The organism is Salmonella sp. 32100201201700099SM (assembly GCF_017572645.1).
GTDB classification, from domain to species: Bacteria; Pseudomonadota; Gammaproteobacteria; order Enterobacterales; family Enterobacteriaceae; genus Salmonella; species Salmonella enterica.
In genome coordinates, this window is the sequence record NZ_JAGERQ010000004.1 from 1 (window position 1) to 57671 (window position 57671).

46 protein-coding genes, 2 tRNA genes and 1 pseudogene (1 of these 49 running past the window's edge) are annotated in these 57671 nt (G+C 52.9%); 33 read left to right on the top strand and 16 right to left on the bottom strand.

Annotation, left to right across the window (positions count from 1 at the left end):
- Positions 1 to 693 precede the first annotated feature (693 nt).
- From J4685_RS07405 to J4685_RS07440, 8 genes and pseudogenes are all read left to right on the top strand, one after another.
- A pseudogene (locus tag J4685_RS07405) lies at positions 694 to 1231 on the top strand (STM3031 family outer membrane protein).
- A gap of 46 nt (positions 1232 to 1277) precedes the next feature.
- Positions 1278 to 1910, top strand: coding sequence for a YfdX family protein (locus J4685_RS07410; RefSeq protein ID WP_000835265.1), 633 nt, complete (start codon positions 1278 to 1280; stop codon positions 1908 to 1910).
- A 717-nt stretch (positions 1911 to 2627) separates the two neighbouring features.
- A complete protein-coding gene (locus J4685_RS07415; RefSeq protein ID WP_001244632.1) occupies positions 2628 to 3212 on the top strand; it encodes a fimbrial protein in 585 nt (194 codons plus the stop codon).
- A 119-nt stretch (positions 3213 to 3331) separates the two neighbouring features.
- The gene (stdB, locus tag J4685_RS07420; protein WP_000705499.1) at positions 3332 to 5821 is read left to right on the top strand and encodes a fimbrial outer membrane usher protein StdB; all 2490 of its coding nucleotides are present in this window, start codon (positions 3332 to 3334) and stop codon (positions 5819 to 5821) included.
- A gap of 40 nt (positions 5822 to 5861) precedes the next feature.
- Positions 5862 to 6605, top strand: coding sequence for a fimbrial biogenesis chaperone StdC (gene stdC / locus J4685_RS07425; protein ID WP_000798493.1), 744 nt, complete (start codon positions 5862 to 5864; stop codon positions 6603 to 6605).
- Positions 6602 to 7669: a hypothetical protein gene (locus tag J4685_RS07430; RefSeq protein ID WP_000141337.1), complete on the top strand. Its 1068-nt coding sequence runs from the start codon at positions 6602 to 6604 to the stop codon at positions 7667 to 7669. Before stdC ends, J4685_RS07430 begins: the two co-directional genes overlap by 4 nt.
- 144 nt (positions 7670 to 7813) lie before the next feature.
- The gene (locus tag J4685_RS07435; protein ID WP_000336254.1) at positions 7814 to 8326 is read left to right on the top strand and encodes a CaiF/GrlA family transcriptional regulator; all 513 of its coding nucleotides are present in this window, start codon (positions 7814 to 7816) and stop codon (positions 8324 to 8326) included.
- Complete coding sequence (locus J4685_RS07440; RefSeq protein ID WP_000134790.1) at positions 8313 to 9071, top strand: hypothetical protein; 759 nt, start codon at positions 8313 to 8315, stop codon at positions 9069 to 9071. The genes J4685_RS07435 and J4685_RS07440 overlap by 14 nt, the downstream gene beginning before the upstream one ends.
- 214 nt (positions 9072 to 9285) lie before the next feature.
- On the opposite strand, the gene J4685_RS07445 is transcribed toward J4685_RS07440, so the two are convergent.
- A complete protein-coding gene (locus J4685_RS07445; protein ID WP_023211730.1) occupies positions 9286 to 10116 on the bottom strand; it encodes a nickel/cobalt efflux protein RcnA in 831 nt (276 codons plus the stop codon).
- A 128-nt stretch (positions 10117 to 10244) separates the two neighbouring features.
- On the opposite strand from J4685_RS07445, the gene rcnR reads away from it, so the two are divergent.
- Positions 10245 to 10517 carry a Ni(II)/Co(II)-binding transcriptional repressor RcnR gene (rcnR, locus tag J4685_RS07450; protein ID WP_000019953.1) on the top strand — a complete coding sequence of 91 codons (273 nt, stop codon included), beginning with the start codon at positions 10245 to 10247 and terminating at the stop codon, positions 10515 to 10517.
- Between the two features lie 30 nt (positions 10518 to 10547).
- On the opposite strand, the gene J4685_RS07455 is transcribed toward rcnR, so the two are convergent.
- Both J4685_RS07455 and J4685_RS07460 read right to left on the bottom strand, forming a co-directional pair.
- Positions 10548 to 11777 (bottom strand): amino acid permease, encoded by a 1230-nt coding sequence (locus tag J4685_RS07455; protein ID WP_000036837.1) that lies wholly within the window; start codon positions 11775 to 11777, stop codon positions 10548 to 10550.
- 141 nt (positions 11778 to 11918) lie between these two features.
- Positions 11919 to 12374, bottom strand: coding sequence for a multidrug/biocide efflux PACE transporter (locus J4685_RS07460; protein ID WP_001519547.1), 456 nt, complete (start codon positions 12372 to 12374; stop codon positions 11919 to 11921).
- Between the two features lie 103 nt (positions 12375 to 12477).
- Here J4685_RS07460 and J4685_RS07465 point away from each other — a divergent pair, with 103 nt between their 5' ends.
- From J4685_RS07465 to J4685_RS07490, 6 genes are all read left to right on the top strand, one after another.
- Positions 12478 to 13341: a LysR family transcriptional regulator gene (locus J4685_RS07465; protein WP_001270765.1), complete on the top strand. Its 864-nt coding sequence runs from the start codon at positions 12478 to 12480 to the stop codon at positions 13339 to 13341.
- 122 nt (positions 13342 to 13463) lie between these two features.
- Positions 13464 to 14642, top strand: a complete 1179-nt coding sequence (locus J4685_RS07470; protein ID WP_000665976.1) for an acetyl-CoA C-acetyltransferase — start codon at positions 13464 to 13466, stop codon at positions 14640 to 14642.
- 429 nt (positions 14643 to 15071) lie between these two features.
- Positions 15072 to 15908 carry a 5-dehydro-4-deoxy-D-glucuronate isomerase gene (kduI, locus tag J4685_RS07475; protein ID WP_000383272.1) on the top strand — a complete coding sequence of 279 codons (837 nt, stop codon included), beginning with the start codon at positions 15072 to 15074 and terminating at the stop codon, positions 15906 to 15908.
- A 56-nt stretch (positions 15909 to 15964) separates the two neighbouring features.
- Complete coding sequence (gene kduD, locus J4685_RS07480) at positions 15965 to 16726, top strand: 2-dehydro-3-deoxy-D-gluconate 5-dehydrogenase KduD (protein WP_000602496.1); 762 nt, start codon at positions 15965 to 15967, stop codon at positions 16724 to 16726.
- 353 nt (positions 16727 to 17079) lie between these two features.
- Positions 17080 to 18495 carry an arabinose-proton symporter AraE gene (gene araE, locus J4685_RS07485; protein ID WP_000253635.1) on the top strand — a complete coding sequence of 472 codons (1416 nt, stop codon included), beginning with the start codon at positions 17080 to 17082 and terminating at the stop codon, positions 18493 to 18495.
- A gap of 112 nt (positions 18496 to 18607) precedes the next feature.
- Positions 18608 to 19315 (top strand): aspartate/glutamate racemase, encoded by a 708-nt coding sequence (locus tag J4685_RS07490; RefSeq protein WP_000848633.1) that lies wholly within the window; start codon positions 18608 to 18610, stop codon positions 19313 to 19315.
- Here J4685_RS07490 and J4685_RS07495 read toward each other — a convergent pair.
- Positions 19287 to 20222 (bottom strand): LysR family transcriptional regulator, encoded by a 936-nt coding sequence (locus J4685_RS07495; RefSeq protein WP_000741798.1) that lies wholly within the window; start codon positions 20220 to 20222, stop codon positions 19287 to 19289. The two genes, J4685_RS07490 and J4685_RS07495, sit on opposite strands and share 29 nt — an antisense overlap.
- A 117-nt stretch (positions 20223 to 20339) precedes the next feature.
- Here J4685_RS07495 and lysA point away from each other — a divergent pair, with 117 nt between their 5' ends.
- Positions 20340 to 21602, top strand: coding sequence for a diaminopimelate decarboxylase (gene lysA, locus J4685_RS07500; protein WP_000056594.1), 1263 nt, complete (start codon positions 20340 to 20342; stop codon positions 21600 to 21602).
- A 9-nt stretch (positions 21603 to 21611) separates the two neighbouring features.
- Here the strand turns inward: lysA and J4685_RS07505 are convergent, their stop codons facing one another.
- Both J4685_RS07505 and galR read right to left on the bottom strand, forming a co-directional pair.
- Positions 21612 to 22634 carry a LacI family DNA-binding transcriptional regulator gene (locus J4685_RS07505; RefSeq protein WP_000968336.1) on the bottom strand — a complete coding sequence of 341 codons (1023 nt, stop codon included), beginning with the start codon at positions 22632 to 22634 and terminating at the stop codon, positions 21612 to 21614.
- Positions 22635 to 22644: 10 nt separating this feature from the next.
- A complete protein-coding gene (gene galR, locus J4685_RS07510) occupies positions 22645 to 23673 on the bottom strand; it encodes an HTH-type transcriptional regulator GalR (RefSeq protein ID WP_000201030.1) in 1029 nt (342 codons plus the stop codon).
- Positions 23674 to 24065: 392 nt separating this feature from the next.
- Between galR and aas the strand changes: the two genes are divergently transcribed.
- Complete coding sequence (aas, locus tag J4685_RS07515) at positions 24066 to 26225, top strand: bifunctional acyl-ACP--phospholipid O-acyltransferase/long-chain-fatty-acid--ACP ligase (RefSeq protein ID WP_000896086.1); 2160 nt, start codon at positions 24066 to 24068, stop codon at positions 26223 to 26225.
- On the top strand, positions 26218 to 27420 hold the full coding sequence (lplT, locus tag J4685_RS07520) for a lysophospholipid transporter LplT (protein ID WP_000004686.1): 1203 nt from the start codon (positions 26218 to 26220) through the stop codon (positions 27418 to 27420). Before aas ends, lplT begins: the two co-directional genes overlap by 8 nt.
- A gap of 86 nt (positions 27421 to 27506) precedes the next feature.
- On the opposite strand, the gene J4685_RS07525 is transcribed toward lplT, so the two are convergent.
- From J4685_RS07525 to mutH, 4 genes are all read right to left on the bottom strand, one after another.
- Positions 27507 to 28547: an NADP(H)-dependent aldo-keto reductase gene (locus J4685_RS07525; protein WP_000558958.1), complete on the bottom strand. Its 1041-nt coding sequence runs from the start codon at positions 28545 to 28547 to the stop codon at positions 27507 to 27509.
- A gap of 190 nt (positions 28548 to 28737) precedes the next feature.
- Entirely contained in the window at positions 28738 to 28956 is a 219-nt protein-coding gene (locus J4685_RS07530) for a YgdI/YgdR family lipoprotein (RefSeq protein WP_000758662.1), read from the bottom strand.
- A 169-nt stretch (positions 28957 to 29125) separates the two neighbouring features.
- Positions 29126 to 29839 carry a TerC family protein gene (locus J4685_RS07535; RefSeq protein WP_000895635.1) on the bottom strand — a complete coding sequence of 238 codons (714 nt, stop codon included), beginning with the start codon at positions 29837 to 29839 and terminating at the stop codon, positions 29126 to 29128.
- A 181-nt stretch (positions 29840 to 30020) separates the two neighbouring features.
- Positions 30021 to 30716, bottom strand: coding sequence for a DNA mismatch repair endonuclease MutH (mutH, locus tag J4685_RS07540; RefSeq protein WP_001274937.1), 696 nt, complete (start codon positions 30714 to 30716; stop codon positions 30021 to 30023).
- Between the two features lie 682 nt (positions 30717 to 31398).
- On the opposite strand from mutH, the gene rppH reads away from it, so the two are divergent.
- The 12 genes from rppH to recD all read left to right on the top strand — a co-directional run bounded on the left by rppH (position 31399) and on the right by recD (position 50022).
- The gene (gene rppH, locus J4685_RS07545; protein ID WP_000564481.1) at positions 31399 to 31929 is read left to right on the top strand and encodes an RNA pyrophosphohydrolase; all 531 of its coding nucleotides are present in this window, start codon (positions 31399 to 31401) and stop codon (positions 31927 to 31929) included.
- 12 nt (positions 31930 to 31941) lie between these two features.
- Positions 31942 to 34188, top strand: a complete 2247-nt coding sequence (gene ptsP / locus J4685_RS07550) for a phosphoenolpyruvate--protein phosphotransferase (RefSeq protein ID WP_000957889.1) — start codon at positions 31942 to 31944, stop codon at positions 34186 to 34188.
- Positions 34189 to 34604: 416 nt separating this feature from the next.
- Complete coding sequence (gene lgt, locus J4685_RS07555) at positions 34605 to 35480, top strand: prolipoprotein diacylglyceryl transferase (protein ID WP_000204647.1); 876 nt, start codon at positions 34605 to 34607, stop codon at positions 35478 to 35480.
- Positions 35481 to 35486: 6 nt separating this feature from the next.
- Positions 35487 to 36281, top strand: a complete 795-nt coding sequence (thyA, locus tag J4685_RS07560) for a thymidylate synthase (RefSeq protein ID WP_000816247.1) — start codon at positions 35487 to 35489, stop codon at positions 36279 to 36281.
- A 184-nt stretch (positions 36282 to 36465) separates the two neighbouring features.
- Positions 36466 to 36936 (top strand): prepilin peptidase-dependent protein, encoded by a 471-nt coding sequence (locus J4685_RS07565; RefSeq protein WP_000744668.1) that lies wholly within the window; start codon positions 36466 to 36468, stop codon positions 36934 to 36936.
- Positions 36927 to 37490 carry a prepilin peptidase-dependent protein gene (locus J4685_RS07570; RefSeq protein ID WP_000029158.1) on the top strand — a complete coding sequence of 188 codons (564 nt, stop codon included), beginning with the start codon at positions 36927 to 36929 and terminating at the stop codon, positions 37488 to 37490. The genes J4685_RS07565 and J4685_RS07570 overlap by 10 nt, the downstream gene beginning before the upstream one ends.
- Positions 37487 to 37894 carry a DUF2509 family protein gene (locus J4685_RS07575; protein ID WP_001078531.1) on the top strand — a complete coding sequence of 136 codons (408 nt, stop codon included), beginning with the start codon at positions 37487 to 37489 and terminating at the stop codon, positions 37892 to 37894. The genes J4685_RS07570 and J4685_RS07575 overlap by 4 nt, the downstream gene beginning before the upstream one ends.
- Entirely contained in the window at positions 37879 to 38199 is a 321-nt protein-coding gene (locus J4685_RS07580; protein ID WP_000019286.1) for a prepilin-type N-terminal cleavage/methylation domain-containing protein, read from the top strand. The genes J4685_RS07575 and J4685_RS07580 overlap by 16 nt, the downstream gene beginning before the upstream one ends.
- Positions 38200 to 38214: 15 nt before the next feature.
- Positions 38215 to 41586: an exodeoxyribonuclease V subunit gamma gene (gene recC / locus J4685_RS07585; RefSeq protein WP_000946803.1), complete on the top strand. Its 3372-nt coding sequence runs from the start codon at positions 38215 to 38217 to the stop codon at positions 41584 to 41586.
- A 177-nt stretch (positions 41587 to 41763) separates the two neighbouring features.
- On the top strand, positions 41764 to 44652 hold the full coding sequence (ptrA, locus tag J4685_RS07590; RefSeq protein WP_001138247.1) for a pitrilysin: 2889 nt from the start codon (positions 41764 to 41766) through the stop codon (positions 44650 to 44652).
- Entirely contained in the window at positions 44645 to 48190 is a 3546-nt protein-coding gene (gene recB / locus J4685_RS07595; protein WP_001000537.1) for an exodeoxyribonuclease V subunit beta, read from the top strand. Before ptrA ends, recB begins: the two co-directional genes overlap by 8 nt.
- Complete coding sequence (gene recD, locus J4685_RS07600) at positions 48187 to 50022, top strand: exodeoxyribonuclease V subunit alpha (RefSeq protein ID WP_000155125.1); 1836 nt, start codon at positions 48187 to 48189, stop codon at positions 50020 to 50022. Before recB ends, recD begins: the two co-directional genes overlap by 4 nt.
- 101 nt (positions 50023 to 50123) lie before the next feature.
- On the opposite strand, the gene argA is transcribed toward recD, so the two are convergent.
- Positions 50124 to 51455 carry an amino-acid N-acetyltransferase gene (argA, locus tag J4685_RS07605; protein WP_000588964.1) on the bottom strand — a complete coding sequence of 444 codons (1332 nt, stop codon included), beginning with the start codon at positions 51453 to 51455 and terminating at the stop codon, positions 50124 to 50126.
- Positions 51456 to 51687: 232 nt separating this feature from the next.
- Here argA and amiC point away from each other — a divergent pair, with 232 nt between their 5' ends.
- Complete coding sequence (gene amiC, locus J4685_RS07610; RefSeq protein WP_000011919.1) at positions 51688 to 52941, top strand: N-acetylmuramoyl-L-alanine amidase AmiC; 1254 nt, start codon at positions 51688 to 51690, stop codon at positions 52939 to 52941.
- Positions 52942 to 53053: 112 nt separating this feature from the next.
- On the opposite strand, the gene J4685_RS07615 is transcribed toward amiC, so the two are convergent.
- Together J4685_RS07615 and J4685_RS07620 are read right to left on the bottom strand one after the other, a co-directional pair.
- Positions 53054 to 53130: transfer RNA gene (locus J4685_RS07615), tRNA-Met, on the bottom strand.
- A 29-nt stretch (positions 53131 to 53159) separates the two neighbouring features.
- Positions 53160 to 53236 (bottom strand) — tRNA-Met (locus J4685_RS07620).
- Between the two features lie 207 nt (positions 53237 to 53443).
- On the opposite strand from J4685_RS07620, the gene mltA reads away from it, so the two are divergent.
- Both mltA and tcdA read left to right on the top strand, forming a co-directional pair.
- Entirely contained in the window at positions 53444 to 54541 is a 1098-nt protein-coding gene (gene mltA, locus J4685_RS07625) for a murein transglycosylase A (protein WP_000678626.1), read from the top strand.
- Positions 54542 to 54650: 109 nt separating this feature from the next.
- The gene (tcdA, locus tag J4685_RS07630) at positions 54651 to 55457 is read left to right on the top strand and encodes a tRNA cyclic N6-threonylcarbamoyladenosine(37) synthase TcdA (protein WP_000117748.1); all 807 of its coding nucleotides are present in this window, start codon (positions 54651 to 54653) and stop codon (positions 55455 to 55457) included.
- A gap of 51 nt (positions 55458 to 55508) precedes the next feature.
- Here the strand turns inward: tcdA and rarD are convergent, their stop codons facing one another.
- The 3 genes from rarD to csdA form a co-directional block, all read right to left on the bottom strand.
- Positions 55509 to 56396 (bottom strand): EamA family transporter RarD, encoded by an 888-nt coding sequence (gene rarD / locus J4685_RS07635; RefSeq protein WP_077248417.1) that lies wholly within the window; start codon positions 56394 to 56396, stop codon positions 55509 to 55511.
- 299 nt (positions 56397 to 56695) lie between these two features.
- Positions 56696 to 57139, bottom strand: a complete 444-nt coding sequence (gene csdE, locus J4685_RS07640) for a cysteine desulfurase sulfur acceptor subunit CsdE (protein ID WP_000184198.1) — start codon at positions 57137 to 57139, stop codon at positions 56696 to 56698.
- Positions 57139 to 57671, bottom strand: the end of a protein-coding gene (csdA, locus tag J4685_RS07645) for a cysteine desulfurase CsdA (RefSeq protein ID WP_000991057.1). It continues 673 nt past the right edge of the window; the window shows 533 of its 1206 coding nt (coding positions 674-1206); its start codon lies beyond the right edge, outside the window; it ends in the stop codon at positions 57139 to 57141. The genes csdE and csdA overlap by 1 nt, the downstream gene beginning before the upstream one ends.

Sequence of the window (57671 nt, forward strand, 5' to 3'; positions counted from 1 at the left end):
TACGGGCCGTAAGTAACGAAGTTTGATGCAAATGTCAGATCGTATGCGCCTGTTAGGGCGCGGCTGGTAAGAGAGCCTTACAGGCGCATCTGAAAAACCTCCGGCTATGCCGGAGGATATTTATTGTTTCCTGGATACTCACTGAACAATGCCGTTACTGCCCGATAACTGCCGCCCCCCCCTCACCATAGCCGTTTCCTGCAACTAAGTCACAGACGTTGATTTACCAGGCCGATATGCCTTCTTTCCCGTTATATACCCTTCATACTTCAAGTGGCTTATGTGTTGGCTACGGATTACTCAGTCCATCCATGGGCCTCGCCCTGACGGGCCGTCGCACGCGACGTTCAAATCTGCTCCCGGCAGATTTGTCGCTCACCCCAGTCACATCGTTATCTATGCTCCTGGGGACTCACTCCCTTGCCGCCTTTAAGCAACTCGAATTATTTTGGGTATATATCAGTGAACTTCTATTTTTGTCAGTTTTTATTTTTCAGTTTATTTATTATTAAATACTGTTTCTGGCCTGGATATATTTTCGTGAATAGCCTCCCGACAGCCGGAGATAAAGGTATTTGCTGGCGTAACAGCGCTCATAATTTAAAAGATTTATTTATAGTTTGTTATCACGGAAAGATTTTAACTTAATACATGCCAGTAAGGCATCAGGTAAAAATAACCGGAGAGAAGAAGATGAACAAAATGCTATTAGCCGGAAGTGCCGGTATTGTTCTGCTGTCTGCTGCAGCCAGTCCGGTATGGGCAGACGATAATGCCAGTACATTTTCACTTGGATACGCCCAGCCCCATACTAATCACGCCGGGACGTTGCGTGGGGTTCGGCTGGCAAACAACTATGAAATGTCACCGGACTGGGGGCTGACAACCTCATTTGCCTGGCTAAATGGAAGCCAGCGCTATTCCGATGAAAGCAGTAATGGTCGTGTAACAACCCGTTATTACTCCCTGCTTGCAGGCCCCTCGTGGAAAATAAATAACCAGTTAAGTCTGTATAGTCAAGTGGGCCCCGTATTATTGCATCAGCGTGATCACGGGATAAATGAGTCTGACAGTAAGGTCGGATATGGTTATTCTGCTGGCGTGGCTTATACCCCGGTCAGTAATGTCGCTATAACTCTGGGTTATGAGGGCGCGGATTTTTGATGCTACCCATAACAGCGGAAGCCTTAATAGCAATGGTTTTAATCTTGGCGTGGGTTACCGGTTCTGAATAGGATAATCCGATAAAAAATGTTACTTTGTGGAGATGATGGATTATGAAAAGCCATATTATGCCAGGCGTTGCGCTGATGGTTATCCTGTTTTCAGGAAATATTATGGCCGCAACAAACATGACTGATAACGTTACTCTGAATAATGACAAGATATCCGGACAGGCCTGGCAGGCCATGCGTGATATCGGAATGTCGCGATTCGAGTTGTTTAATGGTCGCACCCAAAAGGCGGAACAACTGGCTGCGCAAGCAGAAAAACTCCTGAACGATGACAGCACTGACTGGAATCTGTATGTCAAATCAGATAAAAAAGCCCCAGTTGAAGGAGACCACTATATTCGGATAAATTCATCGATTACGGTAGCAGAAGATTATCTCCCTGCGGGCCAGAAAAATGATGCTATTAATAAAGCAAACCAGAAAATGAAAGAAGGAGATAAAAAAGGAACTATAGAGGCCCTGAAACTAGCAGGCGTCAGTGTTATTGAAAATCAGGAACTCATTCCTCTTCAGCAAACCCGTAAGGATGTGACCACAGCGCTTTCCTTGATGAACGAAGGAAAATACTATCAGGCAGGTCTGTTACTGAAATCAGCTCAGGATGGCATAGTTGTAGACTCTCAGTCAGTTCAGGAATCACCCACGCACTCCGTGCAGCACGACGCCGCGCATTAATATCCCCCAGCCTGCTGTATACATTACAGCAGGCAGCATTATGTCTGACAGCTATTACCAGTTTGTTCTTTGCTGTCGGCATTGTTTTTAAATTTCATCCGCGAAGTTTAGAAATGTCAGGGTACCTGCATTTATATCTATTGTGATGCCCATCACAAATACAGAAGAATATCATTTCATTTATTATTTTTTATTCCTTCCACTTATGATGGTTCATAATGATTTATTAAGTTAATGTTTTGGAATTAAATGCCTTTTACTTGCGTTATATCCAGTTTTTATGCTACCAGTAATTTCATTGTTATATATGATTAGTATTATGTTTTGTAAATATCCAGTGTAATGGAAAAGCAAAACATACATTCCAGATAATATATTACAAAATATTTCATGTCCGCTGCGAATATCTGTCTGTAAGGTATTCACCCGCTTATAATTACATTAAAAAGTATTTCTTTGATGATTATTCTTAAATTACGATCATAATCATCGATCGTATCGATATATTTTTATTGTTTTAATTTGAATAAGAATTTTATTACAACTGATTAGGCATTAGCTGAAATCAATATTTTTCGATGGAAAGTTCAGGTGCTTCGTTTAACACCAGGCGTTTATTATTCATACGAATCTTTTCTGAACGCTTTCATTAATACCCTCAGAGTTGTTTTCAGCCTTTGCAAAATAATTCTCATTCACCCAAAGGACATATTATCTATGCGTAATAAAATAATACTTGCCATGGCGGCTGCCGGTATGATGTATGGCGCTTCTGTATTTGCCGCCGATACTACTCCCACAGCAGGCCCGTTCGGCTCAGGTAAAATTCTTTTCACTGGTACCATCACCAACCCACCCTGTGATATCGCACCGGGCGACGATGCGATCACCGTTCCGTTTGGACAGATTTCTTACCGTAAACTGAATACCGCCGACGCAACTACGGAATCAAAACCGTTCACCATTCATCTGCAGAACTGTGCTTTCGATCCGAATATCCCGGACACATCTGGCTCCGCAGGGAAAATGTCCAAAGTGACCGTCTCTTTCTCTGGCGAAGCCAATGTCGCGAAAAAGGCTTACACCACCAGCGGCAGCGCACAGCATGTTGGTGTCCAGCTACTGAAGAGTGACAACACCGCAATTATCGAGCCCAACACCCAGATGCCGGAGGGCGACGCTCAGCAACTGCAGGCCGGAAACAACGAACTCAACTTCTATGCCCGGCTAATAGCACTGGATAATGGCGTCACGCCCGGTGACTTCACCGCATCTGTCACCTACACCCTGAAATACCTGTGATTTTATGCGGTAAATAACGACAGGGAGAAGCCGTCCACAGAGGGGTTCGGACGGCTTTTATATCTGACCATGCCTGCGGGCTGTCTGTTACACGGACGACAACACGAAAGCGCCATGCCATGAAAATTACCCGGCTTGCCATTCTGATTACCCTGACATTTTCCGTCCTGAAGTCGCAGGCCACGGAGTTCAATGCCAGCCTGCTGGACAGCGGGAACCTGTCCAACGTGGACCTCACGGCCTTCAGCCGCGAGGGGTATGTGGCGCCCGGTAACTATATTCTCGATATCTGGCTCAATGACCAGCCGGTACGGGAACAGTATCCGGTCAGAGTTGTACCGGTTGCCGGACGCGACGCGGCCGTCATCTGTGTGACAACAGACATGGTGGCCATGCTGGGTCTTAAGGATAAGATTATTCATGGCCTGAAACCCGTTACCGGTATCCCGGACGGGCAATGCCTTGAGCTGCGCTCCGCTGACAGTCAGGTACGGTACAGCGCTGAAAATCAGCGTCTGACCTTCATTATCCCCCAGGCCTGGATGCGTTATCAGGACCCGGACTGGGTGCCTCCTTCACGCTGGAGCGACGGCGTCACCGCCGGCCTGCTCGATTACAGCCTGATGGCCAACCGCTATATGCCGCAGCAGGGGGAGACCTCTACCAGCTACAGCCTCTACGGCACCGCCGGGTTTAATCTCGGCGCCTGGCGGTTGCGGAGCGATTACCAGTACAGCCGTTTTGACAGTGGGCAGGGCGCATCACAGTCCGATTTTTATCTACCGCAGACGTATCTGTTCCGTGCCCTGCCAGCACTGCGCTCAAAACTGACGCTCGGACAGACGTACCTCAGCTCCGCTATTTTTGATTCCTTCCGCTTTGCCGGGCTCACTTTGACCAGCGATGAGCGCATGCTACCGCCCTCTCTTCAGGGGTATGCCCCGAAAATCAGCGGCATTGCGAACAGTAATGCACAGGTTACCGTCAGCCAGAATGGCCGCATTCTGTACCAGACCCGAGTGTCACCGGGGCCTTTTGAGCTTCCCGACCTGAGCCAGAATATCAGCGGCAACCTGGATGTCAGCGTCCGGGAAAGCGACGGTAGCGTCCGGACATGGCAGGTCAACACGGCCAGCGTCCCCTTTATAGCACGCCAGGGACAGGTTCGCTATAAGGTGGCCGCCGGACGTCCGCTGTACGGCGGGACGCATAACAACAGCACGGTCAGTCCTGACTTTCTGCTCGGGGAGGCCACTTGGGGAGCATTTAACAACACGTCGCTGTATGGCGGCCTCATTGCCTCCACCGGCGACTACCAGTCCGCAGCGCTCGGGATCGGCCAGAATATGGGGCTGCTGGGCGCTCTGTCTGCGGACGTCACCCGCTCAGATGCGCGGTTGCCGCATGGGAAGAAGCAGTCCGGTTACAGCTACCGTATCAACTATGCCAAAACGTTTGATAAAACCGGCAGTACCCTGGCGTTCGTCGGATACCGCTTCTCGGACCGCCATTTTCTGTCCATGCCGGAGTACCTGCAGCGTCGGGCCACCGACGGCGGCGATGCATGGCATGAAAAACAAAGCTACACCGTGACTTACAGCCAGTCCGTTCCGGTACTCAATATGAGCGCGGCCCTCTCGGTAAGCCGGCTCAATTACTGGAATGCGCAGTCCAACAATAACTACATGCTCAGCTTCAACAAAGTGTTCAGTCTCGGCGACCTTCAGGGGCTCTCGGCCTCGGTGTCGTTTGCCCGTAACCAGTACACCGGCGGGGGGAGCCAGAACCAGGTCTACGCCACCATCAGTATCCCGTGGGGCGACAGCCGCCAGGTGAGCTACAGCGTGCAGAAGGATAACCGGGGCGGCCTGCAGCAGACCGTGAATTACAGCGATTTCCATAACCCGGATACCACATGGAACATCAGCGCCGGTCATAACCGCTATGACACCGGCAGTAACAGCAGCTTTAGCGGCAGCGTGCAGAGCCGTCTGCCGTGGGGGCAGGCGGCAGCGGACGCCACCCTGCAGCCCGGACAGTACCGCAGCCTGGGCTTGAGCTGGTACGGCTCGGTGACCGCCACCGCCCACGGCGCCGCCTTCAGCCAGTCGATGGCCGGGAATGAGCCTCGCATGATGATAGATACCGGAGACGTGGCCGGTGTGCCGGTGAACGGCAACAGCGGGGTGACCAACCGCTTCGGGGTGGGCGTGGTGAGCGCCGGCAGCAGCTATCGCCGCAGCGATATTTCGGTTGATGTGGCCGCCCTGCCGGAGGACGTGGACGTCAGCAGCTCCGTCGTCAGCCAGGTGCTGACGGAGGGCGCGGTGGGCTACCGGAAGATTGACGCCAGCCAGGGGGCGCAGGTGCTCGGTCATATCCGGCTGGCTGATGGCGCAAGTCCACCGTTTGGCGCTCTGGTAGTGTCCGGGAAAACCGGCAGAACCGCGGGGATGGTCGGAGATGACGGTCTGGCCTACCTGACAGGCCTCAGCGGGGAAGACCGCCGGACCCTGAACGTGTCCTGGGATGGCCGGGTGCAGTGCCGACTCACCCTGCCGGAAACGGTGACACTTAGCCGGGGGCCGCTGTTACTGCCCTGCAGATAAAAATATCCCTGTCACAGAGCAGGACTAACGGAGAAAACAGGTGAAAAACAGCAGAAGAAGCCGTGTGATTTTACTCGCACTGGCGGCAGCATGGAGCCAGTGCAGCCCGGCGGCCGTCAATGTCGACCGGACCCGTATTATCATGGATGCGCCACAGAAAACGGTGGCCATCACGCTGAATAACGATGACAAAACCACGCCGTTCCTGGCGCAGTCCTGGGTGACGGACGCTGACGGGGTGAGAACCGATGCGCTGATGGCGCTGCCGCCGCTGCAGCGTATTGATGCCGGACAGAAATCCCAGGTCCGCATTACCCAGGTTCGTGGGCTGACAGATAAGCTCCCTCAGGACAGAGAAACACTGTTCTGGTTTAACGTGCGGGGCGTTCCCCCGAAGCCGGAAGACGACAACGTCCTGCAGTTGGCCATGCAGAGCCAGCTGAAACTGTTTTACCGTCCGAAAGCCATTATCAGAAGCAGCAGTGACCAGCCGGAAAGAAAGCTGACTGCTGAGCGAAATGCGGGACATCTGACCCTCAGAAACCCGACGCCGTACTACATCACTGTGGCGTGGCTGGGAGCAGACCGTAGCCACAGGCTCAGCGGTTTCCGCGAGGGCGTGATGGTGCCGCCCCTGGGGAGCCTGCCTTTAAAGGCTGTTCTGCCGGCAGAAACCCGGACGCTGTGGGTGGGGTATATTGATGATTACGGTGGACTGCAGATGAACCGCTACGCCTGCGATGCCCTGAACTGCGCGTTTAAGGACGCAGGGGCGACATCATGACAGAATGGATTTTTAATCTGAAAACAAAACTGACCGTGCTGGTGATGATGTTGTGCTCTTTATGTGTGACTAAAGTGTATGCGGTTGAGCCAAGCCTGAATGAATGTATCATTACCTCTGGTCAGAATATTAATTTTAAAAACATAAATATAACAAACGATAATTACACCCCGGGTCCGGGGACAGTTGTCAGCACAATAACTCAGAAGTTCACTTATTCGTGTAATATATCATCTTTGATTTCAGGTAAACCACCTTTACTGTTATTAAATCAGCCTTATTTCAGAGATTTTACCAAAAAGTTAGACAGTATGGGCCTGGGTTTTCAGGTGTCCGTTACCGACGCTCCTGTCTTAACCTGGGACGATATTAAAGGGATATCGCAGGGAGGAAATGAGCCTAAAGTGGAATTTGGACAGCCTTTACCTCCAGGGCTCACGACACGAACAGCAACTGTAAAAATGGAATTCTTATATCTGACAGCCTACAAAGAGAGCAGTGCTGTGTACACTTTTTCCGGTATAAATAATGTGATGAATGTTGTTCCGGTAAATTATGCTCAAAGAAACAACGGATTTGTTTTATCTGGTTTTAATGTGAGAATTCTCAGAAACGGATTGGGTAAAGTTGACATTGTTCCATTACAGGTCAACTTTGGGCATATTTATACGACTTATGAACCTTCACAGACCAGACAGGCAAATTTTACAGTGATCGCCAGGCAGGTTTTACGACCGGCTATGGGACAGGAATTCACGATCCCGCTGGCCATCACCTTCGGGAAAGGTGCGCTGACACAGGATACCGGGCAAACTCTGAATCTTGTCAGTCTGGATGGCCCCAACAAAGGTCAGCCTAATGGACTCCGGCTTTCAATAAAAGATGATAAAGGAAAAGAGATTACTTTTGATAAACAAGAAGTATTGGGGGATATTACTATTACAGAAACTGTCACCGGTAATGTGTCGAAGGTATATACTGCAGTAATAACCCCGACCCCGGGGGGAAGTGTAAAGACAGGAAAGTTTTCTGCTGCAATACCCGTTACTGTTACCTATAACTAATCGGGGGTGACAGATAATAAAAATAAAAGAGCTGACTGAGTTATCGGGGAACTAATCCCGAATAAACCCACATTAATAATAAATACTATTTAAGAGCTGTTCTTCACCTCCGGAAAATTATTTACCCAGTTATGGAGAGGTTTTATGTGCCCTGATAATACACACGCAAAAAAGCAGTACCTTATCCCAGGTAACGATATTCATTATCCCGGACAGACCAACCATGATGCCTGTTTTATTCCGGTAAGTGTCCGCCAGTATGCCGGCGAGCCCCTGTATATCATCGTGGCACACTGGTGCCTGTTGCAGCAGAACTGGGTTCAGCGTAACCAGATAGCAGAGGCGTTTCACATCACGGCCAGACGGGCCAGCTACCTGATTGCCTATCTGCGAAGCAAAACATCGCGGGTGGTCAGCATCTGCCGTCACCAGACCCTGCCCAATAAAGCACGACGCTATGAGATTTATGTTATCCGGGTTCTTGACAGTCCCACCCCGTCCACGCGTCGTGAAAAAGCCGGACCGCCGCCGGTATCAAAACGCCGGGTCGGTAATGGTGACAGGTCGATGGCAAATGAACTGTGGAACCGGCTGTGCAGTAACAGAAATGCGGGGAAGATCCTGAAAAAGAAGGAGGATGAGGATGACGGAACATAACCGGATACCGGCCCGGCAGATTATCGTTTACGGTGACTGCTGGCCGGTGACGATCGCCGTGGCACACCTGGTCCGGAGATTTATGCCGGGCTGCAACTGTGAAACCGCATACAGGCAGCCTGTTCTGTTGCAGCAATTACGTCGGAAACCGGAGGCCATACTGATACTGTGTCTGCGTCCCCGTGAACATCTCTTTTTGTTCTATTCCCTGAGACAGATACTGCCGGACTACCCGGTTATGATTATCAGCGATGAGTTGTTTTTCAGCGACCGGGTGGTACTGAAGGTATACGGCGGCATCCCGGCGCTGCTGGAGCCGGAACTGGCGGAGATACTTATTCGGTGGCGGCGGGATGAACAGTGGGCCGGGGGCGCACGCTTGCGCAGGACAGGAGCGCTGGACGCCTTTTTGTTATCTCCGGAGCCAGTGACGGGCTTTCTGGAAGTGCCGCCGATATTTAACAATCCGAAGCGGTTGATGAACTATATGGACCAGTTGATGCACCGGGAGATACTGGCATGTGGAGTGAGCCTGGCCCAGTTACGCTTGCTTCAGGAAGTTTACCGTGGACGGGGAAGGTTGTCAGCGTTGTGTGGAAGGCTGAATACGCAGGAGAAGCAAATCTGGCAGGACAAATACCGGTTACTGGTGAAGCTGGGAATGCGGAACCGATTACGGGAACTGCTGTTTGGTACCCGGTTTTGTAAATCACTGCAGCGAACTCCGTTTATCGCTCCGCAATAACCCGCCTCCGGCGACCCTATCCAGAAACACTGAAACGCCGGCTACACCCGGTGGCGGTGGGGCATGTTTTGCCTGTGGTGTCGTGAAGTAAAACACAGATCATTATTCAGGCGGGACGCTGAATGTATGGCCTTTCATACCGTTTGATAAGTAAAAACGCTTCTGGAATGAAACCCGAAGTGAATGATACGGCCTGAGCAGAAGCGTTACATATTTACTGCATGATCCCGGTATAGCCATGAATTCCCATATACACGCCGACCAGACCAATCAGAATGCTCGAAAAATAGGGCGCCCGCCGGGCAAGCGTCGAAAAACCACTCCAGCGCTTTGCTGCCTGTTGAACGCTTATCGCCGCGCCCACGCCTACCGTCACCAGCGTTAATGCCAGGCTAAGACTAAAGCTCAGCACCATCGTGGCGCCCAGCGTAAACGCTTTAAGCTGGATACAAATCAGTAAAACGGTGATCGCAGCCGGACAGGGGATAAGCCCTCCGGTCAGTCCGAACAGCAGGATCTGTCCATTAGTCACTGTTTGACCATCAAAACGGCGTTGAATATCGGCAGCATGGGCGCGTTCATGGGCATCCTGATACGCTTTTGACGTTGCGCCTTCCGGATGTATGTGGCCATGATGGTCATGGTCATGGTCATGGTCATGGTCATGGTCATGGTCGTGATGGTGGTTTCCCGCCAGCCACTGCTGCTCGCCTCGCCATGTCCGCCAGAACATCCAGCACGCGGTGCTCAGAATAATGATCGCAGAAATTAACTGCAGCCATGGTTCCACTGATTGTGCGGTGAATGCCCGGCTAAGATACATCCCACCCAGAGCGATTAACCAGACGATCGCGGTATGAGAAAGCGTTGCTGCCAGACCGAGCATGACAGCCTGTTTAACCGTACCTTTAATGGCAATGATAAAAGCCGCCATCATAGTTTTGGAGTGCCCTGGTTCAAGCCCGTGCAAAATACCTAATAAAATGGCGCTGGGAATGAAGAACCAGCCGTTTCCTTGCTGAAGAAGTGTCGGAAATTCACCCATGAGAATGATTCTTAGTTGTTTTATGTGGGGCGTCATTCTACTCCCCCCCCCCCCCAGTATGTAATACTACCCCTCAGTAGCATCGTAATGCTATAATTTGTATTCGTTAATGTTAGTGAGGTGTTGCAATGTCACATACCATCCGGGACAAACAAAAGCTTAAAGCCAGAACCAGCAAGATTCAGGGACAGGTGATAGCGCTAAAAAAAATGCTGGATGAACCGCATGAATGCGCGGCCGTGTTACAACAGATCGCGGCGATTCGCGGCGCGGTAAATGGCTTAATGCGTGAGGTGATTAAAGGGCATCTGACCGAGCATATCGTTCATCAGAGTGATGAAGCCAGACGTGAAGAAGATCTGGACGTAATATTAAAGGTGCTGGATTCTTATATAAAATAGCCGGGAGTTATATCCCGGCTATCTTTTACTTTAGCCGAAAAACATCACCGATACGCAAAGTAAACCGACGACCAACGTAATGAAATTGCCTACTGAACGGTAGGGTTTCAATGCCGGTATCAGGTACGTTGACAACGTGGGCATAATAAACAGAATCATCGCAATGAGCGGGCCGCTAATAGCATAAATCATAGAGATGGCATTCGGGTTAATACAGCAAATAATAAACGTAATCCCGGAGACCAGCATGATAGACAGCGCGCGATTGAACGCCCGGCTTTTTTTCACGCCAACCTGCTGTAGGGTGGTTCTTACCATTTCGGTTGCGCCCTCAATGACGCCGAAATAGGTGCCGAGGAAAGATTTCGACATGGCCACGACGGCAACGATAATACCGGAAATAGAGAGCCAGGCCGGCGCATTGGGCATCATCGAGAGCGCGGAAAGGATGGTAACGCCTTCGTTGCGCGCGTCTTCAATGTATGACGGCGGAATGGAGAGCAGGCAGCTAAAGACAAAGAACAGCACACTCAGGCAGATAATCAGGTAGGCGACCTTCATGATCTTTTTGCATTTATCCATGGCCTGATCGCCAAAATTTTCCCGTCTGTCGATGGCAAACGTCGAAATAATGGGCGTATGGCTAAAAGCAAAAACCATCACCGGAATAGAAATCCATACCTGGTGCAACGTGTGACTATCCAAAGACATCTGCCCGGTCAGTAACGAGGGTTGCCAGCTTCCGGTTAAGTAGAGCGAAAGGAACAAGAAGTAAGCGATAAGTGGAAAGACTAAAAAGCCCATTACGCGAAGAGTGGCATGTCTTCCCATTAAGAAAATCATATTCAGGATAAGTACTACGCCGAAGCTAACTGCCATCCGGATGCGAATATCTATCTGAATATGCTTCGCTAATTGCTCTGTCAGGGAATTGGTAATCGCCACAGCATAAATTAATACCACGACAAAAAACGCAATGAAATAAAGCGTGGTAATAATACTGCCGATTTTCTTGCCGTAATAATGAGTAACGGCGCCAGTAATTCCCTCACCTGCAGAAGTCTTTGAGGAAAGAATAAACTGACACAGCGCCTTATGCGGCCAGTATGTTAGAGGCCAGGCGACCAGCGCGGTAATAAATAGCACGATTGCGCCTGCCGATCCCAACTGGATGGGAAGGAAAAGAGTGCCTGCGCCTACAGCCGTTCCGTATAATGCAAAACTCCAGAGAGTCTCATCTTTTGACCAAATTTTAGACATTATTTGAATTTATCAACTATAAAACACACAAAAAGAAGCGCAATTTACCATAAATAGCGTCAGTTGGGGGCGTTTTAAGCAGATGGATGTCGTGGAGGAGGAGGGCCGGGAGCGTTGCGATCCCGGCAAAAAAGAGCAATATCATGCACTAACGCGCTGTTGGCGGCGGGTCACTATTCGTTGGCGTAAAACATCGTATGCCCAGTTGTACAGCATCGTGTACGGCAAAAAGAACAGGAAGAAACCAATTTCCAGGGTGAATGCTTGTAGCAGGCTGACATTCAGTACCCAGGCGACAATACTCACGCCAATGACAATAAACCCACTTTCAAATCCTAACGCATGGAGTGCGCGCACTTTGGCGGTTCGTCTCACCTGATGCGCAGGCCACAGTCGATCAAACAGAGCGTTATAAATGATATTCCAGATCATGGCCGTCGTTGCCAGCAATATCGTCAGGCCGCCCATCTCCAGCACCGAGCGCTGCATTAGCCAGGCGGTCGTTGGCGCCAGTATCGCAGTCGCAATACCTTCAAAACAGACAGCATGGAAAATACGCTCCGGCAGCGAGCGACGTTGTATGGCGTCATGTTGCATAAATGAAAAAACCTTACTCTTAATCAAATTAAAGAAATTTCCGCTATTTTATCGTTTAATATGATACCTAAAAGATAAAATCCATCGATAAAGTAGATAGGTTATGCGTTACTCACCTGAAGCGTTAATGGCATTTGTTGAGGCCGTCTCTTGCGGCTCGTTTTCTGCGGCGGCGCGCCGCCTGCGTAAAAGCCAGTCCACCATTAGTACCGCCATTGCGCATCTGGAGGCGGATCTGGGATTTTCATTATTTGATCGATCATCGCGCCAGCCCGTTCTGACCGAAGAAGGAAAACGGGTGCTTAGCTATGTTCAGGGTATTTTATCGGCGAGCGACCGTCTGGATGAGGTGGCGCTGACGTTATCCGGCGAGACGGAGGCAAGGCTCACGTTCGTCCTCTCTGATACCCTGCACCCTGACAGTCTGGAAGAGTTAATGGCGCAGTTTGATCGTCAATTTCCGCATACCGAGTTTGAATGCTTGATCGGAGAAAATGATGATGTCATCGACCTGCTGCAAAAAGGGCGCGCCCAGATAGGCCTGATTGAAGCGCGTGATGACTATCCCACAGACATTGGCGCGACGCGTCTGCCTGTTCAAAGCTGGATGGGAGTTTATGTGGCGACCACGCATCCGTTGGCGTCGCAGACGAACCTGCAATGGGAACAACTGCATACCTGGCGCGAGCTGCGTCTGAATACCTACCTTGAATCTAACGCCAACATTACGCGCGGCCCGGCCTGGTCAGCGCCAAACTATTTATTACTGTTGAGCATGGCGGTTCAGGGATTTGGCTGGTGCGTATTGCCCTGCGCGCTGGTGGAAGAGTTTGCGGCGGAAAAACCGCTGGCGCAGCTGGATGTTCCTGGCTGGCCGAGGGCGATTGCTATTGATTTGCTGTGGAACAAGAAGACGCCGCCCGGAACGGCGGGGAACTGGCTTCGCTACCATTTGCAGCAGAAATAAGCTGCGTCACCGCCAAATCAGCGTCATTTCCTTTGTGATAAAACTCACTTTTTTTAAACAATCAAGATAACTAATTTTAACAATGCTCTACTATGGCGGTGTCATTTTGCGCTGAGGTGGTAATGAAAGAGGTTGTGATAGTGGGGGCTTTACGGACACCCATCGGCTGTTTTCAGGGAACGCTGGCCCGTCATTCCGCCGTAGAGCTGGGGAGTATGGTCGTAAAAGCGTTAATTGAGCGCACCGGCGTGGACGCTAACGCTATCGATGAGGTCATCCTCGGTCAGGTGCTGACGGCTGGCGCCGGGCAGAATCCGGCGCGCCAGTCAGCCATCAAAGGAGGGCTGCCGACTACCGTTTCCGCCATTACCATTAATGACGTTTGTGGTTCCGGTTTAAAAGCGTTGCACCTGGCGACGCAGGCTATTCAGTGCGGCGAAGCGGACATTGTTATTGCGGGCGGGCAGGAGAATATGAGCCGTGCGCCGCATGTCCTCAATGACAGCCGTAGCGGCGCGTTGCCTGATGCCGACAATCTGGTGGATAGTCTGGTACATGATGGCTTATGGGATGCCTTCAACGATTATCACATTGGCGTGATGGCAGAAAACCTGGCGCGGGAATATGGCATTAGCCGCGAGTTACAGGATGCTTATGCGCTCAGTTCGCAGCAAAAAGCCAGGGCCGCGATTGATACCGGACGTTTTAAAGATGAGATTGTCCCCATCGTCACGCAACGTAATGGGCAGACCGCAATTGTCGATACGGATGAACAACCGCGGGCCGACGCCAGTGCGGAGGGGTTAGCCCTGCTGCATCCGGCGTTTGATAGTTTAGGTTCGGTGACGGCGGGTAATGCCTCCTCAATCAACGATGGCGCCGCCGCGGTGATGATGATGAGCGAGGCGAAAGCCCAGGCGCTGGGGTTGCCGGTGCTGGCGCGCATCCGCGCGTTTGCCAGCGTCGGCGTCGATCCTGCGCTAATGGGGATTGCGCCGGTATATGCTACCCGGCGCTGTCTGGAGCGTGCCGGCTGGCAACTGACGGAGGTCGACCTTATCGAAGCCAACGAAGCGTTTGCCGCCCAGGCGTTGTCGGTAGGAAAAATGCTGGAATGGGATGAGCGACGGGTAAACGTTAATGGCGGCGCGATTGCGCTGGGGCATCCCATTGGCGCTTCCGGCTGTCGAATTCTGGTTTCACTGGTGCACGAAATGGTTAAACGCGACGCGCGTAAAGGCCTGGCGACGCTGTGTATCGGTGGCGGTCAGGGCGTTGCTTTAACCATTGAACGCGACTGATCCTGCGCCAGCCATCCTTTTCCTGTTTCAGTATTCCGTCATAAAAAGCCCTCTATCACGAGGGCAAAGCCAGTGACAGAAACCCCTTTTTCGGCATAGTGCGGAACGTCTTGCCGCGTCGGGCATTGCAGACGCATACCGCTTTTAATTCAATTCGCACATCAGACCTCGTTCTAAAACAAGCTCCAATTTTTATCTGGGTAACCGCATACAGCATCTGGCGCGCATGTCTGAAAACCAGACAAATGCGTAAGTTTTAGCGCCGATCGTGATCGCTACAGCAGTTTTAAAAATAACCAGACATAAAAATGAAACGTTGTTTTATTTATTGTTGAAAACCTTCATCCAGGCGACTATGATGCCGTTAAATAAATCAAAACGGTGTTTTGATTTTATGCCATTGCGATCGATTTATCATTGGAGGGAAAAGTGGACGTAAGGCAAAGTATCCATAGCGAGCACGCTAAAACGCTGGACACCCAGGCGCTGCGACGCGAGTTTTTAATAGAAAATATTTTTGTCGCTGATGAATATACGATGGTCTACAGCCATATCGACCGTATTATTGTCGGCGGCATTATGCCCGTCAGCCATCCCGTTGAAATCGGCGGAGAAGTAGGTAAACAGCTTGGCGTTTCCCGATTACTGGACCGCCGCGAGCTGGGCGTCATTAATATTGGCGGCGCGGGCGCCATTATCGTTGACGGGCAGCGCCATGACATTGGTCATCGTGATGCTCTGTATATTAGTAAAGGGGCGAAAGAGCTGGTCTTCGTCAGCAATGAGGCGAGCAGACCGGCGAAGTTTTATTACAACTGCGCGCCAGCGCATACCGCTTATCCGACGAAAAAAGTGTCGCCTGCCGACGTTGCGCCCGTCACCTTAGGCGATAACCTCACCAGTAACCGTCGCACTATCAATAAATATTTCGTACCGGATGTACTGGAAACCTGTCAGCTCAGTATGGGACTCACCGAACTGGCGCCCGGCAATCTATGGAACACCATGCCATGCCATACCCATGAGCGCCGTATGGAGGTGTACCTCTATTTCAATATGGAAGAGGACAGTTGCGTTTTCCATATGATGGGGCAGCCTCAGGAAACCCGTCATATTGTGATGCGTAATGAACAGGCGGTTATTTCCCCAAGCTGGTCAATACATTCCGGCGTTGGCACCAAAGCCTATACGTTTATTTGGGGCATGGTGGGAGAAAATCAGGTCTTCGATGACATGGATCACGTTGCGGTACAAGATCTGCGCTAGTCGCGACCGGTGATAACGCCTGTGCGTGACAGGCATGACAAAAATAAGGATTAACAATGATTTTGAATGCATTTTCTCTTGAAGGTAAAGTCGCGGTTGTGACGGGGTGCGATACCGGATTGGGGCAGGGGATGGCGTTAGGGCTGGCGGAAGCGGGCTGTGACATTGTCGGTATTAACATTGTTGAACCGACGGAAACTATTGCGCGCGTCACCGCTCTGGGACGTCGTTTTTTAAGCCTGACAGCCGATCTGCGCCAAATCGATGGTATTCCGGCGCTACTGGAACGGGCGGTGACGGAATACGGTCATATTGATATTCTGGTGAATAACGCGGGTTTGATCCGTCGTGAAGATGCGATTGATTTCACGGAAAAAGACTGGGATGACGTCATGAACCTGAACATCAAGAGCGTGTTCTTTATGTCTCAGGCGGCGGCAAAACATTTTATTGCCCAGGGCAACGGCGGCAAAATTATTAATATCGCGTCAATGCTCTCCTTCCAGGGCGGCATTCGCGTTCCGTCTTATACCGCGTCGAAAAGCGGCGTAATGGGAATAACGCGTCTGATGGCGAACGAGTGGGCGAAACACAATATCAATGTAAACGCCATCGCGCCGGGCTATATGTCCACGAATAATACCCAGCAATTGCGCGCTGATGCACAACGTAGCGCCGAAATTCTCGACCGTATTCCGGCTGGACGTTGGGGGCTACCGGGCGATTTAATGGGCCCGGTAGTCTTCCTGGCATCCAGCGCCGCTGATTATATTAACGGCTATACCATAGCGGTAGATGGCGGTTGGCTGGCGCGTTAATCCGCTACTGACAAATGCGTTTCTGGGAAAATCGACTCTTTGGCCGAAAAAACTGATAAAGCCCTGTCCTCGTACAGGGTTTTTTTATGATCTCATTAGCATAGTCCATATTGTGGGTTTAACTTAACTCATATATTGTTAAATAATAGCTATAATCAATGAGTTAACTTATTGAAATATTGGTGGTTTGAAAAAATATCTGGCAACGGCGTTAAATTTAAAAAGTGTAATATCCATCACATATCGCTATAGCGTAGCCATTTAATCCATATTTATGCCGTTTCCAGCCTGACACTTGAGGAAGAGTATCCCGTACTTTCAGGCTATGTCTTACTCTGTGGTGGCAGGAAAATATGGTCTCTATTAATGACTCTGCTTTAACGCCGCGTTCGCTTCGCGACACACGACGTATGAATATGTTTGTTTCGGTTTCTGCAGCGGTTGCGGGACTGTTATTTGGTCTGGATATCGGCGTTATCGCCGGGGCGCTGCCTTTTATTACCGACCATTTCGTACTGACCAGCCGGCTGCAGGAGTGGGTCGTCAGCAGTATGATGCTTGGCGCGGCAATTGGCGCATTATTTAACGGCTGGCTTTCATTCCGGCTGGGGCGTAAGTATAGCCTGATGGCTGGCGCGATTTTGTTTGTACTCGGCTCGCTGGGGTCGGCGTTTGCTTCCAGCGTGGAAGTATTGATTGGCGCCCGCGTGATACTGGGCGTAGCAGTAGGGATTGCCTCCTATACCGCGCCGCTTTATCTCTCTGAAATGGCAAGTGAAAATGTTCGCGGCAAAATGATCAGTATGTATCAACTGATGGTGACGTTAGGCATTGTGCTGGCTTTTTTATCCGATACGGCATTCAGCTACAGCGGCAACTGGCGCGCGATGTTGGGCGTGCTGGCGCTGCCTGCGGTGTTGCTCATTATTCTGGTGGTATTCCTGCCGAATAGTCCGCGTTGGCTGGCGCAAAAAGGTCGCCATATTGAAGCGGAAGAGGTGCTGCGTATGCTGCGCGATACCTCGGAAAAAGCCCGTGATGAACTGAATGAGATTCGGGAAAGCCTCAAACTCAAGCAGGGCGGGTGGGCATTATTTAAAGCTAACCGCAATGTTCGCCGCGCCGTGTTCCTCGGTATGTTGCTACAGGCAATGCAGCAGTTCACCGGCATGAACATCATTATGTATTATGCGCCGCGCATTTTTAAAATGGCCGGCTTTACCACCACGGAACAGCAAATGATCGCTACGCTGGTGGTCGGACTGACCTTTATGTTCGCGACTTTTATAGCCGTCTTTACGGTCGATAAGGCCGGGCGTAAACCGGCGTTAAAAATCGGTTTCAGCGTAATGGCGTTAGGGACATTGGTGTTGGGCTACTGCCTGATGCAGTTTGATAACGGTACGGCATCAAGCGGTCTCTCCTGGCTTTCCGTTGGGATGACGATGATGTGTATCGCCGGTTACGCGATGAGCGCCGCTCCGGTGGTGTGGATACTGTGTTCGGAAATCCAGCCGCTGAAATGCCGTGATTTTGGCATTACCTGTTCAACCACGACAAACTGGGTATCGAACATGATCATCGGCGCGACATTCCTGACACTGTTGGACAGCATTGGCGCGGCAGGTACATTCTGGCTCTACACCGCGCTGAATATCGCTTTTATCGGCATCACTTTCTGGCTGATTCCGGAAACCAAAAATGTCACCCTGGAGCATATCGAACGCAAGCTAATGGCGGGCGAGAAGCTAAGAAATATTGGCGTGTAATCCTCCCTCCCATGCCGGATGACGCCTGTTATCCGGCATGATGAAAAATAGACTGGAAACGGATGTGTAAGTTTGCTTCACTGCCATAATGCTTTACAAAAAGGAGAGCGCAGTGAAAACGATCGGACTGTTGGGTGGTATGAGCTGGGAATCGACTATCCCTTATTACCGTTTAATCAATGAAGGCATTAAACAGCAGCTGGGAGGCCTGCACTCGGCGAGCTTACTGCTGCATAGCGTAGATTTCCACGATATTGAAGTATGTCAACGCCGCGGCGAGTGGGATAAAGCGGGCGATATCCTGGCGCAGGCCGCCCAGGGGTTACAGCAGGCGGGCGCAGAAGGCATTGTGCTGTGTACCAACACCATGCATAAAATCGCGCACGTTATTGAATCTCGTTGTTCTCTGCCTTTCCTACACATCGCGGATGCTACCGGGCGAGCTATCGCCCGTCAGGGGTTGCATCGCGTGGCGCTATTAGGGACTCGCTATACGATGGAACAGGATTTTTATCGCGGGCGGCTGGAACAGCAATTTGCGATTGAGACCATCGTGCCGGAGGCGGACGATCGGGCGCGTATCAATCAGGTCATTTTTGACGAGCTCTGCCAGGGGACATTCACTGACGCGTCGCGCCACTATTATTTACAGGTTATCGAACAACTGGCTGCGCAAGGCGCGCAGGGTGTTATTTTTGGCTGCACTGAAATAGGTTTGCTTGTTCCCCAGACGCAAAGCGCGCTACCGGTTTTCGATACCACGGCAATTCATGCCGCAGATGCCGTGAGCTTTATGCTTTCGTCATCGGCCCCAGAATAACCTCCAGCGGTTCGACCAGGCGCGAAAGATGCGTTTGTAAATGCTTACTGAAGGCGTCAACCAGCGCGGAGGCGGGGCGGTGTAGCGGGCGAATCAGGCTGACGGTAAAGGGCACGTCAATGCTGAAGCGGCGAACGGTGACGCCGCTGGCGGCATAGTCCAGTGCGGTCAGCGGGTTAACGATCGAAACGCCCGCCCCGGCGCGCACCATCGCGCAGACGGAGGCCGCGCTATGCGTTTCCACCACCATTCTGCGCTTCACCTGATGTTCGGCAAATAACGTATCCAACAACTGTCGATAGCTGTCCAGGCGGGAGAGGCTGATAAAGTTTTCCCCCTGAAAATCGTCTGGCGTCAGTACCGTTTTGGCGGCAAGCGGATGGTCGCAGGGCAGTACGCACACTTCATTTAGCGTTAGTAACTCGGTACGGGTTGTTCCTGCCGGGGCATGAAGCGTCTCCGTCAGCCCTAAGTCGTGGCGCTGGGCGGAGAGCCACTCTTCCAGCAACGGCGACTCCTGCGGCACAATATTCAGGCTGACATCCGGATAACGCGCCAGAAAAGGCGGTAGTAGCGGCGGCAAAAAGGATTGTGAAAAGACCGGCAGGCAGGCGATAGAGAGTTCGCCCTGACGGAACTCGCGCAGACTTTCCGCCGCGCTGACGATGCGATCCAACCCATACCAGGAGCGTTGTACCTCTTCGAACAGGCGTAGCCCTTGCACCGTCGGATGTAAGCGCCCGCGTGTGCGCTCAAACAGCGTTAATCCCAGCACTTTCTCAAAACGCGCCAGCTCGCGACTGACGGTAGGCTGCGAGGTATGCAGCAGCCGCGCCGCTTCGGTGAGATTTCCGGCGGTCATTACGGCATGAAAAATTTCAATGTGACGTAAATTAACGGCAGCCATACGTTTCCCTGAATCATTTATCCCATATCATTTTTGCATAGACTGACAATAAAACGATATTTTTTATTCTTTCTAAGGTATGGCGTAATCGTTAAAAAGCCCGTTCCGGAGTTTGTTATGTCATTGCCGCATTATTACGCTGAAACTGACCTTAACGCTGAAAATTTGCTCAGATTGCCTGCTGAATTCGGCTGTCCGGTCTGGGTCTATGACGCGCACATTATTCGCCGTCAGATAGCCGCCCTGCAGCAGTTTGACGTCGTGCGTTTTGCGCAAAAAGCCTGTTCGAACATTCATATCCTGCGCTTAATGCGCGCGCAGGGCGTCAAGGTGGATTCTGTTTCATTGGGGGAGATCGAACGTGCGCTGGCGGCGGGCTACGATCCGCAAACGTGCCCTGATGATATCGTTTTTACCGCCGATGTGATTGACGCCGCCACGCTGGCGCGCGTCAGCGAACTGCATATTCCGGTCAATGCCGGCTCGGTAGATATGCTGACGCAGCTTGGTCAGGTTTCGCCTGGGCATCGCATCTGGTTGCGCGTGAATCCTGGCTTTGGTCACGGCCACAGCCAGAAAACCAACACCGGGGGCGAAAACAGCAAACACGGCATCTGGCATAGCGATCTTCCGGCGGCGCTGGCGGTAATGCAGAAATACCGACTGAAACTTGTCGGTATCCATATGCACATTGGTTCCGGCGTCGATTATGGTCATCTGGAGCAGGTTTGCGGCGCGATGGTACGCCAGGTGCTGGAATGTGGTCAGGATTTGGACGCGATTTCGGCAGGCGGCGGACTCTCGATACCTTATCGTGAGGGAGAAGAGCCCGTTGATACGCGCCATTACTATGGCCTGTGGAACGCGGCACGCGAGCAAATCGCCCGCCATCTGGGACATGCGGTCAAGCTTGAGATCGAACCCGGACGTTTTCTGGTGGCGCAATCGGGCGTGCTGGTAACGCAGGTGCGTAGCGTAAAACAGATGGGAAGCCGCCATTTCGTGCTGGTAGATGCGGGTTTTAACGATCTGATGCGCCCGGCGATGTACGGTAGCTATCACCGTATTTCGGCGCTGGCGGCGGATGGTCGCGCGCTTGAAAATGGCCCGTGGGTCGAGACGGTGGTCGCCGGGCCGCTATGCGAATCAGGCGATGTTTTTACGCAGCAGGAAGGGGGAATGGTTGAAACACGCGCCTTACCTGCGGTCATCCCCGGCGATTACCTCGTATTGCACGATACCGGCGCGTACGGCGCGTCTATGTCATCGAATTACAACAGCCGCCCGCTCCTGCCGGAAGTACTGTTTGACAATGGACAGGCGCGGCTGATCCGCCGTCGTCAGACCATTGAGGAGTTGTTAGCGCTGGAGATGTTCTGAAGCGCATCATTAGGCCGGACGTTGAAAAAACGGGCCCGCGGAGACGGACTCACGCAGAATGAGCGTGCCGGTAAAGGGTGGGATCGGGGCGACCGGCTCGCTGTTCGCCAGACGAACGGCCTGATCGATCGCGGTGGCTATCATATCCTCGATGGGTAAATAGACTGTTGAAAGCCCCGGCTCAAGCCAGGTTGCGCCCGGCGCATCGTCAAAACCAAACAGCGACACATCCTGTGGGATGCGTAATCCGGCCTGGCGCAGCGCTTTTGCCGCGCCCAGCGCCGTGTCATCATTACAGGCGAATAGCGCGCTAAACGTGACGCCTTCCTCCAGTAATTCCCGGCAGGCGTCATAGCCGCGCGTCAGCGTGTAATCGCCGTATTTCACTTTTGCCGGTTGCCAGGGGATGCCATATTTTTCCAGCGCCTTGCGATAACCCGCTACGCGTGATGTGCCGGTGGGAGTATGAACAGGCAGCGTAATACAGGCGATATCGCGATGGCCCTGCGTAATCAGATATTCCACCGCCTGGAATGCCGCCGTCTCCTGCTCGAAGAAAATAGCGCGATCTCGGGCCTGAGTGACGTTGCGATTAATAATCACCAGCGGCATTTCCGTGGCGTCAATCAACGACAAAATCGCCAGCTCGTCCATATAGCGAGTGTAAAGAATAATAGCGTCGCACTGTCTGTCGGCCAACATTTGTACGGCTTTCTGCTCTCGTTCCGGCGTATCGTGACCATCGGTGACGATCAACTGCTTGTTATGCAACTCCGCCTGGCGCGACGCCCGGCGCAACAAACTGCCGAAATAGAAGCCGTCAAACGTAGAGACGACCAGACCGATGCTGTTGTTGGTGCGATTCGCCAGCGAGCGTGCCAGTAGGTTGGGGCGATAGTCCAGAGCCTGCATCGCCGTAAACACTTTCTGGCGCGTGCTTTCTTTTACCTGCCCCGTCCCATTCAGCACTCGTGAGACGGTGGCCTTTGATACGCCCGCATGGCGGGAAACATCCAGCATTGTCGCCATCATGCTACCCTGATTAATCGGTTGTCGACAGGTGCCCGGTATCCGTCGGCGTGGACACCGAATGTCGGCGTACCAGTGTCGGACTAAATACATGAGTTACTTCTGGCGTAGGACATTTCCCTGCCAGCGCTAAGGCCAGCTCCGCCGCCTGTGTCGCCATGGTGACGATCGGATACCGAATGGTGGTCAGTCGGGGACGCACATAGCGTGAGACCAGTACATCATCAAAACCGATGAGCGATACTTCGCCCGGCACCCCCACGCCATTATCATTTAATACTCCCATCGCGCCGGCCGCCATCGAGTCGTTATAGCAGGCCACCGCGGTAAAATTTCTGCCGCGACCTAATAACTCAGTCATCGCCTGCTCGCCGCCGCTTTCATCCGGTTCGCCGAACGTCACCAGCCGATCGTTAGCCGGGATATGGCTTTCCGCCAGCGCATCGTAATAGCCCCTCAGGCGATCTTCGGCATCAGAGATAGTGTGATTGGAACAGATATACCCAATACGCGTATGACCTTGCTGGATCAGATGCCGGGTCGCCAGCCATGCCCCGTAACGGTCATCCAGCGCGACACAGCGATGTTCTAACCCCGGTAAAATGCGGTTAATCAGCACCATGCCGGGGATTTGCTTCATTAATGAGGCCAGGTCCGCATCCGGAATCATTTTGGCGTGTACCACTAACGCTGCGCAACGATGACGAATCAACTGTTCAATAGCCTGACGCTCTTTTTGTTCGTTATGATACCCGTTGCCAATCAGTAAAAAATTGCCGGTGTGATACGCCACCTGTTCAACGGCTTTCACCATCGCGCCGAAAAAAGGATCGGAAACGTCGCCGACCACCAGACCGAGGGTTTCCGTTGCCTGCTGTGCCAGCGCGCGCGCGTTGGCGTTAGGGTGATAGCTCAAGGACTCCATTGCGCTGGTCACCGCCAGCCGGGACGCTTCGCTGGCTTTTGGCGAATCGTTAATAACGCGAGAAACGGTGGCGACTGAAACACCGGCCAGTCGGGCTACATCTTTTATGGTCGCCATGATAATACCTATAGTGGGTAAACGCTTACATTACGCCAGTTTTACGGAAAATGAACCTCTGTTCAAGCCTCTTGCCCCGCCGTGTCGGGCAAATGTGACCTGCACGGGAGAAATGCGTCTGTAAAGTGACAATACAAATCTTTCGTTACAGTTTGCGAAGCGCTGTTGCGATTGTCTGCTGGCAGGCCAGCGAGTCAGGTTGATAGAGTGGTGATCCCAGAGGTATTGATTGGTGAGATTATTCGGTACGCTCTTCGTACCTGTCTCTTGCACCAACCTGCGCGGATGCGCAGGTTTTTTTTCGAACCTATTTTGCTATCGCTCCTGTTACGCAACTCGTGTAATCTGCCACAATTCATGTTTTAGCGAATTGTCGGCCAAAGGGAGTTGAAATGCTGTTTGGATTTTTCCGTAACCTGTTTCGCGTGCTTTATCGTGTGCGCGTCACTGGCGATGTCCGGGCGCTACAGGGGAACCGGGTCTTAATTACCCCCAATCACGTTTCATTTATCGATGGTATGCTACTGGCGCTGTTTTTGCCGGTACGGCCTGTCTTTGCGGTATATACCTCCATCAGCCAGCAATGGTATATGCGCTGGTTAACGCCGCTGATCGATTTTGTACCGCTCGATCCCACTAAACCCATGTCCATTAAACACCTGATGCGTCTGGTGGAGCAGGGGCGTCCAGTGGTGATTTTCCCGGAAGGGCGGATTTCCGTGACCGGCTCGCTGATGAAAATTTATGACGGCGCAGGCTTTGTGGCGGCAAAATCGGGCGCAACCGTCATTCCGCTCCGCATTGACGGCGCGGAGCTTACCCCTTTCAGTCGCCTGAAAGGTCTGGTTAAACGGCGTTTGTTCCCCCGTATTCAGCTTCATATTTTACCGCCGACGCAAATACCGATGCCGGAAGCGCCGCGCGCGCGCGACAGACGTAAGATAGCGGGTGAGATGCTGCACCAGATCATGATGGAAGCGCGTATGGCGGTGCGCCCGCGCGAGACGTTATACGAATCGTTGCTGGCGGCGCAATATCGTTACGGCGCGGGTAAAAACTGTATTGAGGACATTAACTTTACGCCGGATACGTATCGTAAGTTACTGACCAAGACGCTTTTTGTTGGCCGGATTCTGGAAAAGTACAGCGTTGAGGGCGAGAAAATCGGTTTAATGCTGCCGAATGCCGCCATCAGCGCGGCGGTGATTTTCGGCGCGGTTTCTCGTCGCCGCATTCCGGCCATGATGAACTACACAGCGGGGGTAAAAGGGCTGACCAGCGCGATTGCCGCGGCGGAAATTAAAACGATTTTTACCTCCCGCCAGTTCCTCGATAAAGGTAAATTGTGGCACCTGCCGGAACAGCTAACGCAGGTTCGCTGGGTTTACCTGGAAGATTTAAAAGCGGACGTCACACTCGCCGACAAGCTGTGGATTTTTGCCCACCTCCTGGCGCCGCGACTGGCGCAGGTAAAACAGCAGCCGGAAGACGCGGCGATTATTCTTTTTACCTCCGGCTCGGAAGGGCACCCGAAAGGGGTGGTGCACAGCCATAAAAGCATTCTGGCGAACGTCGAGCAGATAAAAACGATTGCGGATTTCACCGCCAATGACCGTTTTATGTCGGCGCTGCCGCTCTTTCACTCGTTCGGTTTGACGGTGGGCCTGTTTACGCCGTTGTTGACCGGCGCGGAAGTGTTTCTTTATCCAAGTCCGCTGCACTATCGCATTGTGCCGGAACTGGTCTATGACCGTAACTGTACCGTGCTGTTTGGTACGTCAACCTTCCTCGGCAACTACGCGCGCTTTGCCAATCCGTATGATTTTTATCGCCTGCGCTATGTGGTGGCCGGTGCGGAAAAACTTCAGGAGAGCACCAAACAACTGTGGCAGGATAAATTCGGTCTGCGCATTCTTGAGGGCTACGGGGTAACGGAATGCGCGCCAGTAGTCTCGATTAACGTGCCGATGGCGGCTAAGCCTGGCACTGTTGGCCGCATTCTGCCTGGCATGGACGCGCGTCTGCTGGCGGTGCCCGGTATTGAAAACGGCGGTCGGCTACAGCTGAAAGGGCCGAATATCATGAATGGCTATCTGCGCGTGGAAAAACCGGGCGTGCTGGAGGTGCCGTCGGCGGAAAACGCCAGAGGCGAAACTGAGCGCGGCTGGTACGACACGGGCGACATTGTACGCTTCGATGAAAATGGTTTTGTGCAGATTCAGGGGCGCGCGAAACGCTTTGCGAAAATTGCTGGCGAAATGGTCTCGCTGGAGATGGTCGAGCAACTGGCGCTTGGCGTTTCGGCGGACAAAATGCACGCTACCGCCATTAAAAGCGATGCCAGCAAAGGTGAAGCGCTGGTACTGTTTACGACTGACAGCGAACTCACCCGAGAAAAGTTACAGCACTATGCCCGTGAACACGGTATTCCGGAACTTGCCGTCCCGCGTGATATCCGTTATCTGAAACAGCTTCCCTTGCTTGGCAGCGGGAAACCCGATTTTGTGACGCTGAAAAGTTGGGTGGATGCGCCGGAACAACATCATGAGTGAGTCAGTACGTACTAACACCTCCATCTGGTCGAAAGGGATGCTGTCGGTGATTGTCGCGCAGTTTCTCTCGGCTTTTGGCGATAATGCGCTGCTGTTTGCGACGCTGGCACTGCTGAAAGCTCAGTTTTACCCGGACTGGAGCCAGCCTGTTTTGCAAATGGTGTTTGTGGGCGCTTACATTCTTTTTGCGCCGTTTGTCGGCCAGATAGCGGACAGCTTTGCCAAAGGCCGGGTGATGATGGTCGCCAATGGTCTTAAACTGGCGGGAGCGGCAGGTATCTGCCTCGGCGTAAATCCTTTTGTCGGTTATACGTTGGTCGGGATTGGCGCGGCGGCTTATTCTCCGGCGAAATACGGTATTCTGGGCGAACTGACGACGGGCGATAAGCTGGTGAAAGCCAATGGTCTGATGGAAGCCTCTACGATCGCGGCGATTTTGCTCGGTTCCGTTGCGGGCGGCGTATTGGCTGACTGGCATGTCATCGCCGCGCTGGTTGCCTGCGCGTTGGCCTACGCTGGCGCAGTGGCGGCGAACCTGTTTATCCCGAAGCTTGTGGCGGCGCGTCCAGGACAATCCTGGCGGTTGTCGGCGATGACGCGTAGTTTCTTCAGCGCTTGCGTTGTCCTTTGGCGTAACGGTGAAACGCGTTTTTCGCTGGTGGGGACCGGGCTATTCTGGGGCGCAGGCGTGACGCTGCGTTTTCTGCTGGTGCTGTGGGTGCCGGTGGCGCTGGGTATTACGGATAACGCCACGCCGACTTACCTGAACGCCATGGTGGCGGTAGGCATTGTGGTCGGCGCGGGCGCGGCGGCAAAACTGGTGACGCTGGAGACCGTATCGCGCTGTATGCCCGCCGGGATTTTGATTGGCGTTGTGGTTGCGATCTTCTCATTACAGCACGCATTGCTGCCTGCTTATGCCTTGTTGCTGTTGATAGGTATGCTGGGCGGCTTTTTTGTGGTGCCGCTCAACGCTTTGCTCCAGGAGCGCGGTAAGAAGAGCGTTGGCGCCGGGAATGCCATAGCCGTACAAAATCTGGGCGAGAATAGCGCCATGCTATTAATGCTGGGACTGTACTCGCTGGCGGTGCTGGTTGGCGTTCCGGCAGTGGCGATAGGTATCGGCTTTGGCGTTCTGTTCGCGCTGGCGATCGCGGCGCTGTGGATCTGGCAGCGCCGGCAGGCATCATACTGAGTGAATATGCCGGGCGGCGAGTGCGCGTTATCCGGCTTACATTGTCTCTGTAAGCCCGGAAGCGTAGCGCCACCGGGCACTGACTATCACGGCGCCGGATAGGTATAAACCTGATGCGCCGCCTCTATCTCCGCCAGGACCTCTTCGCTTAACGTCAGATGCAGACTTTCCACATTCGTCTTGAGCTGCGCCATCGTGGTTGCGCCCAGTAACGTACTGGCGACAAACGGCTGGCGGCGAACAAAGGCCAGCGCCATTTGCGCCGGATCAAGATTGTGACGCTTCGCGATATCGACGTAGGCGGCAACGGCTTTTTGTGCCTGTTCGCCGCTGTAACGTGTGAAGCGGCTGAACAAGGTATTCCGCGCGCCTGCGGGTTTGGCCCCGTTCAGGTATTTACCGGTTAATGTGCCAAACGCCAGACAGGAATAGGCGAGCAATTCAACACCTTCATACTGGCTGACTTCCGCCAGTCCGACCTCGTAGCTGCGGTTTAACAGGCTATAGGGGTTCTGGATAGTGACAATACGCGGCAGGTCATGTTTTTCCGCCAGATGCAGATAGCGCATAACGCCAAACGCTGTCTCATTTGAAACGCCAATATAACGAATCTTACCCGCTCGCTGAAACTCACTTAGCGCGTCTAACGTCTCCAGCAGACTTACTACTGGCGTGGAGTCCGTCCAGTTATAGCCGAGTTTACCGAAGCAGTTAGTGGGGCGCTGCGGCCAGTGCACCTGATACAAATCCAGATAGTCGGTCTGCAATCGGGTCAAACTGTCGTGTAGCGCTTCGCGAATATTTTTACGATCCAGCGCCTTATGAGGCCGGATGCCTTGATCATTATTACGTGCCGGTCCGCTGACTTTGCTGGCGATGATCAGTTTTTCACGGTTGCCGCGTTTGGCGAGCCAGTTACCGATATAGGATTCCGTCAGCCCTTGTGTTTCCGGGCGCGGCGGTACCGGATACATCTCGGCGGCGTCGATAAGGTTAATGCCATTTGCGATGGCATAGTCGAGCTGTGCGTGAGCGTCGGCTTCGCTGTTTTGTTCACCAAATGTCATTGTGCCCAGCCCTAGCGTACTTACTTCGAGCGAGCTGTGGGGTATACGGTGATAGTGCATAGCCGTTTCCTTTTTATTATGAAGTCAGAAATTCCCGACAAAGGACAATAAAAATGGCAGAGGGAAGGCAAAAGGGAAAGTAAAATTGTAGGCTGCGCGGCGTAATTGTTACCGGGCGTGGTCGCCACGCACCGTTACGGGACGCAGCCTGAAGGCCTGCAGAACGCTGACCTTGATCACAGGCCACCGCTTAACGTTCGATGATTTGGGATACTTCGTCACGGTTGATTTGCATCTCGTTTCCCTGTGCATCGGTATAGCTGACCAGACCGGTATCATCGTCAACTTGCGGTTTTCCATCGGTCAGGATCATACGACCATCTTTCGTCGCCATTACATAATCGCTGCTGCATCCGGATACCGCAAAAGCCAACCCTACTGCGGAAATTACAACTGCCCACTTTTTCATCCGTTTATCCTCACGTAGCCTGCATCTGATAATAGTCTGTTAATCATATGTCTGATAATAGTCTAGTAATAACGCGCAGCTCTGCATGTCGGAAGCAGCAAAATCTTAATCTGTGAGAAGAAAGGAAATAAAGTGAGTATTCGCTCCCCGGCGGGGGAGCGAGACAGGATTACAGCGGATTCTTTTTATTACGCAACAGGTTCAGGCTCTCTACTGCGATAGAGAAGAACATGGCGAAGTAGATATATCCTTTCGGAACGTGAACGTCGAAACTTTCCAGAATCAGGGTAAAGCCAACCAGGATCAGAAAGGAGAGCGCCAGCATTTTTACCGACGGATGGCGATCGACAAACTCGCCGATAGGCCGTGCCGCAAACATCATGACGCCCACGGCAATAACGACTGCCGCCATCATAATAAACAGATGATCGGAGAGGCCAACCGCTGTGATAACTGAATCAAGGCTGAAAATAATATCCAGCAGCATAATCTGCACTATTGCGCCCAGGAAAGAAGAAACCCGGGTTTTTAACCCTTCTTCTTCGCCTTCGATGGACTCATGGATCTCCTTGCTGGCTTTCCAGATTAAAAATAACCCACCCAGTAGAAGAATGAGATCGCGGGCGGAAATCGCTTCGCCGAAAAGCTCAAACAGCGGATTAGTCAGCCGAGTGACCCAGGCGATTGACGCCAGCAGCGCCAGGCGCATAACCATCGCCGCCGCCAACCCAAGCCGCCGTGCGTGGTTCCGTTGCGCCGTAGGAAGTTTTGCTACCACCAGAGAAAGAAAAATAATGTTGTCGATCCCAAGTACAATCTCCAGCAGCGTCAGCGTACCGAGCGCCAGCCAGGCATTAGGATCGGTTATCCATGCAAATAACATCGAACAAAGTCCTGCCAAAAAAAGAAGCGGTAATTATAGGCCCGTCGGGTGACGGGCGAAAGCCCGGGCTGAATTTGCGCAACCAGGAGCGGTGTAAAATAGCGGCGACAATACGCTTACGTTTATTCGGCGTCGGCCCGACGCGTAGCCATAGCGGAGGCGCATTTGCGTGTAATGGACGTTACGGATTCTGCAATAAAAAATGGCGAGCCAGCAGCGCCTGCGTAAAATTTTTTTTCAGATAAAATCCACGCGGTAGCGTCAAAATAGGTTCCCCGCGCGCGCCGATAGCCTCGGTGAGCGCCCTGGCATTGACGGCTTTGGGTCGCAGTTGCAAGACTTCGCCATGACGGGCGGTAATGCGTTCCACCTGGCCCAGCACTATCATGTCCATCAGCTCTTCCCAGTCGAGGCGTAGCTGCCTGTCCTCTTCTTCACTCGGACTCCAGAGTAGCGGCGAACCTACGCGGCGTTCGGCTAACGGTATGCTGCGATTGCCTTCGACCGGCACCCATAGCACGCGCTTCAATTTATGCCGTACGTGACTTGTCTCCCAGGTCACGCCGCTGTTACCGGTTAACGGCGCCACGCAAACAAAGGTTGTTTCCAGAGGACGACCCAGACTATCCACCGGGATGGTTTTCAGTTCTACGCCTAATGCGGCGAAATCCTGCTCCGGCTTGCTCCCGGCGCTGGCGCCGAGCCAGATCTCCAGCAAGACGCCGATCCAGCCTTTGTCTCGCTTCAAATCTTTAGGCGTGGTAATGCCGGCCATCGCCGCCAGCTCGCCTAACGTATAGCCGGAAAGCTGCCGCGCCTGGGCTAACAGCAATGCTTCCGAAGCAGGCGGAGTCGGTAGCGGACAAAGAGCGGACATGACTATTACCTTAGGTCAAAAAATGAGCAGTGATTTTATACCGTATGGGCAGAGTTTATCTTTTTCTGTGTCTTATATTCAATAGACTGATTTTTATTGCCTTTTTTGTGTTGTTTCTTCGTGTTGCGCAACGCTGAAGCGGGTTTTCCAATTCTGGTCACTGACAATAAACAGGATCTTACACTATGTTATCCACAGAAAGTTGGGATAACTGTGTAAAACCGCCACTACTGTTTCCATTTACAGCCTTGACGTGCGACGAAAATCGAAAATTCAGACAAATAGTGCGTAAGTTATTGGCACAATCTGTGGATAAAACCGACGCTGGTTGATCTTTCATCAGCATAAGGATCTTAGGTGTGATGCTTGTCACGCTTTATGAAGGTGGCATGTAAGATTGGTCTATAACACAATGAATATAAGGCACTATTTTTACTGTTTTCAGTATGAGGAATTCAGACTGTTCTGGGTTTTCCCGTGGTAATTCCATACTTCTTCACAACTATATCCACAGAAAAGGTGAATAAAATGGCACAAGGGCGTCATCATCTGTTTATAACTCGGCTATTTACTGTGAGTTATTCAATTGTTATTAGGCTGTGTCACTATTACAGAGTGGTTTACCGCCTCACTGGAGTATGAAACAATCGTTCATATATAAGGTTTATGTTGAGGTAGTCCGGTGATTGATGACGATGGCTACCGCCCAAATGTAGGTATCGTAATTTGTAATCGTCAGGGGCAGGTGATGTGGGCCCGGCGATTTGGTCAGCACTCCTGGCAGTTCCCGCAGGGCGGGATAAATCCAGGGGAGTCGGCAGAACAGGCGATGTACCGGGAACTGTTTGAAGAAGTTGGGTTAAGCCGTAAAGATGTGCGGATCCTTGCTTCTACTCGCAACTGGTTGCGTTACAAGTTACCAAAACGTTTGGTGCGTTGGGACACAAAGCCGGTATGTATCGGCCAGAAACAAAAGTGGTTTCTTTTGCAGTTAATGAGCGCCGACGCCGAAATCAATATGCAAACCAGCAGTACGCCGGAGTTTGACGGCTGGCGCTGGGTAAGTTACTGGTATCCGGTTCGACAAGTGGTGTCATTTAAACGCGATGTCTACCGCAGGGTAATGAAAGAGTTTGCAAGTGTTGTCATGGCGCTTCAGGATAATCCCCCTAAGCTACAAAGCGCGCCTGCTTATCGACGTAAAAGAGGTTAAGCCACGCAAATTATGCTCACTCGCCTGCGCGAAATAGTCGAAAAAGTGGCCAGTGCGCCGCGTCTGAACGAGGCGCTGAATATTCTGGTCACGGATATCTGTCTTGCGATGGATACAGAGGTTTGCTCGGTTTACCTGGCCGATCATGACCGACGCTGTTATTACCTGATGGCGACGCGGGGGTTGAAAAAACCGCGTGGTCGAACCGTTGCGCTTGCGTTTGATGAGGGGATCGTCGGTCTGGTGGGCAGGCTGGCGGAACCCATTAACCTTGCCGATGCGCAAAAACATCCCAGCTTTAAATACATTCCTTCGGTAAAAGAGGAGCGTTTTCGCGCGTTTCTCGGCGTGCCGATCATTCAGCGTCGCCAACTTCTCGGCGTGCTGGTCGTACAGCAGCGCGAATTGCGCCAGTACGATGAAAGCGAAGAGTCTTTCCTCGTCACGCTCGCTACGCAGATGGCGGCTATCCTGTCACAGTCGCAGGTCACAGCGCTGTTCGGGCAATACCGGCAAACGCGAATCCGCGCGCTTCCTGCGGCGCCGGGCGTGGCTATCGCAACGGGCTGGCAAGACGCGACCATGCCGCTGATGGAACAGGTTTACGAAGCGTCTACGCTGGATACCTCTCTTGAACGCGAACGACTGACCGGCGCGCTGGAAGAGGCGGCGAACGAATTCCGACGATACAGCAAACGCTTTGCCGCCGGCGCGCAAAAAGAGACGGCGGCCATTTTCGATCTGTACTCACACCTGCTTTCAGACGCCAGACTGCGTCGCGAACTCTTCGCCGAGGTCGACAAAGGCGCTGTTGCGGAGTGGGCCGTTAAAAAAATCATCGAAAAATTTGCCGAGCAATTTGCGGCGCTAACTGATAACTACCTCAAAGAACGTGCGGGAGACTTACGCACTCTGGGGCAGCGACTGTTATTCCACCTTGATGATTCAGTTCAGGGGCCAAACACCTGGCCGGAACGTTTTATTCTGGTCGCGGATGAGCTGTCGGCGACCACCCTGGCGGAGCTGCCGCAGGACAGACTGGCGGGCGTTGTGGTGCGCGACGGCGCGGCAAACTCGCATGCGGCGATTATGGTGCGCGCGCTCGGTATCCCGACCGTCATGGGCGCGGATATCCAACCTTCGGTTCTACATCGCCGTACGTTGGTGGTGGATGGCTATCGCGGTGAATTACTGGTCGATCCTGAACCCGTGCTTATTCAGGAATATCAGCGGCTCATTAGTGAAGAGATAGAACTCAGTCGTCTGGCGGAGGACGACGTCAATCTTCCCGCCCAACTGAAAAGCGGCGAGCGAGTCAAAGTGATGCTGAATGCCGGGCTCAGCCCCGAGCATGAGGAAAAGTTAGGCAGTCGGATCGACGGTATCGGCCTGTACCGTACTGAAATACCCTTTATGCTGCAAAGCGGGTTTCCCTCGGAAGAAGAGCAGGTGGCGCAGTATCAAGGGATGCTGCAAATGTTTAACGATAAACCGGTGACGCTGCGGACCCTGGATGTGGGAGCGGATAAGCAACTGCCCTATATGCCGATCAGCGAGGAGAACCCGTGTCTGGGCTGGCGCGGGATCCGCATTACGCTGGATCAGCCGGAGATCTTTTTGATCCAGGTCCGCGCGATGCTGCGCGCCAATGCGGCGACTGGCAACCTCAGCATTTTGTTGCCGATGGTCACCAGTATTGATGAAGTCGATGAAGCGCGGCGTCTGATCGAACGCGCCGGGCGCGAGGTCGAGGAGATGATCGGCTATGCGATCCCGAAACCGCGTATCGGCATTATGCTGGAAGTACCGTCAATGGTATTTATGCTGCCGCATCTGGCTAACCGGATCGACTTTATCTCGGTCGGCACCAACGATTTAACGCAATATATCCTGGCGGTAGATCGCAACAATACCCGCGTGGCCAGTATTTACGACAGTCTGCATCCGGCTATGCTGCGCGCACTGAGCATGATTGCGCAGGAAGCCGAAAAAAATGGCCTCGATCTTCGCTTGTGCGGCGAGATGGCGGGCGATCCGATGTGCGTGGCGATTCTTATCGGTCTGGGATATCGCCATCTTTCGATGAATGGCCGTTCGGTAGCGCGTGTGAAATATCTGCTGCGGCATATCGATTTTGAAGACGCGCAAACCCTTGCCAGACGCAGCCTTGAGGCGCAGATGGCGACCGAGGTGCGTCATCAAGTGGCGGCGTTTATGGAGCGCCGCGGGATGGGGGGATTGATTCGCGGAGGGTTGTAACGACTGGAGCGGGAAAAGAGAGTGACTGTGGATTCACGGCGCAGACAACACGCCTGCAAGATGAAAGACAATGCGTATATACCCAAAATAATTCGAGTTGCTTAAAGGCGACAAGGGAGTGAGTCCCCAGGAGCATAGATAACTATGTGACTGGGGTGAGCGACAAATCTGCCGGGAGCAGATTTGAACGTCGCGTGCGACGGCCCGTCAGGGCGAGGCCCATGGATGGGCCGAGTAATCCGTAGCCAACACATAAGCAACTTGAAGTATGAAGGGTATACATATCTTTTAACGGTAATCGGCATCTCGCTTTTAACCCTTGTGCTATTATTCGCACCTTTGGAGCGTCTGCAACGCGCAGGCGCGTTTATCGATCGCTATCTCTTCAGCGAAATAACAAGAAATTGTGGTGACAGATGACCAGTAGCTATCTGCATTTTCCGGACTTTGATCCGGTCATTTTCTCAATTGGGCCCGTCGCGCTTCACTGGTATGGCTTGATGTATCTGGTGGGATTCGTTTTCGCGATGTGGTTGGCGGTGCGTCGTGCTAACCGTCCGGGAAGCGGTTGGACCAAAAACGAAGTTGAAAATTTACTCTATGCAGGTTTCCTGGGGGTCTTCCTGGGGGGGCGTATTGGCTATGTCCTGTTTTATAACTTCCCTCTGTTTCTGGATAACCCGCTCTATTTATTCCGCGTCTGGGACGGCGGCATGTCCTTCCACGGCGGGCTTATCGGCGTGATACTGGTGATGATTATCTTCGCCAGGCGCACGAAGCGCTCGTTCTTTCAGGTGTCTGATTTTATTGCGCCGTTAATTCCGTTCGGCCTGGGCGCCGGGCGTCTGGGCAACTTTATCAACGGTGAATTGTGGGGGCGCGTCGATCCTAACTTCCGGTTTGCCATGCTCTTTCCTGGCTCACGCGCGGAAGATATTGCGCTGCTGCCGTCACATCCGCAATGGCAGCCTATTTTTGATACCTACGGCGTATTGCCGCGCCACCCTTCCCAGTTGTATGAACTGGCATTAGAAGGCGTGGTGCTGTTTATCATCCTTAATCTCTTTATTCGCAAACCGCGTCCGATGGGCGCAGTCTCCGGATTATTCCTGATTGGCTATGGCGCGTTTCGTATCATTGTTGAATTCTTCCGCCAGCCGGACGCGCAATTTACCGGCGCGTGGGTACAGTACATCAGCATGGGGCAGATTCTCTCTATCCCGATGATTATCGCTGGCGCGATCATGATGGTTTGGGCATATCGCCGCCGCCCGCAGCAACACGTTTCCTGAGGAACCATGAAACAGTATTTAGAACTGATGCAAAAAGTGCTGGATGAAGGCACACAGAAAAACGACCGTACCGGCACCGGCACGCTTTCCATTTTTGGCCATCAGATGCGTTTTAACCTGCAGGAAGGCTTTCCTCTGGTGACGACGAAACGCTGCCATTTACGTTCAATTATTCACGAACTGCTATGGTTTTTGCAGGGCGATACCAACATCGCTTACCTGCACGAAAATAATGTCACCATCTGGGACGAATGGGCCGATGAGAACGGCGATTTAGGCCCGGTTTATGGTAAGCAGTGGCGTGCATGGCCAACACCGGATGGCCGCCATATCGATCAGATCGCCACGGTCTTAAGCCAGCTTAAAAACGACCCGGACTCTCGCCGTATTATCGTTTCTGCGTGGAACGTCGGCGAGCTGGATAAGATGGCGCTGGCGCCGTGTCACGCCTTTTTCCAGTTTTATGTCGCAGATGGAAAACTCTCCTGTCAGCTTTATCAGCGCTCCTGCGATGTGTTCCTCGGTCTGCCGTTCAACATTGCCAGCTACGCGTTACTGGTGCATATGATGGCGCAACAGTGCGACCTGGACGTTGGCGATTTTGTCTGGACCGGCGGCGACACGCACCTGTACAGCAACCATATGGAGCAGACGCACCTGCAATTAAGCCGTGAACCGCGCGCGCTGCCGAAATTGGTCATTAAGCGTAAACCCGATTCGCTTTTTGACTACCGGTTCGATGATTTCGAAATTGAAGGCTATGATCCGCACCCCGGTATTAAAGCGCCGGTCGCTATCTAAGCGCTGACGATCCTGCCATAACCGACGTCATCGCGCGTCGGTTTTTTTTACCCTTCGTCTCAATCTTCGGCGCGGATTCCTGAAATTTTGCAACGCGCTGCAAGACATGAACTTTTTTCCGTAACGCGCCGAACAATCTGTATTTGGCGCTCGTTATTTTTCTTCCGCCCGCCATACTGCCGACATGAAAAAACAACAGGGCTATACGCTCATTGAAACGGTGGTCGCGATGTCGCTCATTATCATTCTCAGCGCCACAGGACTTTATGGCTGGCAACGCTGGCAGCAGCAACAGCGCCTGTGGCAAACCGCATGTCAGGTGCGGGATTACCTGCTGCAACTTCGTGAGGACGCTCACTGGCATAACCGCGATCACATTCTTCGCGTGGTCAGCGAAGGCGGTTCATGGTGCTTTGTCAGCTCTGTTGCTACGCAAACATCGTGTACGCCATCTTCCCCCTTTGTGTTTACGCCCGACTGGCGTGATGTCGTCCTTGCCGATATCACGCCGTCGTTAGCCTTCTTTGGCTTGCGCAATACGGCATGGGCAGGGCACATCGTACTGAAAAACGCTGCCGGAGAGTGGCGTCTGGTCGTCTCCTCTTGGGGGCGAATCAGGCTATGCGAGCGTAATGAGGCCGCCACGTGTCAATAACCACGCGGGGGTTCTCGCTACTGGAAGTTGTGCTGGCGATGGCGATAGGTTCCATTTTACTGCTTGGGTCCGCACGATTTTTACCGGCGCTACAGCGTGAGATCTGGCACAACACGCGACAGTTATCGCTGGAAGATGAAATCTGGCAGCGAACCTATACCGTAGCGAAGCATCTTCAGCGTGCGGGTTACTGCCATGGCCACTGTGTCGGCGAAGGGTTACATCTTGCTGAACAGGGGCAATGCGTCATCGTTCAGTGGGACGGGAATAATAACGGGGTCTGGGATACCATACCGGCGAAAGAGGCCGACCAGACCGGGTTTCGTGTGAAGGATAACGTTCTGGAGACATTACGCGGAGCAACATCTTGCCAGGGTAAGGGATGGGAAAAAATGACCGATCCCAATACGGTACTCATCACGGCGTTTACCGTTGAGCGCCGGGATATAACGGGATTCTCGCCAGTGCTCATGCTGCATCTGCGCGGCGCCAGCAAAGCCGAGCCTCAGACGGTTATTGACGCGCAATACAGCGTAACGGGATTTAATCTGTGAATCGGGAACGTGGCGCTTCTTCGCTAATACTGGCGCTTTTAATACTGATTCTGGGCAGTCTGCTACTGCAAGGCGTAAATCAGCAGCAGGCCAGCTATGCCGCCCGCGTGACGACGCAGAGCCTGGCGATACAACGCCAGGCGCTTGTGCAGTCGGCGCTGGAATGGGGACGGGGGCAGCTATGGTCAGGCGTAACCGAAATGGAATGTCGGCGCTATTCCTCTTCAGGAGCGAGAGTCTGTTTGCGGAGATTATCGGGGGATGAGGTGGTGATGGCGGCGCAAGATGACGGCATGACGTTATGGCGTTTGGGCAACGTCATTCAGGGAAGAATTGTCTTTTCTCCCCACGGCTGGAGCGATTTTTGTCCGTTAAAAGAGGTGGCGTTATGTCGCATCCCCTGAATTTACAACGCGGGTTTAGCCTCCCGGAAGTTTTAGTGGCGATGGTTCTAATGGTAATGATCGTCACCGCGCTGTCAGGCTATCAGCGGGTATTAATGCACAGTTTTGCATTACGACACCAGTATCTCCAGATCTGGCGGCAGGCGTGGCAGCAAACGGCGCTGTATCCATTTTCGCCTGCTGACGACTGGAAGGCCAACCGGATGCAGACAACGCAATCGGGATGTGTCAGCATCAGCGTCACGATGGTTTCACCCTCTGGCAGGCAGGGGCAGATGACGCGCTTGCATTGTCCAAATCGTTAATCGGCAGGAGTAATTATGTTAAGGGTCTACCACTCCAATCGTCTGGATGTGCTGGAAGCGTTGATGGAGTTCATCGTCGAACGCGAGCGGCTGGATGATCCCTTTGAACCAGAAATGATTCTGGTGCAAAGCACGGGTATAGCGCAGTGGCTGCAGATGACCCTTTCACAAAAGTTTGGTATTGCGGCGAATATCGCTTTTCCGTTACCGGCGAGTTTTATCTGGGAGATGTTTGTCCGCGTGTTGCCGGATATCCCCAAAGAAAGCGCTTTCAGCAAACAAAGTATGAGCTGGAAACTGATGACCTTGCTGCCGCAGTTGCTGGATAAGGATGAGTTTGTACTGCTGCACCATTATCTGACCGACGACACCGATAAACGCAAACTCTTTCAGCTTTCCGCGCGCGCCGCCGACCTGTTCGATCAGTATCTGGTTTATCGGCCTGACTGGCTTACGCAGTGGGAGGCGGGAAAAACCGTGGAAGGTCTGGGAGAGGCGCAAAACTGGCAGGCGCCGCTGTGGAAAGCATTGGTGGAATATACCGCCGCGCTGGGGCAGCCGCGCTGGCATCGCGCCAATCTCTACCAACGCTTTATTCAAACGCTGGAAAGCGCGACCGCCTGCCCGCCAGGGTTGCCGTCCCGCGTTTTTATTTGCGGCATTTCCGCGTTACCGCCAGTGTATCTCAAAGCATTGCAGGCGCTGGGTAAACATATTGAAATCCATCTCCTTTTTACTAATCCGTGTCGGTATTACTGGGGGGATATAAAAGACCCAGCCTGGCTGGCAAAACTCATGGCTCGCCAGCGTCGTCACAGTTTTGAAGACCGTCATTTACCGTTGTTCCGTGAAAATCAGAATCCGGAAGCCTTATTTAACAGCGACGGTGAACAGGATATCGGTAATCCGCTACTGGCCTCATGGGGAAAACTGGGACGGGATTATATCTACCTGCTATCTGAACTGGAAAACAGCCAGGAGCTGGATGCGTTTGTTGATATTACGCCAGATAATCTTTTGCATCGGATTCAGGCGGATATCCTTGAACTGGAAAGCCATGCGGTGGCGGGCGTAAATCTTGAGGAGTATTCGCGCAGCGACAATAAGCGTCTGCTCGATCCTGAGGATAACAGCCTCTCTTTTCACGTTTGTCACAGCCCGCAGCGCGAGGTGGAAATACTGCACGATCGCCTGCTGGCGATGCTGGAAGCCGATCCGACACTAACGCCGCGCGACATTATCGTTATGGTGGCTGATATTGACAGCTATAGCCCGTTTATCCAGGCGGTATTTGGTAGCGCGCCAACGGAGCGCTATCTGCCTTATGCCATTTCCGATCGGCGGGCGCGTCAGTCACATCCGGTGTTACAGGCATTTATCAGCCTACTTTCGTTACCGGACAGCCGCTTTGTCTCCGAGGATGTTCTGGCGTTGTTAGATGTACCGGTATTGGCTGCCCGCTTTACGATCAACGAAGAAGGGTTGCGTTATTTGCGCTTGTGGGTCAATGAGTCAGGCATTCGCTGGGGAATTGACGATGACAACGTACGAGAGCTGGAACTTCCTGCCACGGGGCAGCATACGTGGCAATTTGGCCTGACGCGTATGCTGCTGGGGTATGCGATGGAAAGCGCCCAGGGCGAGTGGCAGTCGGTTCTGCCTTATGACGAATCCAGCGGTCTGATTGCTGAGCTGGTCGGGCATCTGGCTTCGCTGCTGATGCAGCTTAATATCTGGCGGCGCGGTCTGGCGCAGGAGCGACCGCTGGAAGAGTGGTTGCCCGTTTGTCGCGATATGCTCAATGATTTCTTCCTGCCCGATGCGGACACGGAAGCGGCAATGACATTGATTGAACAGCAGTGGCAGGCCATTATCGCCGAAGGCGTCGCGGCGGAATATGGCGACGCGGTACCGATTTCGCTACTGCGGGATGAACTGGCGCAGCGTCTGGATCAGGAACGTATTAGCCAGCGCTTCCTGGCGGGCCCCATCAATATTTGTACGCTGATGCCGATGCGTTCCATTCCGTTCAGAGTCGTTTGCCTGCTGGGAATGAACGACGGCGTATACCCGCGCCAGCTTGCGCCGTTGGGCTTTGACCTGATGAGCCAAAAAACCATGCGCGGGGATCGAAGCCGTCGCGACGATGACCGCTACCTGTTTCTGGAAGCGTTAATCTCGGCGCAGCAGACGTTGTATATCAGCTACATCGGTCGCTCCATCCAGGATAATAGCGAACGCTTTCCCTCTGTACTGGTGCAAGAATTGGTGGATTACATCGGGCAAAGCCACTATTTGCCGGGCGACGAAACGCTGACCTGTGATGAGAGCGAAGCACGAGTCAAAGCGCATATTACGCGTCTGCATACCCGTATGCCTTTTGATGCGCAAAATTACCAACCCGGCGAACAGCAAAGTTATGCCAGAGAGTGGTTGCCCGCGGCGAGTCAGTCGGGAAAAGCGCATTCTGACTTTGTGCAGCCGCTTCCTTTTACGATGCCGGAAACATTGACTCTGGAAAGTCTGCAGCGTTTTTGGGCCCATCCGGTACGCGCATTTTTTCAGATGCGGCTTCAGGTTAATTTCCGCTCGGAAGAGAGTGAGATTCCTGATGCGGAACCGTTTGAATTAGAGGGATTGACGCGATATCAACTTAACCAACAGTTGCTCAATACGCTGGTTGAAGAGGACGACACCGAACGCTTGTTCCGCCGTTTCCGGGCTGCGGGAGAGTTGCCTTACGGCGCGTTTGGCGAAATATTCTGGGATGCGCAGTGTCAGGAGATGCAGCAACTGGCAAGCCGGGTCATCGCCTGCCGTAAGCCGAGCCAAAGCCTGGAAGTGGATCTGCTTTGTAATGGCGTTCAGCTAACCGGCTGGCTACCGCAGGTACAGGAGGATGGATTATTGCGCTGGCGTCCCGCTTTAATCAGCGTTGCGCAAGGTGTGCAACTTTGGCTGGAACACCTTGTCTATTGTGCCAGCGGCGGGAGTGGCGAAAGTCGCCTGTTTTTGCGCAAAGAGGGAGAATGGCGATTTCCTCCTCTTGATAAAACGCAGGCAATGGTTTACCTGGCGCAACTGATTGAAGGCTACCGGGAAGGCATGTCTTCTCCGCTATTGGTACTGCCGGAAAGCGGCGGCGCATGGATAAAAGCCTGTTATGACGCTGAAAATGATGTCATGTTAGACGATGATGACACCTTACAGAAGGCCAGGACAAAGTTTCTACAGGCTTATGAAGGCAACATGATGGTGAGCGGCGAAGGCGAAGATATCTGGTATCAACGTCTTTGGCGTCAGCTGGAATCTGAAACTTTGCAGGCTATCATTGCGCAGTCACGGCATTACCTGTTACCGCTGTTTCGTTTTAATCAGTCTCGTTGATTGTATGAAAATCGCGCCATTAAAAGGCTTCGACTATGATGCGCTCTTCGTCACGGACTGATTACTGATAAAAAAATGCTGCCTGGTTCAGCACAATAATATCCCGTTCCGCTCAGGTCGATGGTTTACGTGACCATACAGATGAGTGGGAATGAAAGTTAATGATGAGGTCCGTGAATGCCCCGCAGCACCTGGTTCAAAGCGTTATTGTTATTGGTCGCCCTCTGGGGGCCTGCAGTTCAGGCGGATATCGGTTGGCAACCGCTGCAAGAAACTATCCGTAAAAGCGATAAAGATACCCGGCAGTATCAGGCGATACGTCTTGATAATGACATGGTGGTGTTGCTGGTATCCGATCCGCAGGCTGTAAAGTCTCTTTCTGCGTTAGTGGTGCCCGTTGGATCGCTTGAAGATCCTGAGGCTCATCAGGGGCTTGCTCATTATCTTGAGCATATGTGCCTGATGGGGTCAAAAAAATATCCGCAGGCGGATAGCCTTGCCGAATACCTTAAAAGACATGGCGGTAGCCACAACGCCAGCACCGCGCCTTATCGAACAGCCTTCTACCTGGAGGTTGAAAACGACGCGCTTCCAGGTGCCGTAGATCGCCTGGCCGACGCCATTGCCGCGCCATTGCTCAATAAAAAGTATGCCGAACGCGAACGAAACGCGGTGAATGCCGAGCTGACGATGGCGCGCACCCGCGACGGTATGCGTATGGCGCAGGTAAGCGCCGAAACCATTAACCCGGCGCATCTAGGCTCGCACTTTTCAGGCGGCAATCTGGAAACGCTAAGCGATAAGCCGGGCAATCCGGTGCAACAAGCGCTGATCGCTTTTCATGAAAAATACTATTCAGCTAATCTGATGAAGGCGGTGATTTACAGTAATAAACCCTTGCCGGAACTGGCGCGTATTGCCGCAGATACCTATGGTCGCGTGCCGAATAAACAGATTAAAAAACCGGAAATTAACGTACCTGTCATCACCGAGGCGCAGAAGGGCATCATTATTCATTACGTGCCGGCGCTACCGCGTAAAGTGCTGCGCGTGGAGTTTCGTATTGATAACAATAGCGCGCAGTTCCGTAGCAAGACCGATGAACTGGTCTCTTATCTGATTGGCAATCGTAGCCCGGGGACGCTCTCTGACTGGCTGCAAAAACAAGGACTGGTCGAAGGTATTAGCGCGGATTCCGATCCGATTGTTAATGGTAACAGCGGCGTATTTGCCATTTCGGCAACGCTGACCGATAAAGGTTTGGCCAATCGTGATGAAGTCGTTGCGGCTATTTTCAGCTATCTCAATATGTTACGTGAAAAAGGGATAGATAAACGTTACTTTGACGAGCTGGCGCATGTGCTGGATCTCGACTTTCGCTATCCGTCGATTACCCGCGATATGGACTATGTCGAATGGCTGGCGGACACTATGATCCGCGTCCCGGTAGCGCATACGCTGGATGCGGCGAATATCGCCGATCGTTACGATCCTGCCGCTATCAAAAATCGCCTGGCGATGATGACGCCGCAGAATGCGCGTATCTGGTATATCAGTCCCCAGGAACCCCATAATAAGACGGCATATTTTGTGGATGCGCCTTATCAGGTCGATAAGATTAGCGAACAGACGTTTAAAAACTGGCAGCAAAAAGCACAGGGCATTGCGTTGTCGCTGCCGGAGTTAAACCCCTATATTCCTGATGATTTTACGCTTGTTAAGAATGACAAAAACTACGTGCGGCCAGAACTGATTGTCGATAAAGCGGATTTGCGCGTGGTTTATGCGCCGAGTCGTTATTTCGCCAGCGAGCCAAAAGCTGACGTGAGCGTGGTATTGCGTAACCCGCAGGCGATGGACAGCGCCCGCAATCAGGTACTGTTCGCCCTTAATGATTATCTGGCGGGAATGGCGCTCGATCAGCTCAGCAACCAGGCGGCAGTGGGCGGCATTAGCTTTTCCACTAACGCCAACAATGGTCTGATGGTCAATGCGAACGGTTATACCCAGCGTTTGCCGCAGCTTCTCCTGGCGTTGCTGGAAGGATATTTTAGCTACGACGCCACGGAAGAACAGCTGGCGCAGGCGAAATCCTGGTATACGCAGATGATGGATTCTGCGGAGAAGGGAAAAGCCTACGAACAGGCGATTATGCCGGTGCAGATGATTTTGCAGGTGCCTTATTTTTCCCGTGATGAACGTCGCGCTTTGCTGCCGTCCATTACGTTGAAAGAGGTGATGGCCTATCGTAATGCGTTAAAAACGGGCGCTCGTCCGGAATTTCTGGTTATAGGAAATATGAGCGAAGCCCAGGCGACCTCGCTGGCGCAAGATGTTCAAAAACAGCTAGCGGCGAACGGATCGGCGTGGTGTCGCAATAAAGACGTGGTGGTTGAGAAAAAGCAGTCCGTAATATTTGAAAAAGCGGGCAGTAGCACCGACTCCGCGTTAGCCGCGGTCTTTGTCCCGGTCGGCTACGACGAGTACGTCAGCGCCGCCTACAGCGCGATGTTAGGTCAGATTGTTCAACCGTGGTTTTACAATCAGCTACGAACCGAAGAGCAACTGGGATACGCCGTTTTCGCCTTTCCGATGAGCGTTGGCCGTCAGTGGGGAATGGGATTCCTGCTACAGAGCAACGATAAACAGCCCTCTTACCTGTGGCAACGCTATCAGGCATTTTTCCCTGACGCCGAGGCGAAGCTGAGGGCGATGAAGCCGGAAGAGTTCGCCCAAATTCAGCAGGCGATCATTACGCAAATGCGCCAGGCGCCGCAAACGTTGGGCGAAGAAGCATCCCGTTTAAGCAAGGATTTCGATCGGGGTAATATGCGCTTTGACTCGCGTGATAAAATCATCGCTCAGATAAAATTGCTGACGCCACAAAAGCTTGCCGACTTCTTCCACCTGGCGGTGGTGGAACCACAAGGTATGGCAATATTGTCACAGATTGCTGGTAGCCAGAATGGAAAAGCAGAATACGTGCATCCGACAGGCTGGAAAGTGTGGGATAACGTCAGCGCATTGCAGCAAACGTTACCTCTAATGAGCGAAAAGAATGAATGATGTCGCCGAGACTCTTGATCCTCTACGCTTGCCCCTGACAGGCGAGCGTCTGATTGAAGCATCAGCGGGCACAGGCAAAACGTTTACTATCGCGGCGCTGTATCTGCGGTTATTGCTCGGTTTAGGCGGCAGTGCCGCATTTCCCCGTCCGTTGACCGTTGAAGAACTGCTGGTGGTAACCTTTACGGAGGCCGCCACTGAAGAGCTGCGTGGGCGAATCCGCAGTAATATCCATGAGTTGCGCATCGCCTGTCTGCGGGAAAGCACGGATAATCCGCTGTATGCCCGCTTGCTGGAAGAAATTAGCGATAAAAAGCAGGCCGCGCAGTGGTTATTACTGGCGGAACGACAAATGGACGAGGCCGCGGTTTTTACCATCCACGGTTTTTGCCAGCGTATGCTCAGCCTGAACGCTTTCGAATCCGGTATGTTGTTTGAGCAACAGCTTATTGAAGACGAATCTTTGTTGCGTTATCAGGCCTGCGCCGATTTCTGGCGGCGTCATTGCTATCCGCTGCCGCGCGACATCGCTCAGGTGGTGTTTGACGTGTGGAAGGGACCGAAGGCGCTCTTAAAGGATATCGATCGTTATCTGCAGGGCGAAGCGCCGGTCATTAAAGCGCCGCCATCGCAGGAGGAGACGCTGGCATCGCGTCATGAACAGATCCTGGCGCGCATCAACCAGGTGAAGCAGCAGTGGTGTGAGGCGGTTAGCGAGCTGGACGCGCTGATCGAATCATCCGGCATCGATCGCAGAAAATTCAACCGCGGCAATCAGGCGAAATGGATCGAAAAGATCACCGCGTGGGCGCAAGAAGAGACCAAAAACTATCAATTACCCGAGGCGTTGGGAAAATTTTCACAGCGTTTTTTAGCTGAGCGCACCAAAGCTGGCGGCGTGACGCCCCAGCACCCATTGTTTGTCGCCATTGATAACCTGTTGGGCGAACCGCTATCGATTAAAGATCTGGTTCTTACCCGAGCGCTCTCAGAGATCCGTGAAACGGTGGCTCAGGAAAAACGACGGCGCGGCGAGCTGGGGTTTGACGATATGCTCAGCCGTTTAGATACCGCGCTGCGTAGTGAAAGCGGCGAGGCGCTGGCTGCGGCGATTCGTACCCGTTTCCCGGTGGCGATGATCGATGAATTTCAGGATACCGACCCACAACAGTACCGTATTTTTCGCCGTATCTGGCGACATCAACCCGATACGGCGCTATTGCTGATTGGCGATCCTAAACAGGCGATTTATGCGTTTCGTGGCGCGGATATCTTTACCTACATGAAGGCCCGCAGCGAAGTGAGCGCGCACTATACGCTTGACACTAACTGGCGCTCCGCGCCGGGGATGGTGAATAGCGTTAACAAGCTGTTCAGTCAGATGAATGACGCCTTTATGTTCCGCGATATTCCCTTCAGTCCGGTAAAGTTTGCGCCCAGAAACCAGTCGCTGCAATTTAAAGTGAATGACGCGCCTCAACCGGCGATGACCCTGTGGCTAATGGAGGGGGAAAGCTGCGGTTCGGGCGATTACCAAAGTTATATGGCGCAGGTGTGCGCCACGCAAATTCGCGACTGGCTGCGCGCCGGACAAACGGGCGACGCGCTGCTGACGAACGGCGATTCGTCGCGGCCCGTTCGCGCCTCGGATATCAGCGTGCTGGTGCGCAGCAGGCGGGAAGCCGCGCTGATACGGGATGCGCTGACCTTACTGGCGATCCCCTCCGTCTATCTTTCAAACCGCGACAGCGTATTCGAAACGCTCGAAGCGCAGGAAATGCTGTGGGTGTTGCAGGCGGTGATGGCGCCCGAACGTGAGAATACGCTGCGTAGCGCTCTGGCGACATCAATGATGGGCCTTACCGCGCTGGATATCGAAACGCTTAACAATGATGAAAATGCGTGGGATACGGTTGTCGAAGAGTTTGATGGCTACCGACAGATTTGGCATAAACGCGGCGTGATGCCGATGCTGCGCGCGCTAATGTCGGCGCGCAATATTGCTGAAAACCTGCTGGCGACGGCGGGAGGCGAACGTCGGCTGACGGATATTCTGCATATTAGCGAACTGTTACAGGAAGCCGGTTCGCAGCTGGAAAGCGAACATGCGCTGGTGCGTTGGCTGGCGCAGCATATCCTTGAACCCGATAGCAATGCTTCCAGCCAGCAACTACGTCTGGAAAGCGATAAGCATCTGGTGCAAATCGTCACCATTCATAAATCGAAAGGTCTGGAATACCCGCTGGTCTGGCTACCTTTTATCACCCATTTCCGCGTGCAGGACCAGGCTTTTTATCACGACAGGCACTCCTACGAGGCGGTGCTGGACCTTAGTCACGCCGAAGAGAGCATTGCACTGGCGGAGGCCGAACGCCTGGCGGAAGACCTGCGCCTACTTTATGTCGCGCTGACTCGTGCAGTGTGGCATTGCAGCCTCGGCGTCGCGCCGCTGGTGCGGCGTCGCAGTGATAAGAAAGGTGAGACGGATGTGCACCAAAGCGCGCTTGGGCGACTCCTGCAAAAAGGCGAACCGATGGATGCCGCAGGCTTTCGCGCCTGTATTGAGGCGCTATGCGACGAGGATATCGTGTGTCGAACGCCAGGCAACACGGATAACGACCGCTGGCAAATTGCCGCTGCATCGCACGCGGAACTCAGCGCCAGAACGCTGCAACGCCTGCTCTATGATAGCTGGCGCGTCACCAGTTATTCCGGTTTGCAGCAGCGGGGACATAGCGTGGCGCAAGATCTTATTCCTCGTCTCGACATTGACGCCGCAGGCGTTGGCGAAGCGGCGGAAGCGCCGGCAATGACGCCGCATCACTTTCCTCGCGGGGCATCGCCGGGAACATTTTTGCACAGCCTGTTTGAAGAGCTTGATTTTACTCAACCGATAGACCCCCAATGGGTACAGGAAAAACTGGAGCTGAGTGGTTTTGAAACGCGATGGGAGCCCGTACTTACCCGCTGGCTGGACACCGTGTTGCACGTTCCCCTTAACGAGACGGGCGTTAGTCTGAGCGTGCTGACCGAGCGTGAAAAACAGGTCGAAATGGAGTTTTATCTGCCGATTGCCCAGCCGCTTACCGCCGGAGAGCTGGATGCGTTGATTCGTCGATACGACCCGCTTTCAGCAGGTTGCCCTGCGCTGGATTTCATGCAGGTTCGCGGCATGTTAAAGGGCTTTATCGACCTGGTGTTCCGTTATGAGGGGCGCTATTACCTGCTCGACTATAAATCTAACTGGCTGGGCGAGGATAGCGCCGCTTATACCCAGACGGCGATGGCTGCGGCGATGCAGGCGCATCGCTATGATTTGCAGTACCAGCTTTATACGCTGGCATTGCACCGTTACCTTCGTCATCGAATGACGAATTACGACTATGAACGCCATTTCGGCGGCGTCATCTATCTCTTTTTACGCGGGGTGGATAGCGAACGTCCGCAGCAGGGTATTTTTACCACTCGCCCTGCGGCGGCGTTAATTAACCAACTGGATGATATGTTTGCAGGTGAAATGAGTGAGGAGGCGCAATGACAATCCAGGAGCGGTTGCTGGAGGCCGTTGAACAAAAACTCTTACGGCCCATTGATGCCCAGTTTGCTTTAACCGTCGCCGGTAACGACGATCCCGCCGTGATGCTGGCGGCAGCGCTGCTTAGTCATGACGCAGGTGAAGGTCACGTGTGTCTGCCGTTGTCGCGTTTAACGTTAACGGAGGAGGCGCATCCCTTACTGGTCGCCTGGATAAGCGAAACGGCTACGCCAATCGACTGGAAAAAGCGGTTACTGGCGTCTGCGGCGGTTAGCTGCGGCGATAGCCCCGCGCCGTTAATTCTGTGCGGCGATCGTCTCTACCTGAATCGCATGTGGTGCAACGAGCGTACGGTTGCGCGCTTTTTTAACGAGGTTAACCAGGCCATCGCCGTAGATGAAGATCAGTTATCCCGTATTCTGGACGCGCTATTCCCTCCGACAGACGAGGTGAACTGGCAAAAGGTGGCCGCCGCCGTAGCGCTAACTCGCCGTATCTCCGTGATTTCAGGCGGTCCCGGCACCGGTAAAACCACCACCGTCGCGAAGCTGCTGGCGGCATTAATTCAAATGGCGGATGGCGAACGTTGCCGTATCCGGCTGGCGGCGCCGACCGGGAAAGCGGCCGCACGCCTGACGGAGTCGCTCGGCGCGGCGTTGCGTCAGCTTCCACTTACCGATGCGCAGAAAAAGCGTATACCGGAGGACGCCAGTACGCTGCACCGACTGCTGGGCGCACAGCCCGGCAGCCAGCGATTACGCCATCATGCGGGCAACCCGTTGCATCTGGACGTGCTGGTGGTCGATGAAGCATCAATGATTGATTTGCCGATGATGTCACGTTTGATTGACGCTCTGCCGCCGCACGGGCGGGTCATTTTTCTTGGCGATCGCGATCAGTTGGCATCCGTTGAGGCGGGCGCTGTGTTGGGCGATATTTGCGCCTATGTCAACGCAGGGTTTACGGCGGAACGCGCCCGACAGCTAAGCCGACTCACAGGGAGCGCCATTCCGGCGGGGGCCGGAACGCAAGCCGCGTCTTTACGCGATAGCCTCTGTTTATTGCAAAAGAGCTACCGTTTCGGCAGCGATTCTGGCATCGGCAAGCTGGCGGCGGCGATTAACTGCGGCGACAGGTCGGCAATCCAGGCTGTTTTTCAGCAGGGGTTTAGCGATATAGAGAAGCGTACATTGCAAAGCAGCGACGATTATGCCGGGATGCTGGATGAAGCGCTGGCGGGCTATGGTCGCTACTTGCGGTTGCTGCATGAGAAAGCGACGCCGGAGGCAATCCTTCAGGCTTTCAATGAGTATCAACTGCTTTGCGCGCTGCGTGAAGGCCCATTTGGCGTGAGGGGACTGAATGACCGCATTGAGCAGGCGATGGTGCAGCAACGAAAAATTCAGCGGCACCCGCATTCTCGCTGGTATGAAGGGCGTCCGGTAATGATTGCGCGCAACGATAGCGCGTTGGGGCTATTTAACGGCGATATTGGTATTGCGCTCGATCGCGGACAGGGGTTACGCGTCTGGTTTGTGATGCCGGACGGCACGATCAAGTCCGTTCAGCCCAGCCGTCTGCCGGAACATGATACAACCTGGGCGATGACGGTACATAAATCTCAGGGGTCTGAATTTGATCACGCCGCGCTGATTTTACCCAGCCAACGTTCGCCGGTCGTGACGCGGGAGCTGGTGTATACCGCTGTTACGCGGGCGCGGCGGCGGTTATCGCTGTATGCCGATGAACGGATCCTGGCAGGCGCGATTGTGACGCGTACGGAGCGGCGCAGCGGATTAGCCACCTTATTTGATGAAGTCAGTCGTACCGAATAAGACGAGTTCTCGCCGGATGGCGACGCGCAGCGTCTTATCCGGCCTCCAAATGATGCTTTCGAGCGTAGGCCTGATAAACGCAGCGCCATCAGGCCCCCTCGTTACCCTAAATCCGCCATCAGCACCTTTGAACGTCGCTGATAGTTATACATTTTTTTCTTGCTCTCAGGCAGTAACTCAATATCGACAGGCGTGAAACCGCGCTCCTGGAACCAGTGAATACTGCGCGTCGTCAGCACAAACAATTTACGCAGCCCCATTTGCCGCGCCTGGGCGGCAACCCGCTCCAGAAGCACTTCTCCACGCGATGAGCTGCGGTAATCCGGATGTACCGCTACGCAGGCCATTTCGCCTATTTTCTCTTCCACAAAAGGATACAGCGCCGCGCAGGCGATAGTCATATTATCGCGCTGAATAATGGTAAATTTATCGATCTCCATCTCCAGTTGTTCACGGGAACGGCGTACCAGAATGCCCTGCTGTTCCAGTGGGCGGATAAGCTCCAGAATACCGCCAATATCGTTGATGGTAGCGCGGCGGATCTGCTCGGCGCTCTCCATGACGATCTGCGTACCGATACCATCACGCGAGAACAGTTCCTGTAATAGCGAGCCATCTTCCTGATAGCTGATCAGATGGCAACGACGAACGCCGCTACGACAGGCTTTTACCGCGCCGCGCAAAAAACGTACGGTTCCGGAGTTGTAATCGCCCTGCGCTTCCAACTCTTCCACCCGCGCCTGTGCTTCATTCGGGAAGAGTTCAGAAATGATGCCGCCCTCGCTATTGGTAACGCCCTGAGAAGAACAGAAACCGATCATTTTTTCCGCTTTCAGTTTAACGGCGAGTTGAGTGGCAATCTCTTCTGAGGTCAGATTAAAACTTTCACCGGTCACTGAGACGGCGACCGGCCCCATCAGAACGATCGCGCCGTTATCCAACTGGCGGTTGATCGCATCTTCATCAATGCGCCGGATACGGCCGCTATGACAGTAGTCCACGCCATCATCAACGCCCAGCGGCTGCGCAATGGTGAAATTGCCGCTGACGACATTAATGTGCGCGCCCTGCAACGGCGTATTGTTCAGACTCATCGACAGACGGGCGGTAATATCAAGCTGGAGTAAACCGGCGGCCTGTTTCACCAGCTCCAGTGCTTTGGCGTCCGTCACCCGCGTGTTTTTGTGGTAAATCGGTTCATGATGATGCGCGGCCAGATTGGCGTCGATTTGCGGTCGCGCGCCATACACCACGACAAGGCGAATACCGAGGCTATGCAGTAGCCCGATATCGCTAACGATGCTGGAAAAATTGTCATGCTCAATGGCTTCGCCGCCGAGCATAATGACAAAGGTTTTTCCGCGATGGGTGTTGATATAGGGAACTGAATGGCGAAACCCTTCTACCAGTTCGGTTTTACGTTCCTTTATCATTGCGCGCCCCATTAGTGAATTATTATTCGAAATTAGTGTATTTTTATTCTGTTTTTGCCCTCTGTGCAAGCGTAAATTTTATGCGGTCCGATCGCTTTTCTTAGTAATGCCGTGAATATAAAAAGAATGTTTACCCTTTTATAGATGACAGATTATGCGTCATTCGCTAAAGTTTCCGGTCAATTTGGATGAACTTTGTATGATCTCTATTTAGTTTTTGCTCGGGAGAAGCATGTCGGGAGCCAATTCAGCAATCAGCCGTCGCCGTTTACTACAAGGCGCGGGCGCCATGTGGCTATTAAGCGTGAGCCAGGTCGGGCTGGCTGCCGTAAGCCAGGTCGTTGCGGTGCGTATCTGGCCTGCGTCCAGCTATACCCGCGTCACGGTAGAGTCGAATCGTCTGCTGAAATATAAACAATTTGCCTTAAGTAACCCGGACCGCGTGGTGGTAGATATTGAGGATGTGAATCTGAACTCGGTGCTTAAAGGCATTGGCGCGCAGATTCGCAGCGACGATCCGTATATCAAATCCGCAAGGGTAGGGCAGTTTGATCCTAAGACTGTGCGTATGGTCTTTGAGCTAAAACAAAACGTGAAGCCGCAGCTATTTGCGCTGGCGCCTGTGGCAGGCTTTAAAGAACGTCTGGTGATGGATCTTTATCCTGCCAATGCGCAGGATATGCAGGATCCGCTGCTGGCGCTGCTGGAAGACTACAATAAAGGCGATCTGGATAAACAGGTGCCGCCTTCGCAAAGCGGGCCGCAGCCCGGTAAAGCGGGGCGCGATCGTCCCATTGTCATTATGCTTGATCCGGGACACGGCGGCGAAGACCCCGGCGCGATAGGCAAATACAAAACGCGTGAAAAAGACGTGGTGCTCCAGATAGCCCGCCGCCTGCGCGCGTTGATCGAAAAAGAAGGCAACATGAAGGTTTATATGACGCGCAATGAAGACATCTTCATTCCGTTAAAAGTCCGGGTGGCGAAAGCGCAGAAACAGCGCGCCGACCTGTTTGTCTCTATTCATGCGGATGCCTTCACCAGCCGGCAGCCTAGCGGTTCATCCGTATTCGCGCTATCGACCAAAGGCGCCACCAGTACCGCGGCGAAATATCTGGCGCAAACGCAGAACGCCTCGGACTTAATTGGCGGCGTGAGCAAAAGCGGTGACCGTTATGTCGACCATACGATGTTCGATATGGTGCAATCGCTGACCATTGCCGATAGTTTGAAATTCGGTAAGGCGGTGTTGAAGCAGCTTGGTAAAATTAATGACCTGCATAAAAACAAGGTCGAGCAGGCGGGGTTTGCGGTGTTAAAGGCGCCCGATATTCCGTCTATTCTGGTCGAGACGGCGTTTATCAGTAACATTGAAGAAGAACGCAAGCTCAAGACTGCGACGTTCCAGCAACAGGTCGCAGAGTCGATTCTGGCGGGCATTAAAGCGTATTTTGCCGATGGGGCGACGCTGGCGAGAAGAAGTTAACCTGAGATGACGGCGAGTTTATTGCGCGGGTAAGTAGGATGCTGCTGCCCGCACTGTCGTTGCGAACCAGACGACAGATACAAAAAAACACCCGTAAGGGTGTTCATTAAGTTGGTTGCGGGGGCCGGATTTGAACCGACGACCTTCGGGTTATGAGCCCGACGAGCTACCAGGCTGCTCCACCCCGCGTCCGTCTAAACTTGCATTCTCATTGTAATTGGTTGCGGGGGCCGGATTTGAACCGACGACCTTCGGGTTATGAGCCCGACGAGCTACCAGGCTGCTCCACCCCGCGTCCGTGGATGCGCACTATACTCCGCTGAGCTTTTGTTGCAACCCTTTTTTCATATAACTCGCTAATTTCTCATGAATTGCGCAAATACACCGCAGATAGCGCGATTTTTAAACGAATTTACATAATGAGATCGCGATCGCATTTCATTACTCTGGACGGTTTGTTATCTTCACCGGGCACTTTCGATTACGCAGAAGACGAGACACCATGAAAGGACGTTGGGCAAAATATGTGGCGACAGGCGTAATGCTGGCAATGCTGGCTGCCTGTTCATCAAAACCGACCGATCGCGGTCAGCAATATAAGGACGGGAAATTTACCCAGCCCTTCTCCCTGGTAAACCAGCCGGACGCGGTGGGCGCGCCGATTAATGCTGGTGACTTTGCCGAGCAGGTCAATCAGATCCGTTCCGCGTCGCCGCGTTTATACACCAATCAAAGCAACGTCTATAACGCTGTCCAGAACTGGTTACGTTCCGGAGGCGATACGCGTACTATGCGTCAGTTTGGTATCGATGCCTGGCAGATGGAAGGCACCGACAACTACGGTAACGTCCAGTTCACGGGCTACTATACGCCCGTCGTTCAGGCTCGCCATACGCGCCAGGGCGCGTTCCAGTACCCTATCTATAGTATGCCGCCAAAACGCGGACGTTTACCGTCCCGCGCTCAGATCTACGCAGGCGCGCTGAGCGATAAGTACATCCTGGCCTGGAGTAATTCGCTGATGGATAACTTTATTATGGATGTCCAGGGCAGCGGTTATATTGACTTCGGTGACGGTAGTCCGCTGAACTTCTTTAGTTATGCCGGTAAAAACGGCTGGCCTTATCGCAGTATTGGTAAAGTGCTTATCGATCGCGGTGAAGTGAAAAAAGAAGATATGTCGATGCAGGCCATACGCGAATGGGGAGAGAAGCACAGCGAAGCGGAAGTGCGTGAATTACTGGAGCAGAACCCGTCGTTCGTCTTCTTTAAGCCGCAATCTTTTGCGCCGGTCAAAGGCGCCAGCGCCGTACCGCTGATTGGGCGAGCATCCGTCGCCTCCGACCGCAGCATCATTCCGCCGGGCACAACCTTGCTGGCGGAAGTACCGTTGCTGGATAACAACGGTAAATTTAGCGGTCAGTATGAGCTACGTTTGATGGTCGCACTGGATGTCGGTGGAGCGATTAAAGGCCAGCACTTTGATATTTACCAGGGGATTGGCCCGGATGCCGGGCATCGTGCCGGATGGTATAATCACTATGGTCGCGTCTGGGTGTTAAAAAGCGCGCCGGGCGCCGGTAACGTGTTTAGCGGCTGATTGTGGTATTCTGCGACAACCGGATTGCCCGATAACGCGATCGCTATCGGGCCTGAAAATAGTGAGTAGGGGTGAGGAATAACCTCACCTTTTTTTATTCTGAGGTCATATGTCAGTGGTGATAAGTGATGCCTGGCGCCAACGCTTTGGCGGCACCGCGCGTCTGTACGGTGAAAAAGCGCTGCAGCGGTTTGCTGAGGCGCATATCTGCGTCGTGGGAATCGGCGGGGTGGGATCATGGGCGGCAGAGGCGCTGGCGCGTACGGGCATCGGCGCGATTACGCTGATTGATATGGACGATGTCTGCGTGACCAATACGAACCGCCAGATCCATGCGTTGCGTGATAATGTCGGGTTGGCGAAAGCGGAAGTGATGGCCGAACGGATTCGTCAAATTAACCCGGAGTGCCGGGTAACCGTTATCGATGATTTCATCACGCCGGATAATGTGGCGGGTTATATGAACGCGGGTTTTACCTATGTCATTGACGCCATTGACAGCGTTCGTCCAAAAGCCGCGCTGATTGCGTACTGTCGCCGATATAAGGTTCCTTTAGTGACCACTGGCGGCGCAGGCGGGCAGATCGATCCGACGCAAATCCAGGTCGCTGATTTGGCGAAAACTATCCAGGATCCGCTGGCGGCAAAACTGCGTGAGAGATTGAAACATAATTTTGGCGTAGTGAAGAACAGTAAAGGTAAGCTGGGCGTGGACTGCGTTTTTTCCACTGAAGCGCTGGTTTACCCACAGGCGGACGGTTCCGTATGCGCGATGAAAGCTACCGCAGAAGGGCCAAAACGGATGGATTGCGCCTCTGGCTTCGGCGCGGCGACGATGGTGACGGCAACGTTCGGTTTTGTCGCCGTTTCCCATGCGCTGAAGAAGATCATGGCTAAAGCGGCGCGACAAGAATAAAAGGACGGGGCGGAGTGTCACGCAGACGCGTATCCGGCCCTGCGCCCTTCGTTAGCGAAAGAAGCGCTGTACCCTGCCGAACACCGGTTTCAGACGGGCGCGGAGATAATGGGAATATAAATTTTCAGATATGCATAGAAACAACCCGAACCATACCGCACAAAAGCAGAGCAGTTCCGCGTAATTAATGTGCTCGCCAAATATCATAATGGCAAGTAAGAACTGTAAAGACGGCTCTATATATTGCGCCAGTCCGGTGACAATCAACGAGGTGTGATTTAACGCGATGGCAAATAATACCAGTGGAATGATCGTCACTGGCGCCGTCATGACATACAAAAAGAAAGGAGTATTAGCGGATATAATTGGTCCGCTATCGCTAAAGAGAAAAATTAATAGTGAGACAGGCAATGCCCATAATGTTTCAATCGTTATCGATGTCATCACATCATAATGTATAAACTTTCGCGCCAGGCCATATAGCGCAAATGATAATCCCATGGTTAGCGCCAGCGCCGGGAAATGCCGTAACATGATAATTTGAAAAGTCAGGCCACAGACACCAGAAAAAACGGCGATGGCCTGAAACAACGACAGTTTTTCTTTAAGAAAAATGCATCCCAGCGCAATAACAAATAGCGGGTTGATAAAATAGCCGAGGCTGGCATCAAGCACCAGATGATGGGTTAGCGCATAAATAAAAGATGACCATGAGACAATCATCAAAAGTCCGGCGATCATGCAGAAGAAAAAAGATTTTTTATCTTTCCAGGCATCATGAAATCGCGTTCGCTGCCGAAATAACAATCTTACTGCCAGTAATAATGGAATTGACCAGAACACCCGGTATATCAATATTTGTGCGAGATTTCCCCCTGATAAATATTGATAATATAAAGGTGTTAACCCCCATAATATAAATGCCAGTACCACAAACATGGTACCGCTACGCAGATATTTTTCCACTTATCCATATCCTGTTATAACTTCACCCGATACGTATGAATTTTCCAGTTCACCTGCTACGCTACATCGAGTGGCTTTATTTACTCTAAAATCTTCACGCCGTTTTAACATGGATTCTAACATTGTAATTTCATTGTGATAGCTGATAAAAATCAAAAGAATGTTTATCAGGGAAATCTGACGCCGAAACTAATAAAGTGACTGGATTATTTTATCTGCATCGCCTGACCGCCGCGGACGGCGCTGTCAGGCGACAGAATATTTACGCTATTTCAACCCTTATGCGTTGCGGCAACAATCGCTTCGCTCAGCGCGTTCAGCCCCTGACTGCGTGAGGCGCTAAGCTGGGCGCGTAAACCCAGCTCATCAAACAGCGCCAGCGGTGAACGAGCCTGTAATTCGGCGGCGTTTTTTCCTTCCACCGCGGTGAGCAATACCGCCAGCAGGCCGCGGACAATCCGCCCCTCACTGTCGCCGAAAAAGTGCATCGTTCCGTTATCTGATCGGGTAAAGCCCAGCCAGACGCGGTTCTCGCAGCCGGCTATCTCTTTCGCCTGCGCTTTGCATTCATCCGGCAGAGCGGGGAGCTGTTTTCCTAACAGAATCAACTGACGATATTTATCCTCCCATTGGGTCAGCGGGAGAAAGATAGCGCGTAACGTCTCTTCCGTTACCGTTGTGCCGAACGGGTGTCCGGTATAAAGAGGGTTTGTCATTAATCCACCAGCAGTTCCAGCGCGCGGTCAACGGCGTTAACCAACGCATCCACATCATGTTGGGTATTATACGGCGCAAAAGAGGCGCGCAGCGTCCCTGTGACGCCAAGTTCCGCCAGCAATGGCTGGGCGCAATGTTGCCCGGCCCGGAGCGCAATACCGTATTCCGCCAGCAGTGTCACCATATCGCCGTGGTGCACGCCGACAAAATCAAAGGCCAGCAGGCTGGAGTCCTGGCAGCGGAACGAACGAAAGCCCGGACGTTTCGCCAGTGCGTCTTCCGCCAGCGTCGCCAGCCCCCGGCTCCAGTTTTCGGCCTGTTCAATATCGATATCGGACAGCCATTCCAGCGCAGCGCTCAGGCCGATGACCCCGGCGACGTTCGGCGTCCCCGCTTCCAGTTTCCAGGGAGCGCTTTGAGTGGTGAAGCCTTCAAAGCTAACGTCACGGATCATCTTGCCGCCGCCGAGCCAGGGCGACATCGCCTCAAGAAGCTCCGGCTTACCGTACAGCACGCCGATACCGGTCGGGC

What these genes read in the sequence shown, in the direction of transcription:
- J4685_RS07410 (WP_000835265.1), top strand. Translation starts at nt 1,278, where the DNA reads ATGAAAAGCCATATTATGCCAGGCGTTGCGCTGATGGTTATCCTGTTT.
- J4685_RS07415 (WP_001244632.1), top strand. Translation starts at nt 2,628, where the DNA reads ATGCGTAATAAAATAATACTTGCCATGGCGGCTGCCGGTATGATGTAT.
- stdB (WP_000705499.1), top strand. Translation starts at nt 3,332, where the DNA reads ATGAAAATTACCCGGCTTGCCATTCTGATTACCCTGACATTTTCCGTC.
- J4685_RS07430 (WP_000141337.1), top strand. Translation starts at nt 6,602, where the DNA reads ATGACAGAATGGATTTTTAATCTGAAAACAAAACTGACCGTGCTGGTG.
- J4685_RS07435 (WP_000336254.1), top strand. Translation starts at nt 7,814, where the DNA reads ATGTGCCCTGATAATACACACGCAAAAAAGCAGTACCTTATCCCAGGT.
- J4685_RS07440 (WP_000134790.1), top strand. Translation starts at nt 8,313, where the DNA reads ATGACGGAACATAACCGGATACCGGCCCGGCAGATTATCGTTTACGGT.
- J4685_RS07445 (WP_023211730.1), bottom strand. Translation starts at nt 10,116, where the DNA reads ATGGGTGAATTTCCGACACTTCTTCAGCAAGGAAACGGCTGGTTCTTC.
- rcnR (WP_000019953.1), top strand. Translation starts at nt 10,245, where the DNA reads ATGTCACATACCATCCGGGACAAACAAAAGCTTAAAGCCAGAACCAGC.
- J4685_RS07455 (WP_000036837.1), bottom strand. Translation starts at nt 11,777, where the DNA reads ATGTCTAAAATTTGGTCAAAAGATGAGACTCTCTGGAGTTTTGCATTA.
- J4685_RS07460 (WP_001519547.1), bottom strand. Translation starts at nt 12,374, where the DNA reads ATGCAACATGACGCCATACAACGTCGCTCGCTGCCGGAGCGTATTTTC.
- J4685_RS07465 (WP_001270765.1), top strand. Translation starts at nt 12,478, where the DNA reads ATGCGTTACTCACCTGAAGCGTTAATGGCATTTGTTGAGGCCGTCTCT.
- J4685_RS07470 (WP_000665976.1), top strand. Translation starts at nt 13,464, where the DNA reads ATGAAAGAGGTTGTGATAGTGGGGGCTTTACGGACACCCATCGGCTGT.
- kduD (WP_000602496.1), top strand. Translation starts at nt 15,965, where the DNA reads ATGATTTTGAATGCATTTTCTCTTGAAGGTAAAGTCGCGGTTGTGACG.
- araE (WP_000253635.1), top strand. Translation starts at nt 17,080, where the DNA reads ATGGTCTCTATTAATGACTCTGCTTTAACGCCGCGTTCGCTTCGCGAC.
- J4685_RS07495 (WP_000741798.1), bottom strand. Translation starts at nt 20,222, where the DNA reads ATGGCTGCCGTTAATTTACGTCACATTGAAATTTTTCATGCCGTAATG.
- lysA (WP_000056594.1), top strand. Translation starts at nt 20,340, where the DNA reads ATGTCATTGCCGCATTATTACGCTGAAACTGACCTTAACGCTGAAAAT.
- J4685_RS07505 (WP_000968336.1), bottom strand. Translation starts at nt 22,634, where the DNA reads ATGATGGCGACAATGCTGGATGTTTCCCGCCATGCGGGCGTATCAAAG.
- galR (WP_000201030.1), bottom strand. Translation starts at nt 23,673, where the DNA reads ATGGCGACCATAAAAGATGTAGCCCGACTGGCCGGTGTTTCAGTCGCC.
- aas (WP_000896086.1), top strand. Translation starts at nt 24,066, where the DNA reads ATGCTGTTTGGATTTTTCCGTAACCTGTTTCGCGTGCTTTATCGTGTG.
- lplT (WP_000004686.1), top strand. Translation starts at nt 26,218, where the DNA reads ATGAGTGAGTCAGTACGTACTAACACCTCCATCTGGTCGAAAGGGATG.
- J4685_RS07525 (WP_000558958.1), bottom strand. Translation starts at nt 28,547, where the DNA reads ATGCACTATCACCGTATACCCCACAGCTCGCTCGAAGTAAGTACGCTA.
- J4685_RS07530 (WP_000758662.1), bottom strand. Translation starts at nt 28,956, where the DNA reads ATGAAAAAGTGGGCAGTTGTAATTTCCGCAGTAGGGTTGGCTTTTGCG.
- J4685_RS07535 (WP_000895635.1), bottom strand. Translation starts at nt 29,839, where the DNA reads ATGTTATTTGCATGGATAACCGATCCTAATGCCTGGCTGGCGCTCGGT.
- mutH (WP_001274937.1), bottom strand. Translation starts at nt 30,716, where the DNA reads ATGTCCGCTCTTTGTCCGCTACCGACTCCGCCTGCTTCGGAAGCATTG.
- ptsP (WP_000957889.1), top strand. Translation starts at nt 31,942, where the DNA reads ATGCTCACTCGCCTGCGCGAAATAGTCGAAAAAGTGGCCAGTGCGCCG.
- lgt (WP_000204647.1), top strand. Translation starts at nt 34,605, where the DNA reads ATGACCAGTAGCTATCTGCATTTTCCGGACTTTGATCCGGTCATTTTC.
- thyA (WP_000816247.1), top strand. Translation starts at nt 35,487, where the DNA reads ATGAAACAGTATTTAGAACTGATGCAAAAAGTGCTGGATGAAGGCACA.
- J4685_RS07565 (WP_000744668.1), top strand. Translation starts at nt 36,466, where the DNA reads ATGAAAAAACAACAGGGCTATACGCTCATTGAAACGGTGGTCGCGATG.
- J4685_RS07580 (WP_000019286.1), top strand. Translation starts at nt 37,879, where the DNA reads ATGTCGCATCCCCTGAATTTACAACGCGGGTTTAGCCTCCCGGAAGTT.
- recC (WP_000946803.1), top strand. Translation starts at nt 38,215, where the DNA reads ATGTTAAGGGTCTACCACTCCAATCGTCTGGATGTGCTGGAAGCGTTG.
- ptrA (WP_001138247.1), top strand. Translation starts at nt 41,764, where the DNA reads ATGCCCCGCAGCACCTGGTTCAAAGCGTTATTGTTATTGGTCGCCCTC.
- recB (WP_001000537.1), top strand. Translation starts at nt 44,645, where the DNA reads ATGAATGATGTCGCCGAGACTCTTGATCCTCTACGCTTGCCCCTGACA.
- recD (WP_000155125.1), top strand. Translation starts at nt 48,187, where the DNA reads ATGACAATCCAGGAGCGGTTGCTGGAGGCCGTTGAACAAAAACTCTTA.
- argA (WP_000588964.1), bottom strand. Translation starts at nt 51,455, where the DNA reads ATGATAAAGGAACGTAAAACCGAACTGGTAGAAGGGTTTCGCCATTCA.
- amiC (WP_000011919.1), top strand. Translation starts at nt 51,688, where the DNA reads ATGTCGGGAGCCAATTCAGCAATCAGCCGTCGCCGTTTACTACAAGGC.
- mltA (WP_000678626.1), top strand. Translation starts at nt 53,444, where the DNA reads ATGAAAGGACGTTGGGCAAAATATGTGGCGACAGGCGTAATGCTGGCA.
- tcdA (WP_000117748.1), top strand. Translation starts at nt 54,651, where the DNA reads ATGTCAGTGGTGATAAGTGATGCCTGGCGCCAACGCTTTGGCGGCACC.
- rarD (WP_077248417.1), bottom strand. Translation starts at nt 56,396, where the DNA reads ATGTTTGTGGTACTGGCATTTATATTATGGGGGTTAACACCTTTATAT.
- csdE (WP_000184198.1), bottom strand. Translation starts at nt 57,139, where the DNA reads ATGACAAACCCTCTTTATACCGGACACCCGTTCGGCACAACGGTAACG.